Annotated in this window: 54 protein-coding genes (1 of these 54 running past the window's edge); 11 read left to right on the top strand and 43 right to left on the bottom strand. The window is 52.6% G+C overall.

The annotated features are described in order from the left end of the window. The 16 genes from BJJ97_RS13455 to dinG form a co-directional block, all read right to left on the bottom strand. A protein-coding gene (locus BJJ97_RS13455; RefSeq protein ID WP_095994272.1) for a 2Fe-2S iron-sulfur cluster-binding protein crosses the window boundary here: on the bottom strand, window positions 1–242 show its 5' portion. 55 nt of this gene lie to the left of the window's left edge; 242 of the gene's 297 nt are visible here — the first part of the coding sequence; its start codon is at window positions 240–242; its stop codon lies beyond the left edge, outside the window. Between the two features lie 56 nt (window positions 243–298). Further along, window positions 299–823, bottom strand: a complete 525-nt coding sequence (locus BJJ97_RS13450; RefSeq protein WP_039273085.1) for a phage major tail tube protein — start codon at window positions 821–823, stop codon at window positions 299–301. Further along, window positions 823–2250, bottom strand: coding sequence for a phage tail sheath subtilisin-like domain-containing protein (locus BJJ97_RS13445; protein ID WP_095994271.1), 1428 nt, complete (start codon window positions 2248–2250; stop codon window positions 823–825). The genes BJJ97_RS13450 and BJJ97_RS13445 overlap by 1 nt, the downstream gene beginning before the upstream one ends. Beyond that, the gene (locus BJJ97_RS13440) at window positions 2240–2437 is read right to left on the bottom strand and encodes a hypothetical protein (RefSeq protein WP_039273081.1); all 198 of its coding nucleotides are present in this window, start codon (window positions 2435–2437) and stop codon (window positions 2240–2242) included. Before BJJ97_RS13440 ends, BJJ97_RS13445 begins: the two co-directional genes overlap by 11 nt. Further along, window positions 2434–2901, bottom strand: a complete 468-nt coding sequence (locus BJJ97_RS13435; protein WP_095994270.1) for a Gp37 family protein — start codon at window positions 2899–2901, stop codon at window positions 2434–2436. The genes BJJ97_RS13440 and BJJ97_RS13435 overlap by 4 nt, the downstream gene beginning before the upstream one ends. Window positions 2902–3163: 262 nt before the next feature. Continuing rightward, window positions 3164–3475, bottom strand: coding sequence for a hypothetical protein (locus BJJ97_RS13430; protein WP_095994269.1), 312 nt, complete (start codon window positions 3473–3475; stop codon window positions 3164–3166). Beyond that, a complete protein-coding gene (locus BJJ97_RS13425) occupies window positions 3468–3797 on the bottom strand; it encodes a hypothetical protein (RefSeq protein WP_010281034.1) in 330 nt (109 codons plus the stop codon). The genes BJJ97_RS13430 and BJJ97_RS13425 overlap by 8 nt, the downstream gene beginning before the upstream one ends. After that, window positions 3787–4461, bottom strand: a complete 675-nt coding sequence (locus BJJ97_RS13420; protein WP_095994268.1) for a hypothetical protein — start codon at window positions 4459–4461, stop codon at window positions 3787–3789. Before BJJ97_RS13420 ends, BJJ97_RS13425 begins: the two co-directional genes overlap by 11 nt. Further along, complete coding sequence (locus tag BJJ97_RS13415) at window positions 4451–5062, bottom strand: transglycosylase SLT domain-containing protein (protein ID WP_039315950.1); 612 nt, start codon at window positions 5060–5062, stop codon at window positions 4451–4453. The genes BJJ97_RS13420 and BJJ97_RS13415 overlap by 11 nt, the downstream gene beginning before the upstream one ends. Window position 5063: 1 nt before the next feature. After that, complete coding sequence (locus BJJ97_RS13410) at window positions 5064–5393, bottom strand: putative holin (RefSeq protein WP_039273066.1); 330 nt, start codon at window positions 5391–5393, stop codon at window positions 5064–5066. Between the two features lie 239 nt (window positions 5394–5632). After that, a complete protein-coding gene (locus BJJ97_RS13405; protein ID WP_095994267.1) occupies window positions 5633–7000 on the bottom strand; it encodes a TolC family outer membrane protein in 1368 nt (455 codons plus the stop codon). Between the two features lie 2 nt (window positions 7001–7002). Continuing rightward, complete coding sequence (locus tag BJJ97_RS13400) at window positions 7003–8331, bottom strand: HlyD family type I secretion periplasmic adaptor subunit (protein ID WP_095994266.1); 1329 nt, start codon at window positions 8329–8331, stop codon at window positions 7003–7005. A gap of 27 nt (window positions 8332–8358) precedes the next feature. Continuing rightward, window positions 8359–10086: a type I secretion system permease/ATPase gene (locus tag BJJ97_RS13395; protein WP_095994265.1), complete on the bottom strand. Its 1728-nt coding sequence runs from the start codon at window positions 10084–10086 to the stop codon at window positions 8359–8361. 17 nt (window positions 10087–10103) lie between these two features. Then, the gene (locus BJJ97_RS13390; RefSeq protein ID WP_095994264.1) at window positions 10104–10415 is read right to left on the bottom strand and encodes a protease inhibitor Inh/omp19 family protein; all 312 of its coding nucleotides are present in this window, start codon (window positions 10413–10415) and stop codon (window positions 10104–10106) included. A 105-nt stretch (window positions 10416–10520) separates the two neighbouring features. Then, window positions 10521–11951: a serralysin family metalloprotease gene (locus tag BJJ97_RS13385; protein ID WP_095699128.1), complete on the bottom strand. Its 1431-nt coding sequence runs from the start codon at window positions 11949–11951 to the stop codon at window positions 10521–10523. 511 nt (window positions 11952–12462) lie between these two features. Next, window positions 12463–14562: an ATP-dependent DNA helicase DinG gene (gene dinG, locus BJJ97_RS13380; RefSeq protein ID WP_095994263.1), complete on the bottom strand. Its 2100-nt coding sequence runs from the start codon at window positions 14560–14562 to the stop codon at window positions 12463–12465. Window positions 14563–14711: 149 nt separating this feature from the next. Between dinG and BJJ97_RS13375 the strand changes: the two genes are divergently transcribed. From BJJ97_RS13375 to BJJ97_RS22515, 3 genes are all read left to right on the top strand, one after another. Continuing rightward, window positions 14712–15557, top strand: a complete 846-nt coding sequence (locus BJJ97_RS13375) for an AraC family transcriptional regulator (RefSeq protein ID WP_095994262.1) — start codon at window positions 14712–14714, stop codon at window positions 15555–15557. A gap of 52 nt (window positions 15558–15609) precedes the next feature. Continuing rightward, entirely contained in the window at window positions 15610–16257 is a 648-nt protein-coding gene (locus tag BJJ97_RS13370; RefSeq protein WP_095994261.1) for a LysE family translocator, read from the top strand. 121 nt (window positions 16258–16378) lie between these two features. After that, the gene (locus tag BJJ97_RS22515; RefSeq protein WP_095994260.1) at window positions 16379–16486 is read left to right on the top strand and encodes a hypothetical protein; all 108 of its coding nucleotides are present in this window, start codon (window positions 16379–16381) and stop codon (window positions 16484–16486) included. 153 nt (window positions 16487–16639) lie between these two features. Here the strand turns inward: BJJ97_RS22515 and idi are convergent, their stop codons facing one another. The 3 genes from idi to BJJ97_RS13350 form a co-directional block, all read right to left on the bottom strand. Beyond that, a complete protein-coding gene (idi, locus tag BJJ97_RS13360) occupies window positions 16640–17179 on the bottom strand; it encodes an isopentenyl-diphosphate Delta-isomerase (RefSeq protein WP_095994259.1) in 540 nt (179 codons plus the stop codon). Window positions 17180–17279: 100 nt separating this feature from the next. Then, window positions 17280–19586, bottom strand: a complete 2307-nt coding sequence (gene bglX / locus BJJ97_RS13355) for a beta-glucosidase BglX (protein WP_095994258.1) — start codon at window positions 19584–19586, stop codon at window positions 17280–17282. Between the two features lie 346 nt (window positions 19587–19932). Beyond that, window positions 19933–21279 (bottom strand): aspartate aminotransferase family protein, encoded by a 1347-nt coding sequence (locus BJJ97_RS13350; RefSeq protein WP_095994257.1) that lies wholly within the window; start codon window positions 21277–21279, stop codon window positions 19933–19935. A gap of 416 nt (window positions 21280–21695) precedes the next feature. Here BJJ97_RS13350 and BJJ97_RS13345 point away from each other — a divergent pair, with 416 nt between their 5' ends. The 5 genes from BJJ97_RS13345 (at window position 21696) to BJJ97_RS13325 (ending at window position 27094) form a co-directional block, all read left to right on the top strand. After that, entirely contained in the window at window positions 21696–22715 is a 1020-nt protein-coding gene (locus tag BJJ97_RS13345) for an ABC transporter substrate-binding protein (RefSeq protein WP_095994256.1), read from the top strand. A 78-nt stretch (window positions 22716–22793) separates the two neighbouring features. Continuing rightward, window positions 22794–23804 (top strand): ABC transporter ATP-binding protein, encoded by a 1011-nt coding sequence (locus BJJ97_RS13340; RefSeq protein WP_095994255.1) that lies wholly within the window; start codon window positions 22794–22796, stop codon window positions 23802–23804. Next, window positions 23801–25450, top strand: a complete 1650-nt coding sequence (locus BJJ97_RS13335; RefSeq protein WP_095994254.1) for an ABC transporter permease subunit — start codon at window positions 23801–23803, stop codon at window positions 25448–25450. The genes BJJ97_RS13340 and BJJ97_RS13335 overlap by 4 nt, the downstream gene beginning before the upstream one ends. A gap of 34 nt (window positions 25451–25484) precedes the next feature. Then, window positions 25485–26255, top strand: a complete 771-nt coding sequence (locus BJJ97_RS13330; RefSeq protein ID WP_095994253.1) for a DeoR/GlpR family DNA-binding transcription regulator — start codon at window positions 25485–25487, stop codon at window positions 26253–26255. Between the two features lie 152 nt (window positions 26256–26407). Next, the gene (locus tag BJJ97_RS13325) at window positions 26408–27094 is read left to right on the top strand and encodes a glutathione S-transferase family protein (RefSeq protein ID WP_095994252.1); all 687 of its coding nucleotides are present in this window, start codon (window positions 26408–26410) and stop codon (window positions 27092–27094) included. Window positions 27095–27171: 77 nt separating this feature from the next. Here the strand turns inward: BJJ97_RS13325 and pbpG are convergent, their stop codons facing one another. The 8 genes from pbpG to dusC form a co-directional block, all read right to left on the bottom strand. After that, the gene (gene pbpG / locus BJJ97_RS13320) at window positions 27172–28119 is read right to left on the bottom strand and encodes a D-alanyl-D-alanine endopeptidase (protein WP_095994251.1); all 948 of its coding nucleotides are present in this window, start codon (window positions 28117–28119) and stop codon (window positions 27172–27174) included. A 149-nt stretch (window positions 28120–28268) separates the two neighbouring features. Then, complete coding sequence (locus tag BJJ97_RS13315) at window positions 28269–28778, bottom strand: DUF6622 family protein (RefSeq protein WP_095994250.1); 510 nt, start codon at window positions 28776–28778, stop codon at window positions 28269–28271. Window positions 28779–28840: 62 nt separating this feature from the next. Continuing rightward, window positions 28841–29197, bottom strand: a complete 357-nt coding sequence (locus tag BJJ97_RS13310; protein ID WP_039480132.1) for an FMN-binding protein — start codon at window positions 29195–29197, stop codon at window positions 28841–28843. A 60-nt stretch (window positions 29198–29257) separates the two neighbouring features. Continuing rightward, window positions 29258–29800, bottom strand: coding sequence for a class IV adenylate cyclase (gene cyaB / locus BJJ97_RS13305; protein ID WP_095699119.1), 543 nt, complete (start codon window positions 29798–29800; stop codon window positions 29258–29260). A gap of 398 nt (window positions 29801–30198) precedes the next feature. Beyond that, on the bottom strand, window positions 30199–30747 hold the full coding sequence (locus BJJ97_RS13300) for a hypothetical protein (RefSeq protein WP_095994249.1): 549 nt from the start codon (window positions 30745–30747) through the stop codon (window positions 30199–30201). 16 nt (window positions 30748–30763) lie between these two features. After that, window positions 30764–31711, bottom strand: a complete 948-nt coding sequence (mmuM, locus tag BJJ97_RS13295) for a homocysteine S-methyltransferase (protein WP_095994248.1) — start codon at window positions 31709–31711, stop codon at window positions 30764–30766. Then, a complete protein-coding gene (mmuP, locus tag BJJ97_RS13290; RefSeq protein ID WP_095699116.1) occupies window positions 31704–33116 on the bottom strand; it encodes an S-methylmethionine permease in 1413 nt (470 codons plus the stop codon). Before mmuP ends, mmuM begins: the two co-directional genes overlap by 8 nt. A 186-nt stretch (window positions 33117–33302) precedes the next feature. Then, window positions 33303–34235 carry a tRNA dihydrouridine(16) synthase DusC gene (gene dusC / locus BJJ97_RS13285; protein ID WP_095699115.1) on the bottom strand — a complete coding sequence of 311 codons (933 nt, stop codon included), beginning with the start codon at window positions 34233–34235 and terminating at the stop codon, window positions 33303–33305. 227 nt (window positions 34236–34462) lie between these two features. On the opposite strand from dusC, the gene BJJ97_RS13280 reads away from it, so the two are divergent. After that, window positions 34463–35134, top strand: a complete 672-nt coding sequence (locus BJJ97_RS13280) for an epoxyqueuosine reductase QueH (protein WP_095701890.1) — start codon at window positions 34463–34465, stop codon at window positions 35132–35134. A 109-nt stretch (window positions 35135–35243) separates the two neighbouring features. Here BJJ97_RS13280 and BJJ97_RS13275 read toward each other — a convergent pair whose 3' ends face one another. From BJJ97_RS13275 to BJJ97_RS13240, 8 genes are all read right to left on the bottom strand, one after another. Continuing rightward, a complete protein-coding gene (locus BJJ97_RS13275) occupies window positions 35244–35561 on the bottom strand; it encodes a PTS lactose/cellobiose transporter subunit IIA (protein ID WP_095994247.1) in 318 nt (105 codons plus the stop codon). A 51-nt stretch (window positions 35562–35612) separates the two neighbouring features. After that, window positions 35613–35918, bottom strand: a complete 306-nt coding sequence (locus tag BJJ97_RS13270; protein ID WP_095994246.1) for a PTS sugar transporter subunit IIB — start codon at window positions 35916–35918, stop codon at window positions 35613–35615. A gap of 102 nt (window positions 35919–36020) precedes the next feature. Then, the gene (locus BJJ97_RS13265) at window positions 36021–36983 is read right to left on the bottom strand and encodes an alpha/beta hydrolase (protein ID WP_095994245.1); all 963 of its coding nucleotides are present in this window, start codon (window positions 36981–36983) and stop codon (window positions 36021–36023) included. 42 nt (window positions 36984–37025) lie between these two features. Next, complete coding sequence (locus BJJ97_RS13260) at window positions 37026–38198, bottom strand: carbohydrate porin (RefSeq protein WP_226307526.1); 1173 nt, start codon at window positions 38196–38198, stop codon at window positions 37026–37028. A 305-nt stretch (window positions 38199–38503) separates the two neighbouring features. After that, window positions 38504–39448, bottom strand: coding sequence for an AraC family transcriptional regulator (locus BJJ97_RS13255; RefSeq protein ID WP_095994243.1), 945 nt, complete (start codon window positions 39446–39448; stop codon window positions 38504–38506). Window positions 39449–39487: 39 nt separating this feature from the next. After that, entirely contained in the window at window positions 39488–42112 is a 2625-nt protein-coding gene (locus BJJ97_RS13250; RefSeq protein WP_095995374.1) for a family 78 glycoside hydrolase catalytic domain, read from the bottom strand. A 62-nt stretch (window positions 42113–42174) separates the two neighbouring features. Further along, window positions 42175–43416: a PTS sugar transporter subunit IIC gene (locus tag BJJ97_RS13245; RefSeq protein ID WP_167385224.1), complete on the bottom strand. Its 1242-nt coding sequence runs from the start codon at window positions 43414–43416 to the stop codon at window positions 42175–42177. Between the two features lie 471 nt (window positions 43417–43887). Next, complete coding sequence (locus tag BJJ97_RS13240; RefSeq protein ID WP_095994241.1) at window positions 43888–45483, bottom strand: ABC transporter substrate-binding protein; 1596 nt, start codon at window positions 45481–45483, stop codon at window positions 43888–43890. A 194-nt stretch (window positions 45484–45677) separates the two neighbouring features. Here BJJ97_RS13240 and pepT point away from each other — a divergent pair, with 194 nt between their 5' ends. Then, window positions 45678–46907, top strand: coding sequence for a peptidase T (gene pepT, locus BJJ97_RS13235; RefSeq protein ID WP_095994240.1), 1230 nt, complete (start codon window positions 45678–45680; stop codon window positions 46905–46907). 71 nt (window positions 46908–46978) lie between these two features. Here the strand turns inward: pepT and BJJ97_RS13230 are convergent, their stop codons facing one another. Next, entirely contained in the window at window positions 46979–47851 is an 873-nt protein-coding gene (locus BJJ97_RS13230) for a helix-turn-helix domain-containing protein (RefSeq protein ID WP_095994239.1), read from the bottom strand. A 115-nt stretch (window positions 47852–47966) separates the two neighbouring features. Between BJJ97_RS13230 and BJJ97_RS13225 the strand changes: the two genes are divergently transcribed. Further along, on the top strand, window positions 47967–48866 hold the full coding sequence (locus BJJ97_RS13225) for a DMT family transporter (RefSeq protein WP_095994238.1): 900 nt from the start codon (window positions 47967–47969) through the stop codon (window positions 48864–48866). 39 nt (window positions 48867–48905) lie between these two features. Here the strand turns inward: BJJ97_RS13225 and rhlE are convergent, their stop codons facing one another. From rhlE to BJJ97_RS13190, 7 genes are all read right to left on the bottom strand, one after another. Next, on the bottom strand, window positions 48906–50342 hold the full coding sequence (rhlE, locus tag BJJ97_RS13220) for an ATP-dependent RNA helicase RhlE (RefSeq protein WP_095994237.1): 1437 nt from the start codon (window positions 50340–50342) through the stop codon (window positions 48906–48908). Window positions 50343–50628: 286 nt separating this feature from the next. After that, window positions 50629–51438 (bottom strand): IucA/IucC family C-terminal-domain containing protein, encoded by an 810-nt coding sequence (locus BJJ97_RS13215; RefSeq protein WP_095994236.1) that lies wholly within the window; start codon window positions 51436–51438, stop codon window positions 50629–50631. Beyond that, complete coding sequence (locus BJJ97_RS13210) at window positions 51428–52279, bottom strand: ABC transporter ATP-binding protein (RefSeq protein ID WP_095994235.1); 852 nt, start codon at window positions 52277–52279, stop codon at window positions 51428–51430. The genes BJJ97_RS13215 and BJJ97_RS13210 overlap by 11 nt, the downstream gene beginning before the upstream one ends. Before the next feature lie 12 nt (window positions 52280–52291). Beyond that, window positions 52292–53323, bottom strand: a complete 1032-nt coding sequence (locus tag BJJ97_RS13205) for a FecCD family ABC transporter permease (protein ID WP_095994234.1) — start codon at window positions 53321–53323, stop codon at window positions 52292–52294. Continuing rightward, window positions 53316–54305, bottom strand: coding sequence for a FecCD family ABC transporter permease (locus BJJ97_RS13200; protein WP_095994233.1), 990 nt, complete (start codon window positions 54303–54305; stop codon window positions 53316–53318). The genes BJJ97_RS13205 and BJJ97_RS13200 overlap by 8 nt, the downstream gene beginning before the upstream one ends. After that, on the bottom strand, window positions 54302–55321 hold the full coding sequence (locus tag BJJ97_RS13195) for an ABC transporter substrate-binding protein (protein ID WP_095994232.1): 1020 nt from the start codon (window positions 55319–55321) through the stop codon (window positions 54302–54304). Before BJJ97_RS13195 ends, BJJ97_RS13200 begins: the two co-directional genes overlap by 4 nt. Further along, complete coding sequence (locus BJJ97_RS13190) at window positions 55311–57416, bottom strand: TonB-dependent receptor (protein ID WP_095995373.1); 2106 nt, start codon at window positions 57414–57416, stop codon at window positions 55311–55313. The genes BJJ97_RS13195 and BJJ97_RS13190 overlap by 11 nt, the downstream gene beginning before the upstream one ends. Window positions 57417–57671: the final 255 nt, after the last annotated feature.

Raw genomic sequence — 57671 nt, 5'->3', positions numbered from 1 at the left:
AATGGATAAGAGGTATCAGTCAAAAAAAATCCAGCAGCTTTCTGCTTCGCATTCAAAAATGAACCATCACGCTGATCCACCTTACCAGAGAGTAAACGAGCCGCAGATGATGAATCTGCACCAGAACGGCTACTATACGGCAGATTTATACCCGCCTTTTCTCCCGCATCTAAAATGTATTCATCGTCACTGCACGGAAATTGAAACTGCTTTTCAAAATCGATAATAGAATAGATAGCCATAATAACCTCATTGATTGATAGAAACGCCCGCCCCACTGGCGGGCTTGGAAGATAAATTAGCCGCCGATATTGGCGCGGTAGCTGTTCAGTTGATCCACGCCGCCCACCATGAAGATGTTGGACAGGTAGTCCAGCTCCAGCAGGTCTTCACCGTTCATCACCTGCTTGATGTAGGTGCAGCTGAACGCGCTGCTAAAATCCGGGTTTTCATGCTGTTTGAACGTGCCCAGCGGATTCTTTTTGAACATGATGGTCATGTGCGTCACCAGCGGCACTTCTTCGATACGGCCTTGAGAGCCGTAGCGTTCCACGCTGGAGCGACACTGCAACGCCAGCGACTGGTAAGGGTTCGCTGCCGCCAGCATCGCTTCGCGGTAGAAGGAGTTCCACTTGATCTCACCTTCCAGCTTGTCGAAGCCCGCAGGCAGTTCGATCTTGCCGACCATACCCAGCGCTTTGTGCTCCTGCATGATCATGGAGACATCCGGCAGTTTGATTTCCTGCGCACGCCCCAGCAGGTTGGCACCATTGATGTAGATGTTGGCGTTGGTAATACGGTTTACTTCAATTTTCCCGGCCATCAGTTAGTGCCCTCCAGCGTTACCAGGTATTCCGAGGTGATCTCCGTCTCAAAGGTCAGACGCTCAAGCGGCGGCGGCGGAGTAAATTTGTAGTTAAGCAACAGGTGCCCTGCCGCCAGCTCGGTTTGCTCGTTACGCGCGGCATCGAACCAGCATTTGAAGCCCAGCAGCGCGCCATCACCGATCAGCTTGCGACCGTAGGCGTTGACGGATTCCACCAGCGCGTCGATCAGCGCCTGATTGATCGGCATATCGATGTACTGCTGGCTGAAATAGCGGATGGATTCGTTAATCACATCGCCAGTACGACGCACGTTTTCAAAGTTCTTCATGTGCGTCACGGTTGGCCAGGCAGCGGTGCGATTGCCCCACAGGCGCAGGCCGGAGCCGTAGCTGTTGAAAATGGTGCTGATGCCCTGCTCGTTCAGCAGGTTCACTTCGCTCTGCGGATCGTCAATCATCGCGGACAGCTGGCGCTCTACGCCGGTGATCCCTTTGATTTCCTGATTGGATGATGACCACCAGAAACCTTTCTCCAGATCGACTTTGGCACGCAGACCCGCGGCACGCGCCGACAGCGGCTCCAGACGTTCGCTGTTGGTTTCCGCGTCGTACACTTTTACGTGCGGATAGCACAGACGAGCGCGTTCAGAGCTGGTGTTGAAGTTGATCGTGCCTTCTGGGCCACGGCCACTCAGAGCCTGCGCAAAGGTGGTACCGATTGGCGCATCGATATAGGCAATCGCGCCCAGTTTATCGGCCAGCGAGATCAGCTCGGTCGTTACGCTATTTTGCGTACAGAACACCGGCGAAATCAGAATCTTGGCAAAGAAGCCGTACAGGTTGTAGGTATCGTTCAGCAGCTTCATACCGGTGCGTTTGCCCGCGGCGTTGATGCTGCCGATGATGTCGGCGGCAGTCACTTTCGTGACATCGGCAAAGTCGTAAGACGCGCTGACCACAGCAGTAACATCGATGTTTTTACCCAGATTTTTCAATACGCCGGTTTGTGCATCCAGCGTATAGTCCTGACCTTCGACAAACGGCTGACCGCCTTCTGCCGCCGTCAGCACCAGCTTGGCAACCACGCGGTTCGCTAGTTGAGCCGTACTGGTCGCTTTGTCAAAGGTGACTTTTTCTGCGCTCACAGACGATTTGTGTTTCGCCGAATCCAGCACGTTAATGACCAGAACCGTACCTGCACCATGATCGTAAATTGCATCCAACGCCTGCGGGATGGTATAGCCGCCGAACTGGCTACCAAACTGTGCTGCGTCTTTTTCGGACAAGCACAGCGTAATGTCATTTACCGCACCCTGCGGCGCCGTACCAATCAGCCCAATCACCGCCGATTTGACGGTTTTCACCGGACGAGCACCGGTTTCAACTTCAATTGTTTCTACACCATGTAAATAATTAGCGGCCAAGGGTCACCTCCGTTGCGCTATCAGCCAGAATCTGATCCGCGACAGGCAGCAAATAGCCCAGCGCGATCAGCGTTTTTACGTACTCATGATCTGCCGGCAGTTCAGTCACCTGAGCGGGCCAAAGCAGAATTTCCTGACCATCTGCCAGCGTGACGCCGCTGGCGGGGCCGGTGTAGCGGTATTTCATGCGTCTTTCTCCTCATAATTAACCGTGGTAAGCAGCGGACCATCCGTCTGCTCGCGGTCTTCGATAAAAAGGGTTTCTGTGGTGCAATCGATGGCGTAATGCCAGCGTCCTTCGGTGTAACCAACGTAGCGGTCGCGTACTAGCCGAATACCGCGATGACAGTCAGGCAGTCGGTATCCTCCCAGCGCCTGACGGACGATATCGAGCGTGGCCAGCACGCCGTCTTCGCCATCCAGCTCCGGCAGCAGCACGGCAACCATCAGCTGTGGTCGCTGCGTCTGAACCGGAGAATCCGCATCTTCCGGTGCGGAAAATTCGGAACCGCGATACCCCACCAGCACATCGCCAGGTGTCAGGAAATCGGGTCCGAGCAGAATGTTTTCTGGGCAGGACGCAATCTGCCGTGCCGGTAAGTGCTGCTGGAGGCGGGCTATCACCGCATCGATAATTGGTCTGGTATTCATATCCGTTCACCCGCTGTGTTAATGGCGCACTGTTTTGGTGGCACATCGTGTTGATGGCGCTAGTATCCGGATAATGACTGGCTGCGGCTTTTAATCTGTTTTAGAAAAAACAGCGAAGTGATTTATTTGAAGAAACACGGATAACAGACTGAAAAATAAAAATTATTTCGATAAAAAAAACGCCAGCACAATCGTGCTGGCGTAAAGAAATATGACGACACTGATAACGAGTAAAGACAGAAGAGAAACCCATACGATGGGATTACCGATCCCAATATTTTTCTGGCCGGGCGATGCCAACCATACAGTCAACCGCGTATTCCACGACATCCACACCAAGACGGGTAAGATTCGCCCGCCAGACGCCGCCTAGCTCTTTGGTCAATACCGCCATCTTGCGATCGGCCAGATAATCCAGTGCATGACGCAGCTCCGGCTCTGAGGCATCGGCATACAGCCGCTGCATCAGCGCTAGCAGGAACATTTCATTCGCGGTGTAAGGCCGCGTTTTATGTAATGCGATGAGCAAGTGCCAACGCATCGATTCCTGTCGGATACGCTGCGTATCAGCCATGATTGCCTCCCGAATACCGCTGCTGCACTAGCTCCAGCTTGTTATAAAGCGCATCCAGCTTGGCTTCGATTACCGTCTGACCACGGATGTAATCCTCGCGTCGCACGTAGATCAGCGGTAAGTCAGCACGAAACTCCAGAAACTCGCGTTCCAGTCGCGTCCAGCCTTGCTCGCTCTTCTGGCGTGCATTTTCCAGGGCGGCAAAACGCTCGTTCAGCCGCTTTTCAATCTGAGTGAGCAGAATCCGTCCGGCAGCAAACAGGAAACTCATAAACGACAATAGCAGGCCGACCAGCGACCAGAATTCCACTTCAATCTTCACGTGTTACCTCCCCTGCCTGTTGTAGCGCTTCAATGTAATCCAACAGCGCGTTAACCTGCGCACTCAACGCCTGATAGCGCTCTCCGTTGTCGCTGATGTTGGCGAGAATATCGCGCTGGGAGACGCCTGAAGGCTGTAATTCGGCGTCAGCGGTTGCGCCGAGATTGGACGCTGCGCCAGTGCGGCGGGCAGCGGTGGTAATGTCTGAGGCACCATTGGCGGACAGACCGAAAGCGGCGTTGTAGTGCTGCACGAAGCCACGAGTAAACACGCACTGCACAGGCTGAACTTTGCCTTTTTCGTCAATGTATTGCTGAGTAACATGGTCGATTTTCCGTTGCAGAGCGGCGTTATCCGCCGCCAGTTTCTGACGCGCTGCGACATAGCGCTGTTCGAGTTGATTCCCACGCTCTACCTGCTGCTGGTATTGCTCCGCCGCCGCACGGAGTAGCTGGTTCTGGGTTTCGGCCTGCTGCTGCTGTAGCAAGTTGAATGCCGCCTGCTGTTTCGCCAGCGCGGCATCCCCCAGTGCTTGCGCCAATTGATAACCCTGATGACGGCCTGTCAGATAAACCGCAAGTAGCAACACCACGACAAGCAGGACCGCGACCACACGTGGAGAAAGAAAGGATTTCAGGCTATTGAGAAACAGACTATTCCACACAGCTCGCCCTCCCCCAGCTCAAATACCGTGGCGCCAGCTGATGCAAAATGCGGTCGGGATAATGGCGATTTTCACGCCAGTTGGCGGCACTGCGTCCGGCATTGACGGTTTCCACATGACCAAACCAGCGGAGTATGTCCTTCTCGGCGATCTTCGCGCGTTGCTTATCACGCTGTAACCAGCCAAGCCCGCCATTGTAGGACGACAAGGTCATTGCCATACGTTCGCAGTCGTTGCTGGCGCTGATTCGCGTCCACAGCCAGCGATCGTAGCCTGTCAGAGCACGGATAGCCCAGGCAGGATTAAACGGTTGATTAGCGCGAAGTTCAGGAACGATACCGCTAAACCAGTCGGCGGTGGTCGGCATAAACTGCGCCAGCCCCTGTGCACCGACGGGTGAAACGGCCCGAGGATTCCAGCCGCTTTCCTGATGCAACTGCGCCGCAAAGTCAGCAATCGGGGCATTCATGCCCCAATCCAGCCGTGCGCTGCGGATCACATCACTGCGGTACGCCTGCGCGGCACGAGGGATCGTGTCGGCGCAGACCGTCGCGCTAAAAAGCATCGGGCTAACAAGCAGCGTGATGAGAAGGTGTCGCATATCACAACCCCATCGCTACGCCGATGCAAACGGCTGACACAATCAGCGCACGTCGTAACATCGAGGCAGCAAATACGGTGTGGTGGCCGTCCCGAACTGGGAAACGTCCACGCGGTACAGGTTCATCACCTTGTTCGAGGAATAAACCAGGGCGCGCTTTAGGAAACAGCGAGCGATCCAGCCAGTAACCTAATACCGCAGCGAGTGAGATAAGCGAGAGCTTATAGACGGTGACGGGAAGCTGTTGCGGTGAAATCAGCCCGATAACAGCAAAGAGCAAAGCGGATGTCACAATCCAGCCGGTAAGACGCGGTTTTTTGATTTTTTTCACGATAAAGCCTCCTAATAAGAATGGAGGCCATTATGCAAAATGCGGGGATTTTATGATTTTAAAGGAGTTTAAGTATTACTGAGGCGCGATATCACACAAAATCGAACCCTTTCTATTCGTCATGCATTTCTACTTTTCATACTTCACGTTACACGTGCGTAGACTTCCCTGCTGATAAAAATCATAGCCGGTTATCCGTATATGATTTTTATCATCTGTTTTAGTTTTTGATAGCCTTGTTATTGGCGAATGGTCTTGTTGTTGGCTAGTGACGTTGTTACAGGCTGAAACCAGGCCGCCAGTTCCAAAATATCTTTCTCGTTCAGCGTACCCGCGGTATAGCGCAGTAATAGCCATGCCTGAAGCCAGCTGTATTTCGCTTCCGCCAGTTCTCGTCGGGCGTTATACCAATCCTGTTCCGCCAGCAAAATATCCAGATTGATACGTTCTCCGCCTGCAACACTCAGCCGCGTGGCGTTGACCGCTTCTTGCGCCGACGAGGCCGTCATTTGCCAGGCCTTAATTTTCGCCGATCCGTTATTGTACAGGTTGTAGTACTTTTTCAATTCCGCCAGCGTTTTCTTGGTTTGATCGTCCAGCTCCGCCTGACTTTGCTGATATTCCGCCGCCGCCTGCCGCATGGATGCCGAGACGGAACCACCAGCGTAAAGGGGGACATTCAGCTGTAAACCGACGCTCTGCGTGTCGTATTTCTGGTTGTAGTTGTATTCACTTTCCGAACGGCTATTACGGGACGATGCGACCAGCGACAGCGTGGGCAAATGCCCGGCGCGGCTACGTTCGATTTCATAGCGGCTAATCGCCAGCCCTTCGCGCTGCGTCGCCAGTTTGGCATTGTGCTGCACAGCAAGATCGCGCCACTGCGCCAGCGTCTGCTTACCTGATTCCGCAGATGGCAGTTGAGTCAGCATCATGGGATACAGCGTCGTGATATCCAGCGCCGTCCCCGTCATATTTTCCAGATCGGTGATCGCAGCATCCAGATTATCCTGCTGCTCAATGCGCTGCGCCTCGATCAGCGTAAAACGCGCCTCCGTTTCCCGCACATCCGTTAGCGTGCCTTCGCCCGCCAGCAGCAGGCGTTTATTCAGCGCCAGCTGTTCCTGATACGCCCGCTGCTGCGCATCCAGCAACTGCAGCTTTTCCTGCGCCAGCAGCGCGCTGCTCCAGGCTTGATATAACCGCACCATCAAATCCTGACTGCGATCACGAAAACGCTGATCGGCCATCAGCGTGCGGGCAACGCCCTGCTGATAACGCGCCCAGGCTGCATAGTCCAGCAGCGGCTGGCGCAGCGATAGCGTTGACGTGTAGCTGTCGTAATCGCGTTTTAGCGTGTTGCCAGTAAAACTATCCGTTTGGGTGACTTTGGAATGGCTGCGGTTAGCGTTATAGCCATACTGGAGATTGGGAAGCAGATTGGCGCGCCCAATCGTCTCCTCTTCCTGACCTGCCGCATGCTCAAACCCCGCCGCGCGAAACTGGGCGTCGTTACGCAGCGCCAATTCCCAGGCATCAAGCAGCCCTAATGCGTTGGCCCCCGAAGAAAGCAGCCCAAACAACACGATTATCGCGATCCTTTGCATGATTATTCTTCCGTTAATGCCAGATGCAGGCGATCCATTAAAGGCTTAAAGAGATAATTGACGAACGACCGCTCTCCGGTACGAACAAACCCTTGTACTGGCATGCCGGGCTTGACTTCCAGCCCCTCCAGCGCACGTTTCCCAGCCTCATCCACCTGAACGCGCAGGCTGTAATAAGGTGAGCCGTCTCGCTCATCCAGCAGGCGGTCGGCGGACAGCAGCTCGACCGTTCCCGCCACGCGCGGCGTCGTGCTCTGGTTAAACGCAACGAACTGAAGCTCGACGGATAACCCCGGCCACACCTTATCCACCAGCTCAACGGGCAGACGCGCATCCACAAAGAGAGGCTGATCGTCCGGCACAATCTCCAGAAGCGTCTGACCCGGCGCAATCACACCGCCTTCTGTAAACACTTTCAGCCCGACCACCGTGCCGGAAACAGGTGCGCGCATCTGAATATTCGCCAGATTGAAATCGGCTTTTTCCTTCTTACTGCCCACATCGCTCAGCAGCGCCCGCACGTCCGCCAGCTCGCTGTTCACTTCTTTGTCGTATTCCTGCTGGCGCTGGGCGATCAGCAGCGTTTGTTGTTCAATATCACGACGGGTACGGTTGATATCCCCCGCCAGCTGGGCGATATCGCCGTTAAGCTGCGCCAGCAGACGTTCGTTCTCCAGCATTTTGTTGCGCGGGACATAGTTTTCCGCCGCCAGTGAGCGCAGCCCTTGCAGCTGTTGTTCCAGCGTCTCCCGCTGTTTCTGCTTACTGGACATCACCTGACGCTGAGCGCTGAGCGACGCCTCCATCCCCGCGATACTTGAGCGCATTCCTTCCGCTTCAAGTTTGAGCGACTGCTGACGGCTGTGCAGTAAATCACGCTGTAATGCCGTAATCACGCGCATCTCCGGTTTTTCCGCCAGCGGTTGCAGTCGAGGCGTCATCACCATGTCACTCAGGCGCTGCTGCTCGGCAAGCAGCCGACCTTCACGCGCGACCAGCTGTAAATACTGACCATCCAGCCCTTCACTCGCCGAACGCGCATCGACCTCATTCAGCGTTAGCAGAATCTGACCGGCCTCGACCCTGTCGCCGTCTTTCACCTGAATTTTATCGACGATGCCACCCTGATTGTGCTGCACAACCTTGCGATTGCCAGAAATCACGACGCTGCCATTCACCATGACGCCCTTGTCCAGCGGTGCAAACAGTGCCCACAGGAGAAAACCGCCGAACCCGGCGAGCACCAGCAACCACCCCAGACGCACGGCACGTTTTTCATCGCTCCGCGCCGTCTGGTTCATACTCTCTTCGCTTATTTCTGATGCGGACATGTCTTTCCCTGTATTCATCATTCCCTGTTACGGCTGGACAGCGGCGGCAGGTGTCATTTGTGCTTGATTGGCGGCACGACGCGGCTGCAATTCGTTCAGAATGTCGCGCGCTGGCCCAAAGCGCTGTTGCTTACCCTGATTGAGCACCAGAATTTTATGCGCCAGCGTGGTTAAGGCGGGACGATGCGTAATCAGTATCACCGTCGCTCCCCGCTTCTGAAGATGCGAAATCGCCTGCGCCAGCGCCATTTCGCCTTCGTTATCGAGGCTGGAGTTTGGCTCATCGAGTACCAGCAGGCAGGGGTCGCCATACACCGCACGCGCCAGAGCGATACGTTGCCGTTGCCCGCCCGACAGCCCGTTGCCGTCAGCACCAAGCGGCGTGTCATATCCCTGCGGTTGGCTAAGAATCATTTCGTGGACGCCAGCCAGCTTCGCCGCTGCGATAATTTTTTCCGCGTCATGCTCGCCAAAGCGGGAAATATTCTCCGCCAGCGTGCCCTTAAAGAGCTGCACATCCTGTGGCAGATAGCCCATTGCCGGGCCAAACGCCGTTTTATCTACCTGACTGAGATCGGCCCCATCCAGTCGAACCTTGCCACGCGTCGGGGTTTGCGTCGCAACCAGCAGACGTGCCAGCGTCGATTTACCTGAACCCGATGCGCCCAGAATCGCCAACGTTTCGCCTGCCTGAAGCGAGAAATGGATATCCTGCAATCTTGATGCCCCTTGCGGCGTCTGCAATAACACATTCTCGACGCTGAGCTGACCAACCGGCGCAGGCAGCGCCATCGCTTCCGCTTTGGGCGGATAAGCCGTCATGATACGGCTGAGTCGATACCAGGCCTGCCGCGCGCTGCTCAGCGGCTTCCAAATACCGATCAATTGATCGATAGGGCTCAACACGCGCCCGACAAGAATTGATCCCGCAATCATCATCCCCGGTGTGATTTCGCCCTTAATCGCTAGCATGGCCCCCACACCGAGCATCAGCGATTGCAGAAAAATACGCGCATGTTTTGATGCAGCCCCGACAACCGCGGCCCGTTCGCTCGCCAGATTTTGCAGCGTAATAAAACGGTAGTGTTGCCCCAGCCAACGACGGCGCAAATTAGGCAGCATCCCCATCGATTCAATGACTTCGGCATTACGCAGTTGCGTATCCGCAAGATGGGTCGCCTGTAACGCTTCATGGTTTGCCTCTTCCAAAGGCGACGTGGTGAGATACTGATTCAGCCATGCCAGCAGCACCAGCACCACCGTTCCTCCCAGCGCCAACAGGCCGAGAACCGGATGGATCAGGAACAGCACTAATAAAAAGAAGGGAAACCAGGGAATATCGAAGAAGGCAAACAGTGAGTTGCCTGTAATAAACTGCCGCAATAGCGTGAGATCGTTCAGCGCCTGACCCGCTTTGGCCTCTCCCGCTTCCAGATTGCGCTCAAATGCGGCGTTGAAGACCTGCTGATTCAGTTGCAGATCGATACGGGTGCCGAGCCTTACGACCACCAGACTTCGCACCCATTCGAGTGCCGCCATGAATATCCCCAGACCGGCAATCAGCAGAGTAAGCATCAGCAACGTGGTGCCATTCCCCGAAGCCAGTACGCGATCGTAAACCTGAAGCATATAAATCGAAGGCGACAGCATCAGTAGATTAACGATGGCGCTGAAAATCCCAATGCTCCAAAAGCTGCGCCGGAAAGGACGCAGTATACTCAACAACGAACGTTCCTTATTTGCTAGTTGACTCACTGCGTTTGCCTCTCCTGTCAGGGCTGTTTATGCAACGTACGTGCACTGCCATCAGGCAATATCAGCGTATAGCCCTCTTTTTCCTTGCTAAAGAACGCCACGGACTGGCCCTGTTCTTTCGTCAGCGTGATACCGTCCGGCGTCGGCCGCCATCCAGCAGGCACATCCGGCAGCAGCGCTTTTAAGCACGGTGCATCACCCTCAAGACGCCAGGTGTTATCCACTAACGGCGTATTGTGCAGCACGACCTCACACTGCTGTTCCCCGCCACGCAATTGCCATACGCCGCTTAGCTCACTTGCTGAAGGCAACTTCAAACTACTCGCCATACATCCTCCGCTTATTGCACTTAACAGCGCCGCGATGATTAACTTTTTCATAGTGGCCCCAAGTCGATAACAGAAAAGGACGGGGGTTACCCCGTCCTTGCTACATCACACGATAAAATCGGTTGCCGCAGAAGGCTGACCAACAATATGTACAACAAAGTCTGGCGTGGTCTGACCGGCAAAATTCAGCCACAGATCGGTGGTATTGCTATCGGCATTCCAGTTAAGCAATGCTTCATTACCCAGTCCGGTGAATGAATTGACGAACTGCAAATCACCTTTTTGATTCAACGCTGACAGATCGATTTTGTCGATGCCGCGTTGGAAATCAGTGATGGTGTCATAGCCGTTCTTATAGGAAGAATCGCTCGCGCTGGCATAGACAAAAATATCTTTGCCCGCACCGCCCGTCAGCGTATCTGCACCGCCGCCGCCGTAAATGACGTCATCGCCTGCACCACCGTTCAGGATATTATTCGCGTCATTGCCGATAATAATATCATTGCCGGAGCCGCCAATGGCGTTTTCGATCGTGACGCCGTGAGCGATAGAGACGTTACCTTTCAGGCCGCCAACATCAGAGAAACCGCCTTCATTCAGGTTGATACGCTGATCGTTTCTGTAACCAGAGAAATCAAACGTATCGTTACCACCTGCATCCCAAACGGAGAAAATCAGTTTTTGGCTATTGCTGGTGGTGGTATAGAAATCACGGCCGGTATTGGAGTTGAAACCGTATACCGTGTCACCGGTACGCGTGTTCATGTTTGCGCCGTACAGATATTGGATCGCTGTGATGTCATCAATCAGCGGACCCGCAGCATAGTGCCCCTGGAAATCGCCCCCAGTGTTTTGCTCACTCCAGTAGCTCATCAGGCTGAACTGGCGTGTATCTTCCGCGTAGGTTACATCGCGGTAGGTCGGGTTGCCTTCGCCGGCATTGTAAGAACCCGGGTGATTCAGGCCCAGCGCATGGCCGATTTCATGCGTCAGCGTCTGCTTGCCGTATTCCGTCGCCGGATTACGCACCGTGTCGGCGTTGTAGTTAAACCAGGCGCTGCCCGCTGCCGAGTGGTTACCCGGCATATAAGCATAAGCCTGAGTATCGTAGTCCAGTCGGCCACTTGAATCACGGGTGTAGTTACCAAACGTGATGGTGGCTTTTTGAGTAGCGCTAACCTGAGTAAACGTGATATTAGCGACATCTGACCACGATTGTAGAGACAGTTTGGCTTGTTGTTCCTGGGCTGCGCTGAATTTCACAAAGCCCTGATCGCCAGAAGGGATAGACTTCACGTTCTGTAAGAACGAATAGGTCAAATTAGCGGATTTACCGAATACATTCGTGCCATTCCAGGTCAGGCCGTCGCGGACGATTTCCTTGGCTGCCAGATCGCTTGTGAACGAGGGTTTGCCATTAAGCTGTCCATCGCCACGGGAGTGGTAATTATACAAGTCGTACACATCACTATATCCCGTACCCGCTGCATGCAATGCCGATTCAGCGGTATCCTTATCTTCATCTCGTAAAGCCATCTTTTCTTCTCCATAAGTCTGATCGGGATGATCAGAATCCTAAATCCCTTCATGCAATCGAGGTATTGCATGTACCGCACATAGCCGCGGTCTAATCCTTTCCTGGGTAGACAAAGCTCACTAAAAATATTTATATCCAAAAAACGCATATAAATAAAAATTATCTCTATAAGGAAATAATTAAGAAAGAACGCCAATTATTTTCAGATGATAAATAATAAGGTCACGGTGACTAATTTTTATTATTGGTATTGATATGGACAGCAAGAGAAACGGATGCCAAGCGGCATTCATTTTTGAAAAGGAAGGAATTTTTATTCACTGCGTTAATTTTCATCACGGTTCCTGTCCTTGGTTGATAAAACCGCGCTACGTAATGACATACTTTGTCACACGTATTAACGGCATCCTTGCTGTTCCGAGACAAATCTAACAAATAAGAATAAAAAAATATAGCGCTAAATAGGGACTAATTACCCCCTTATTCGGGGGACTGATATAGAGGATTTTGTTATGGCATATCCCGTTGTTCAATCGGGAAGACGGGCAGCGCCGCCAGCAGCTGTGCGCCATAGCCTTTAGTCAACAGGCGACGATCGTAAATGACGATTTCACCAAAGCAGTCATGGCTACGAATAAGGCGTCCAACCTGCTGGATGAGGTTAAACGAGGCGCTAGGCAAACTTTGTACGATAAACGGATGCCGTTTGAGGCTTTTTAACCATTCGCCTTCCGTCAGAATGACCGGGCTGTCGATAGGCGGAAACGCAATTTTATGGATATGCACCTGAGTAAGGAGCTCCCCTTTCAGATCCAACCCTTCCGCAAAGGACTGCAAACCAATCAGCACGCTGGTCTGGCCTTCCTGTACCCGCTGACGATGTAGCTCGACCAGCCTGTAGCGCGGCTTATCTCCTTGAACCAGTAGCATCAGGCGTAAATCGGTCACCTGCGTCAGAAAGAGCTGCATCGCACGCTGGCTGGCAAACAGCATCAGCATCCCTTTATGCTTATCCTGTTTTAGCTCCGCTCGGAAAAATTGCGCCATTTCAGCAATATGCTGCGCTTCAGATTCCATCAGCGGTTCATAACGCATTTTGGGAATCACCAGACGCCCCTGCTCGCGGTGGTTGAACGGCGAATCCAGCGCGATGAAAGTGTCCCCTTCCTGCTCGCTCAGGCCAGAAAGCTCCTGTATACGAGAAAAACTGTTCAGCGAGCGCAGCGTTGCCGAGGTCATCACAACGTGCGATACCTTCCCCCACAGCAGCCTTTCAAGCTGATCGCAGACGCGAATGCCCGCACAGTGCAGGTGAAGATGCGGCTGGTTATCGCGCATTTCCCGCGTTATCCATTTGGAGACCGGTGCGTTCGATGATTTCTCCATCGCCGCCAATCGCCACAGTTTACTCATAGACTCAAGGTAGCCCTGTTGGCGACTCATTTTCAGTAATGCCTGATAGACGCGCACCACGTCATGCTTGCCGGTTTTCTCGCTGAGATCGTTAAGCATATACTCCGCCAGCGCCCGCAGCGTGTCCGTCAGTTTGAACAACCGCACGCAGAGTTCACGCATTTCATCCGGCATTTTGCCCATCGCAAAACGGTATTCGGTTTCCTGCCCGTCATGCGGAAGAAACAGCCCGCACATTTGCGAGAAAGACAGCACGCACTCGCGGATCTCCTCACAGTGGCTGGTTAACCGCTCGCTGTTAGCGAGTCGCGGCGGTGATTTAGGCGCAAATTGCGCCATGCACTGGCCGATAAGCTGTACCAGCTGTTCCAGTTGCGCCATCATATAAGCCGGATGAATATCACCAGACATCTCCAGCGTATCGCGGGCAACGTCGGGGATATGGTGGCCTTCGTCGAGCACCAACAGGAGATTCTTAGGAGGAGGAAGTACCGATTCGCTTTCCATCGCCGCCATCACCAGCGCATGGTTGGTGACGACAACATCGGCCTGCTCGATCTCACGCCGGGCGATAAAGAACGGGCACTCGCGGTAATAATGACAGTTGTGCGCAAGGCAGTTCGCTTTGTCTGTACACAATTTCTGCCACAGGCTATCGTCAATTGAATCCTGATAATGATCGCGCAGCCCATCCCAGGCATGACCTTGCAGCGCTTTTTCAAGCCGCACACAGGTCCGTTTTTCCTCCTTGCTGGCGGACATCAGTTCATCATCCAGAAAGAGCGGTAAATCCCCCTGCGCATCGGGATCGGTTGCCAACATCGCCAAATTACGTGGGCAAATATAACGACGGCGGCCAAATGCAGCGGTGAATTTCAGTTCGGGAATAAACTTCTGCAACAGCGGCAAATCTTTGCTGTAAATCTGATCCTGCAACGCCACATTCGCGGTGCTGACCACCAGCGTTTTGTCCTCCGCACGCCCTACCGCAATACCCGGAATCAGGTAAGAAAGCGTTTTCCCGACGCCGGTTGGCGCTTCAATAGCCAAATGGCGCGGGTAATCACCCGCTAGCGTTTTCGCCACTTCGGCAATCATCTGTCGCTGGGGAACGCGGGAAATAAAATCCGGGATTTGCTCTTGCAGGGCCTTATACCATTGACCAATCTGCAATTTTATTGCGGGGGACAGCGTCATGCATACTCTGTATCTGGGTAATCTGGCCGCCATTGTCCCACAGACGCCCGGCGACGTCAGCCGATATCACGTTCGTGACCATTCCGACCTCGACAATCGTCTGCCCAGCGATTAGGGTTAAGCCCCCTATTTGTCACGAGCGGTAAGTTATGTCTTCAGTCCACGCCATTAACCAATCGTACTGGTTTTCGCCACGACTACCGCATGTTGAAAGCCGCAGCACGCGCAACAGCAGCCACGCCTATAAAACACACAGCCATGCGCAGTTCTCGATTGGCGCGATAGAACACGGCGAAACGCTTTGCCATTACCGCAACGAAACCCATCACTTACAGGTTGGCGATCTGATCTTCATCGATCCTCAACAGCCGCACAGCTGTAACCCGCTGCCCGGAAAAACACGCAGTTATCACATGCTTTATCTGGATACCGAATGGTGTCTCGATCAGATCGCGGCTCACTGTGGTTATCGGGCGGAGACCTTGCATTGCAACCGCGTTGTTCTGCGCGATCCCGCCCTGTTTATACGTTATCAGCACGTGGTTGCTCTACTGTATCGGGGAGACATAACATCGGCAGATAACCAGCTCAAAGCGATGCTGGAGCCCATTTGGCGACAATATTGCCAACCTGCGCCATCCTGCTTACCCGCCTTACCCCATCATGCTTCGCAAACCACGACGCGACACGTACGCGAACGTCTGCTGAATAATTTACAAGAGTCGCCCTCGCTGGAAACGCTGGCAGAGGAGCTGAACCTGCGGCGTGAAACCATCGTGCGGCAGTTTCGTCACGATACCGGCATTACACCGATGGCCTTCCTGAATAATGCCCGCATTGAGTATGCCAAATCGCTGCTGAAACAGGGCACACCGCTGGTTGATGCCAGCTATCAAAGCGGCTTCTGCGATCAAAGCCATTTCCACAAAACGTTTGTACAATACACCGCCGCAACGCCGGGTCAGTACGCGCGATCAATATTTGACAATAAATAGCCGAACACCTTGTCTAGACTGGCCTCGATTACTTATTGAGGTCAGAAATATCATGTTTATCAGTACGCTTTTTTCCGCCGATTCGCTCTTTCCCACCCATTTTCCTGCTCTGGCGCTGGCGCATTTTGTGGCGCTTCTAAGTCCTGGCCCAGACTTCTTTCTGCTGACAGCCTACGCCATTCGCTACCGACTGCGCGGCAGTGCGGGAATTTGTCTGGGCATCGCGCTAGGCAACGGCATTTACATTCTGCTGGCGGCGATCGGCTGGGCAGGCATTCAACATTCACCCACGCTGTTTACCCTCATCGAGTTAGGCGGTGCCGCTTATCTGCTCTGGATTGGTTATCAGCTAGTGAAAAGTCTCTCTGTGCTGTCGCTACAGGCGGATCAGCAGTCCGACAGTTGCCCGACGCTGCGTAAACAAATCCTGCTGGGGCTCGGCTCGGCGCTGTTGAATCCCAAGAACATGCTGTTCTACATCAGTCTGATGACCAGCATTCTTGGGCAACATGTGACACCTACGCAGCAAGTCGTCAGCGGTAGCTGGATGTTTTCTGTCGTTCTGGTGTGGGATCTGTTGATCGCCGCGCTGATCGCTCGCCCGCTGATTCAGCAGCGTTTAACCCGCTGGCTTAACCCGATTGAGCGCGGAGCCGGTGTCATTCTGATGTTTTTCGGTCTACTGCTGTTATTTCGATAATTGTCGTTTTACTAATTGTTATTTCGGTAATGAAGGGCAGTTAAAAAGCGCGGAGCGTTTTGGCCTTGTTTCATGGGCGGAAGGCTTTATAATTCGGGGCAATTAACAAAAGGATAACCTGATGACTCTTAAAAAAATCGGTATTATCGGTCTCTTTTCCCTGCTTGCCTTAGGTGGCATCTCCGGCATGATGCTGGTGGGTTACATTATTATCGTGCACTCGGGCTGAGGCTTTCGGCCCGCCGCGTTCACTCTATTCTTACGGCACCAATACACTAACGCACGAACGGTGCCACACGGAAACACGGCAATTAACGCGGTTATTTAGTCTAACGTGGTTGTTCGAGCTAACGTGATTTTTTAACTAATGCGACTGTTTTAACTAATGTGATTGCTCTGACTGAAACGTCTGCCAGTACTCAGGAATACGTGCGAAGGTCAGTTGGAACCAGGCTGTAAACTGTTCGGGCGTCGTCGCCATCTGCTGGGCAATCTCGTCTATCGACTGGTATACATAGTTCGACACTTCATCGGGATTTATCTGCGGCACATCGTCCGTCACGCCAAAATACACATGCCCCAGTTCATGCTCAATCAGCCCGTTATCCAGCGGCAAACGATAGGTCAGCGTAAACATCGGCGTCAGCGCACAGCGTAAACCCATTTCCTCATACAAGCGGCGATGTGCTGCCTGCAACGTCTCTTCACCGGGCGCAGGGTGACTACAGCAGGTGTTACTCCATAAACCGCCGCTGTGATATTTCTCCTCTGCGCGCTGCTGCAATAACAACTGCTGGCGAGAGTTGAAAACATAGACGGTAATCGCACGATGTAATGCTCCTTTTACATGCGCTTCCTGCTTTTCCATTACGCCCGTTGGCCTGTCATTTTCATCAACCAGCACCACTTCAGTCAACGGCATACCTTTCTCCTGCAATCCCTGATTCTCCGACGATTACACTGTATTACGGTCATCACAATCCATCTCGCCGCCAGTATTCCCGGCGGCGAGACAAACATCATTATAGCAGGGTGAAGCTATCGCTCTTCACTCGCTGTGAATCCAGACCAATCATCACGTCGAACTTACCGGGTTCCACCACCTGCTGCATGCGGGCATTGTAGAACTTCAGCGCGTCCTGATCGAGCGTGAAGGTGACCGTGCGGGATTCTCCCGGATGTAGCATCACTTTCTCAAAACCACGCAGCTCTTTCAGCGGACGGCTGATGGAAGCCACCACATCATGGAGATACAACTGGACTACCGTTTCCCCTGCGCGGCTGCCGGTGTTTTTCACCGTTACGCTGGCGTTGATCGTGCCGTTACGCTTCATTGTCTGGCTGGACAAACGCACGTCTGACACGCTGAACGTGGTGTAGCTCAAGCCGTAACCGAACGGATAGAGCGGCCCGTTGGCCTCATCGTAGTAGTGAGAGGTGTATTTGCCTGGATTTTCCGGCGTGTAAGGACGGCCGGACGGCAGGTGATTGTAATAAATCGGGATCTGGCCGACAGAACGCGGGAACGACATCGGCAGCTTGCCAGACGGGTTATAGTCACCAAACAGCACATCGGCGATCGCATTGCCACCTTCCGTACCGCTGAACCAGGTTTCCAGTAACGCATCAGCTTGCTGATCTTCACGCACCAGCGCCAGAGGGCGTCCGTTCATCAGTACCAGAACCAGCGGTTTACCCGTGGCTTTCAGCGCGGCAATCAGGTCACGCTGGCCTTGCGGCAGGTCGATGTTCGAACGGCTGGACGCTTCATGCGCCATCCCGGCCGCTTCGCCAACAACCGCGACGACGACATCCGCCTTCTTCGCTGCGGCTACCGCTTCATCGATCATGACCTGCGGCGGACGTTTATCCACCTGAACAGCATCTTCATACTGATTCAGGAAATCGATAATACCCTTGTGATTACTGACGTTGGCACCTTTAGCATAAAGAATGGTGGCTTTATCGCCGACGGCATTCTTCAGGCCCTGATAAACGGTAATCGTCTGTTTCGTGACGCCCGCAGCAGACCAGCTTCCCATCGTATCGCGCTGGCTGTCAGCCAATGGCCCCACAACGGCAATCGTGCCTTCTTTCTTCAACGGCAGCGTTTGCAGGCGGTTTTTCAACAGCACCAGACTCTTACGCGCCACGTCACGCGCATCCAGACGGTGTAAGCGACTTTCCGCGTTAGTATCTACCGGATCGGAACCGACTGGCCCCAAATGACGATACGGATCTTCAAACAGCCCCATATCATATTTCACGTTCAGCACCTGACGGCTGGCATCGTCGATCTCCTGCACGCTCACCGCTCCGCTTTTCACCAGCTCAGGCAGATAGCGCACGAAATACTCGTCGCTCATGCTCATGCCGATACCGGATTTAATCGCCAGACGCGATGCATCACGCGGATCGCTTGCCACGCCGTGCTTAATCAGTTCTTTAATCGCGCCGTGATCGGTAATGGTAATGCCTTTGAAATTCCACTGATCGCGCAGAACGTCTTTCAGCAACCAACTGTTGGAAGTAGCTGGCGTACCGTTGATTGAGTTCAGCGCGACCATCACGCCGCTGCTGCCCGCGTCAATCGCCGCTTTGTAAGGCGGCATATAGTCCTGGAACATGCGCTGAGGGCTCATGTCCACGGTGTTATAGTCGCGTCCGCCTTCCACCGCACCGTAGAGCGCGTAGTGTTTTACGCTGGTCATCAGCGAGTGGCGTCCGGTTACGTCATCGCCCTGAAAGGATTTGACTACCACACCGGCAATTTTGCTGGTCAGCCAGGTATCTTCACCGAAGCCTTCTGACACACGGCCCCAGCGCGGATCGCGGGTGATATCCACCATCGGCGCCCAGGTCATGTTCAGACCGTCTTCCGTCGCTTCATACGCCGCTACGCGCGCACTTTTCGCAATCGCGTCCATATCCCAGCTAGAAGCTAGGCCCAGCGCGATAGGGAAAATCGTGCGCTGGCCATGCACCACATCGTAGGCGAAAAACAGCGGGATCTTCAGGCGGCTGAGCTGCATCACCTGATCTTGCATCTCACGGATATCTGGACGGGTCACTGTATTAAAAATCGCGCCAACCTGGCCGTTTCTGATCATTTCCCGAATGGCTTCTTTCGGGTTATCCGTCCCGACGCTGATTAATCGGAGCTGGCCGATTTTCTCTTCCAACGTCATTTTCTTCAGCAGATCCGTGACAAACGCATCACGTTGCTGATGTGAAGGCGATATTGAGGCCGGCGCAGACGTCAGCTCCTGCGCAAACGCCGGATTACAGGCAAGTCCAATTGCTATAGTCAGTGAAGTAAGCCATTTCATTCGTTATAAAGACCCAGTCAATCCAGGCGTCAGAGTCAGAACAGCGCGCTGAAGCACAAGACAGGTTGAAGATTCCGACGGTCACATCCCTTCTCTGACAAGGCAAAAAACACCTTCTCCTGCCTTAAGCGAATAAGGCTTCCCGATAGTGGTTGCCGCACCGACGCACTCAAATGCACAGCGCGTAATATAGTGCATTTGTTGAGGTTTCATTTAATAAAAACTGCAAGAATAATGCTAAACGATACGCAAAACTCACATTCAGCGAGGGCAGCGACGGGGAAAACGCATGGCATAGAGCTGCATGCGGCGGACGGCGACCGACGCATGCGTATCTGAAGGGAAATTAACGCCGATGTGACTGCAAGCTTAACGCGCGATCGAGTGCCCCAACCAGCCAATCAATGTCATGCTCCTGAAAGGCTAACGGCGGGCGTAACTTCAGCACATTGCCATAGGGGCCCGCAACTGACGTGAGAACTCGCTCAGCTCGAAGTTGCTCGACCACATCCAGCGCCAGCGCTTTATCCGCCGCTTTTGTTTCGCGATCGCTGACCAGTTCAAAGCCGATAAACAGCCCTGCTCCGCGCACATCGCCGATACACGCATGGCGATCGGCAAGCAGCATCAGTTCCCGCTTCAATTTTTCCCCGACAATGCGGCTATGTTCCTGTAAACCTTCCTCATGAATAACGTTGAATACCGCCTGTGCGGCCGCCATCGATACCGGATTTCCACCAAAGGTATTGAAGTAGGGAATTTCATCGCTGAATGCCGCCAGCACATCGGCTTTTGCCAATAATGCCGACACCGGTATACCGTTGCCCATAGGTTTGCCCAGCGTCACGACATCAGGCACGATCCCATGCCGACCGAATCCCCAAAAATGCTCACCCGTGCGGGCAAAACCGGGCTGGACCTCATCGGCGATGAAAATCCCGCCATTGGCATGAACCACATCGATCGCCGGTTTCAGGTAGCCAGCCGGTCCCGGTAATACGCCATCCGAAGAAAAAATGGAATCAGCCAGAAAACCGGCAAATTTGATGCCGTTCGCTGCCATGTCATCAATTTGCAATTGAATTTGCTGCGCGAACCAAGCACCCAGGTCTGGCGCATTTACCCGATAGCGATCGGGAGCAGGCACAAGGCGCGTTGTTGCCGCCAAAGCCTGACCGCTTCCGAGCGCAGGCGACGCGCCAGACGTTAACTCACTGGTCCCATGGTAGGCTTCTCGGCTCACAATAATGCCCGTTCCGCCACTATAGGCACGCGCCACACGAATCGCCAGATCGTTAGCCTCCGACCCGGTACACATATACATCGCCTTATTGATGGCGGCTGGCACAGTGCTCAGAATATCCGCAGAGTAATCCAGGATACGTTCGTGCAAATAACGGGTATGGGTATTGAGCAGACGCATTTGCTCGTGAACCGCATTGATGACCGCAGGATGACAGTGCCCGATACTGGCAACATTGTTGTAGACATCCAGATACTTATGTCCGGCAGCATCCCACAGATATTGCCCCTCACCGCGAACCAGATGGACCGGATTACGGTAGAACAAACGGTAGGAATCCCCTAACACCTGAGTCCGCCTATTCGTCAGTCTGCGGGTATCCTCATCCAGCGCATCCGCATGCTCAGCGCGAAAGCTGTTGGTATCCATGATAGTTGAGCGTGTCGCCATAATAATTCCTGTTTCAAAGGTTGTGGCCCGACTGCGTATCACAGGGATAAAACGCATCGCGCATGTTCAGATAACACTCACCCTACACCAAAAGCAATAAAATACACAAATACAAAAAAATGCACTTTTTTGATGCACAAAAATGCCAAAAAAGTGCAATAAACTCGTCATAAAAAGTAATGCATTGTTCAACGCATCCGTTTACCTATTCGTTCACATGGATACGGATACCAACAATTCATTAATAAATATATATATTTTTACATAACCCCTCACCAAATTAGAAAATGGCACGATTAGTGCTAAAACTTCAGACCACTCGCGATAAACACAAAAATACACAGAACGAGCAATACGCCGTTCGAGACGAGGGGAACACCGATGCCAATATTTTCCACAACCGTAGGGGAACATTTATGAACCGATTTTCATTTCGCCGCGCCAGTCTGATCGCTGCGCTCACCTGTACCACACTGGTTAACGCTGCGGCACACGCAGGCACCATCACGGTCTATACCTCTCTGGAAGAAGATGAGATCAAGGATTACGTCGCGCAGGCCAAGAAGGATTTGCCCGACCTGACAATTAACGTATTGCGCTTGTCCACTGGCGACCTTGGCCCACGGATTCTGGCTGAATCCAAAAATCCACAACATGACGTCATTTGGGGCTGGGCCGTTACCAGCGTGATGGATCCGCGTTTATCTGCCTTATTGGAACCCTACGAGGCCAAAGGCAGTGATAACCTCGCGGCTACCTACCGCGCTCCCGATCACAAATGGTTTGCTGCAACGGGCTATATGGCAGCCTTTTGCGTCAACACCGAAGCGCTAAAGGCCAAGAAACTTCCCGTTCCCGCGTCCTGGCAGGATCTGACTAACCCGATCTATAAAGGTGAGGTCGTGATGCCAAACCCCGTTTCCTCCGGCACAGGCTACCTGCAAATCGCCGCACTGCTGCAATCGAAGGGGGAACAAAACGGCTGGGCCTTTCTGAAATCGCTGGATGGCAATATTGCCCAATACACCAAGTCAGGATCGCGCCCGTGTAAAGCAGCACGTACAGGGGAATACGCTATTGGTGTATCACTGGCTTTCGCCGCGATGCAGTCAATTGAAGAAGGCTACCCGGTCAAAATGGTGATCCCAAACGATGGCGCAGGCTATGAGTTGGAGGCCTCCGCTCTGATGAGCGCCGCCAAGAACAAACCGGATGCCAAACGCTTCCTCGACTGGACACTTTCCAGTCATGCCGCCGCGCTGTACACCAAATATAAAGAGATCGTGACAATCCCTGGCGTTGAACAGTCCAAAGCCGCGCAAATGGCAGGTCTGCCAGCCGATCTCACACACGTACTCTACCCTGTGGACTTCACCAAAAGCGCCAACGAACGCGACGCCACACTGGCAACTTGGCAAAAATCCATCGGCCGATAATGGTCTGTATTCGCAGTAAAGACTGCCGCGCAGCGTACTTTATCCCTTCGCGGCAGCCGTAATTAAGAGGTCGCATTCATGGCTCTGGTTATTCAAAATCTTTATAAAAGCTTTGAGGGCTATGTCGCTCTCGACCGTATCAATTTGTCGATCGACAATGCCGAATTTGTCTGCCTGCTTGGCCCCAGCGGCTGTGGCAAAACGACATTGCTGCGCATCATTGCCGGGTTGCTAAGCTGCGATGGAGGGAAAATCACGTTAGACGATCGCGATCTGGTCAACGTGCCTGCGCGAGAAAGGGGCTTTGGCATCGTCTTTCAGTCCTACTCACTCTTTCCCCACATGACGATTGCACAAAATATTGGCTATGGGCTGAAAATCCGCCAGACCCCAGCAGAGGAAATGACCGCACGCGTTAATGACCTGCTGGATACCGTACGCCTGAGCGGATTCGGCGATCGTTACCCTAATCAGCTTTCGGGAGGACAACAACAGCGCGTCGCTATTGCACGTGCACTGGCGGTCAACCCTTCTCTGCTATTACTGGATGAGCCCCTTTCGGCACTGGATGCGCGCGTACGTGCCGGACTACGTCAGGAGTTACGTGACGTGCAACAGCGACTCGGCATTCCAACCCTGATGGTCACACACGATCAGGAAGAAGCGATGAGCATGGCGGATAAAATCATTTGTATGCACGGCGGACGTATTGTGCAGGAAGGGACACCACACGAACTCTATACCAGCCCACGCACACGTTTCGTTGCCGAATTCATGGGACACAGTAATTTACTGTCGCGCAATGTCGTCAGCACCTGCATGCCTGAACTGATCCCCTCGGCACAGGAACCTGCGCCGCCGGAAGACGCTGAACTGTTTATTCGCCCTGAACGGATTGCCCTGCATAAAGCTGAAAGCGCGGAAGGGAAGGTCATCAGCACCAGCTTCCTCGGCAGCATCCAACGCGTGCAGGTGATGTGGAAATCACAGCCGCTCTTGGTCGAGACCAGCAGCGCCGTCAACTGGTCCCCTGGTGAATTTGTTCATCTTTCGATTCGCGCAGAAGACTGCGCCTGGGTGCAAGCATGAATCAATCACGTCTCCCTCCGCAAACCGTTAGCGATCGCTGGCTATCCCGTCTGTGCCTGTGGCTCCCGCTACTGGCGTTACTCATGTTTTTCGGCATACCCATGCTGAGCATCGTTTGGCACAGCCTGCTGGACGATCAAAGCGGCACCGTGGGGCTATCAAACTATTTGGCACTGACGGACTCGCCCGGCATCTGGCGGGCAACAGCAAACAGTCTATTACTCGGCGTCGTTACCACGTTGGTCACCCTCTTGCTGGGATTTATTGTCGCCTATGGGCTGGAATGTACTGCCATGCCCGCCAAACGTTTTATCGCCTTTTCAACCGCGCTTCCTATACTAGCCCCTTCGCTGGTGTTGGGATTAGGACTGATTTTTCTGTTGGGGAGAAACGGTATCATCGGTAATCTTCTTGGCGTGCGATTGGATATTTATGGCTTTTGGGGGCTATTGATTGCCAACGTCCTGTACGCGCTGCCGCAGGCGATTCTGATCATTCGTACCACGCTGCGCCATAGCGATACCCGTCAGTATGAAGCGGCTAACGTTCTGGGCGCGTCCGACTGGCGACAATTTTTGGATATCACCCTTCCCGGCCTGCGATATGGCCTGCTGAGTGCGGCCTTTGTCATCTTTACCATTACGATCACGGATTTCGGCAACGCCATTGTCATCGGCGGTAACTTCTCGGTGCTGGCAACCGAAATCTACAGCCAGGTCAGCGGCCAGATGAAATTCGGCATGGGAGCCGTCGTCGGGATCCTACTCCTGCTGCCTGCTGCCGCATCGATCTGGATAGAACGCGCAACGGCCAGACGGCAAAAAGCCATCGGAACACAGGCGGCTATCCCACACGTTCCGCAGCCATTACGCACACGCGATATGTCGTTCTATCTGGCAACCATGGCTATCGCACTCACGATTGTCGCCGTGATTGGCACCGTCATTATCGCCAGCATGATACGCCTATGGCCGTACCGTCTGGACCTGACCCTAAAACATTACGATATCGATCTCGCAGGCGGCTATACGCCACTGTGGACGTCAGTCTGGATTTCCGCACTGGCGGCGGTGGTCGGCACCGCGCTGCTATTCCTGCTCACATTCGGTATTCACCGTCAACCGGGCAAAGTCGCCAATGCCGCCGTGCTGCTTAGCGCACTGCCTGTTGCCGTTCCCGGTTTGGTATTGGGGCTATCTTATGTGTTCACATTCAATACCGCCGATCTTCCCTGGGGTATGCTGTATGGATCGGCACTGCTGGTGGCATTATGCAATTATTATCACTACCACACGCAGGGCTACACCACGATGATGATGGGGATACGTAACGTGCCGCATGCGATGGAAGATGCCACAACGGTTTTAGGTGGTGGCGTGGTGCGCATTCTGCGCGATGTCTACCTGCCAGCGATGCGTGTCACGCTGATTTCGGTCGCCATGTTTTTATTCATGCGCTCAATGGTTACACTATCGGCCGTGATTTTTTTGGTCACGCCATCGCTGCCTTTAGGTGCCGTCACCGTTATGCGACTGGATGAAGCAGGCTTTACGTCACAGGCTGCCGCCTTTTCGACCTGTATTATGGGGATTGTTGCCATGACGGCACTACTTCTGCATCTTGTAACAGAGAAGCGGAAATCATAGTAACTGGTTTCAGAACATCAACGAATGGACAGCTATGTTAGAAGAAACGCGGTTACATCGCATACAGGCCTTGCTCTCAACGTTAAACCGAGTGAGCACGGAGAAAATTATTCAACATCTCGGCGTTTCGCGTGAAACAGTACGACGCGATATTCTGAAGCTGGAAGCGGCAGGTGCCCTGCGCCGTGTCCATGGCGGGATCGTGGCAACAACACAGGAACCGGAACCGCCGTTGTCCATTCGCAACACCGTGCGTGAAAAAGAAAAGCAGGCCATTGCCCGTGCAGCGGTACAGCAGTTAAAGGCCGGGCAAACCCTGTTTATCGATGCTGGCAGTACAACGTCTCTGCTAGCCGACGAACTGCTCTCCATGCCGGGGATGACCGTCATCACCAATAGCCTAACCGTCGCGCAGAAACTCACCGCAACGGAATCTGTCGCACAGCATAGCGTGATACTACTCGGTGGATACATGGGAGCCTCAGCACAGGCAACCAGCGGTGATGTGACCCTTAATGAGCTGCAACGCTACCGTGCCGACGTGGCGCTTCTCTCTCCGGTCGGGATAGATGCCGCCTCCGGCGCCACCAGTTTTGCTCACCACGAGGCGGCCATTGCCCGATCCATGGTGCAATATGCCAGAACGCGCATTATCCTCGCGGATCGCAGCAAGATTGGCGTCACCAGTCGGGTTGTCTATGCCACCATGCCGGAAATCGATATGGTCGTGACGGATGCCTCCAGTGCGGATAAACCCGAACTGTCATTACTACAGATGCATTGCCAACAGATTATTTTGGCCTGATAAACCACGATGAATCACCTCTCCGTGATTCATCGCCTCGATTTTCTCTCACCGCGGATTCTCATACACACGCGTGGGCGACTCGATGCAAGATGATTTCTCCTACCTTTCGTGCTAATGCTAAGGCTTCGTTAACACAAGGAGCATCAGACATGTATCAGCTGTATATCGCCAATAAAAACTATTCCTCTTGGTCACTGCGTCCGTGGGTGCTGTTGAAAGCGCTGTCGATTCCTTTCGAAGAGAAACTGGTTGCCTTTGCGCCGGGCATGTCACAGCCGGCCTTTAAGGCCTTTTCGCCGACGGCAAAAGTTCCCTGCCTGATCGATGGCGAGACCACCGTCTGGGATTCGTTGGCGATTACCGAGTATCTGGCTGAACAACATCCCGGCGTCTGGCCTGCTGATACCAAAACCCGCGCCTGGGCACGCTGTGCCGCTGCCGAAATGCATTCTGGCTTTACCGAGCTGCGTAACATCTGCTCCATGAGCTGCGGCGTGCGCGTTAAAATGAATGAGATATCGCCTGCCCTCAGTAACGATATTAACCGCATCTGCGAACTGTGGCAGGAAGGACTGACGCGCTTTGGCGGACCGTTTCTGGCAGGAAAACAGTTTTCAGCCGTGGACGCCTTCTTTGCGCCGGTTGTCTTCCGTATCAAAACCTACCAGCTTCCCGTTTCGCCGGAAGCCACTGCCTATTGTGAGCATCTGTTAGCACAGCCTGCCATGCAGCGTTGGCTACAGGATGCATTAGCGGAAACCTGGCGTGAAGTGGCGCATGATGACGAAGTGAAAAAAGCGGGTGAAGTGGTAGAAGATTTTCGCGCTCGAGCGTGACAGCCCGTCGCAAGCGGTGGCTTGCTCAGCCACCGTTAAGACATCCCCTTCCACACCATCAGGAAGGGGAGTTCTGATTATTCAGTTTCGATACTCGCCATGCTCTGCGGTTGGCGGGAAGCCAGTGATTTTTGTTTCTTATAGCTCAACGCGGCGGCAGGCACCTCGCTGACCTTACCGGTTTCAATCCACTTACGCAGGCGGTTAGCATCCGCAAAGTGCGTGTATTTACCGAAAGCATCCAACACCACCAGCGCAACAGGCCGCTGATTAATGACCGTACGCATCACCAGACAGTGCCCTGCCTGATTCGTGAAGCCCGTTTTAGTAAGCTGAATGCTCCAGTCCTCTTTATAGACCAGATGGTTCGTGTTTCTGAACGGCTGGCTGTACGCCGGGTGGGAGAACGTCGCCGTTTTCTCCTGAGTGGTACTAAGCTGACCCAGCAGCGGATATTGCTTGCTGGCAATCAGGAGTTTGGTGAGATCGCGGGCAGTCGAGACATTATTGATGGACAACCCGGTCGGCTCCACATAGCGCGTGTGGGCCATCCCCAACGCACGGGCTTTGGCATTCATCGCGCGGATAAACGCCTGATAGCCGCCCGGATAGTGGTGCGCCAGACTGGCCGCCGCGCGGTTTTCTGATGACATCAGCGCCAGTAGCAGCATGTCACGGCGGCTGATCTCACTGTTCAGACGAACGCGTGAGTAGACCCCTTTCATTTCTTTCGTCTGGCTGATATCGACAGAGATAATTTCATCCAACGGTTGATTGGCATCCAGCACCACCAGCGCCGTCATCAGTTTCGTCACCGAAGCAATCGGCACCACCACATCAGGATTGCTGGAATAAAGGATGTGGTTATCACGCAGATCCACGACCATGGCGCTACCGGAAGCAATTTCCTGATGCGCAGTGCCAGCGGAGTACGTCGGCGCTTTCGCCATAGCCTGAGGCAACATCACAGCATGGGTTGACAGCACTAACAGGCCAAAAAGAGAAAGCTTAAAATTTTTAGTCATTCTTCAATAACTTAAACAGTATTCTGTTAAATGAAAGGGATGGGCATCGGCATTATAATTTACCGCCCTTCCCTGCGCACTCATACAGCAGAAAAGCTTTGTGACAAATGTTGACAGACGGTTTGAGCAACCTACTGTTTTTTATCCTGTTACGTCAGAGACGGTCTTATTTTGCGCATGTGGTTGAGCAAACGCAGGCTGACGCCGCTGAATATCCCTGCGGTAATCCCACTTGCCGCGCCGGACAGCAGGCAGAATACAGGGTCATGCGCCAACGCGGGAAACAGAGCCAACTGGACGGAAAAGTAGAAATGAGAACAAAACGTCAGCAGCATCAAGACCAGCGACCACCACGAACCGGTGCGTTGAAAATGGCGCGATTCCGGCAAGTAGGTTCCTGACGTTTTCCCCCACGCCCATCCGATGCCCAGCCCGATGATCAACGCCAGCAGAAATCCGCCCGCCGCCGCAAGCGGGAGCCGCAGCGTATGAAAAATCGCACTGATGCCCCACACCATGAAAATCATCGGCACAACCAACATCCGCACCAACGATTGCTGCCGTGGCTGGCTGGCTTTTACGCCGGCATAAATCAGGTAACCCAAAACGATCCACACCCAGTAAGGCGTGTGACGCAGAATCATCAGCAGGTTTTCCACGGCAGTGCGACTCCTTAATCACTCAGGCCTTCATTAACGGTGATAGCCAAAAATCGGTGCGACTACGGTGTGACTTTGGCCTGTTCCAGCGCCTGTTTCACTGCGTTAATCACGCCCTGACTCGATAACGTTGCCCCCGTTACCGCATCCACCTTGTTAATGTCCTGCTTCTCAATAAGTTCCGGCACAATCTGATCCGTCGCGCTCAGCATCATCGCTTCCGTATCGCCATGCTTCAACACTTCAGCATTGGCGATCTTCCCGTCTTTAATGCTGACCGTGACCTCAACTTCTGCCGCCTTCCCCTGCGCTTTACCGATGTAGGCACCGTCTTTATAGTGCACCCCATCGCTGCCATGAACGGACAGAGAAAACGCCATCACTAACGTGGCCAGCGCCGCCGAAATAGATTTTTTCATCATTTCCCCGTGTGCAAATAGAACAATAAAAACAACAATTCAATAACCAGAAAAGAACAATTAATTAAAGCCTAATAATTGATAATAAGATTTCGTTTCAATATTATCCAATGGCAATTGAAGCCGTAGCGCACACTCTATACACCGTTCTCTGAGTGCTTTCAACTGGGTTTCATCATCGGTCATCACTGATATTTCGACGAAATAACCCAGTGATTCAATATAATCGAGCGTAATATGGAAGGCGTTTAAAAAGTAGATGCTGCGGATTTTATGAATTTCAAAAAGAGGTTGATACCCCAACGTCTGTAACATGCTGTCGGTTTTTTCAAAGCCTTCAACGTTAACCGCTTCACAGCGATCGACGCCTGGCCCTTTCACAATCCAGAGCTTAATGCCCGATGGCTCCATACGACGCACCAGCATTTTGATATTTTGCTGTCGCAGACTATTCTCTGCATCATCGTAATAAACATCATGTTCTTTATTTTCAAAGACGAAAGCCTCGGGATGAAGGCTAAAAAGCGTATTCCTAAAAACGGCTATATCGTCGATGCGAAATTTAAGTTCAACTTCATATTTCCCTGTGAAATGTTCAACCATGTTCTTTCCCCTCACTGGATTCCCTGAAATAAAATTGACTCTCCGCCATATCGATCAGCGCTTTATTACGCTGACATACGGAAATTCAAGATAATAATGATTCGGTCATCCGTAAAATAGATCATACAGGTAACATAATATGGCCCAATGGCCGTCCTCTCATCCTCCTTGATTAACACCCTACATCCTGTCGCATCCTGACAACGCGATGGCATGACCTTGGTAATCATGCTGTGTTATTACCTTACAACGTCAGATATCCCGAGTGCAATTTCCTGGCAATGAATATCTGTAGATGAATGCTATCGGCGATTTCCCAGCAAAAAAATGCGGTCAGAATCCTTGCTGGACGCTGACCGCCGTTAATAGTAGCTGAGAAGAGGAAAACCGCTAGTTCTTCACGCAGCAACTGCTGGTAATAGCAAAATCAGTGCAGAATCGAAGCCGTGATGGTGCATAAACTCACGAAAAATCAGCAATCGGGCGGAGAAAGCGTTCTCTAGCGGAATCCCCTCCCAGGTCGCCGGACTCCCCTGCATGACGCGTTCCAGACGTTTAAATGTCCGTTCCATGTCATCTTGCGGTAAACGCCAGCCTGCTTCCTCTTCTTCTGCTCCCGAAATCTGTGCGAGGGCCACCAATGCGGGGTCGAAAGAAAACAGAACGGAATCCGCAGGAATGTCGTGGCGAATACGCGTCACTTCATCCTCTACCGCCATGATCGCCCGCTCCATTTCGTCTGGCGTGGGGGGAAGGTGCTTGAAAAACACCGACGCCGTTTTGTCAAAACCGATGGTCAATTGCAGGGTTGCCGACGGTTGTGACGCCGTTCCGCAGACAACCGTCGTCTGCTGTTCGCCAATGTACAGCACCGTTACCGGCACACCCGGCGCGACACGCTGTCTGGCAAGCGAATACGCCTGTTGCAGGTTCACATCATTTTCCATCACAGCATCCCCTTATTTAGTGCTGACCCTCATGCTGGCAGCAGCGTGCAATACCGGCGATATCAGCGGGCGTGGTTCGGCAACAGCCACCAATCAGACGTGCACCTGCTGCCTGCCACTCGGGCAAATAGGCTGTCAGCGAGCAGGCGTCATCGTGGGCGTTGCTCCAGGTTTTCGTTACCGCATCATACTGCTCGCCGGAATTGGGATAAACCACCAACGGCAAATCCGTCAGCGAGGACAGGTGCGTCAGCGCTGGCGTCACGTTTTCCAGCGCGATGCAGTTGATACCCACAGCGACCACCTGTGAACAGGCATTGACCCGCGCCAGCACTGTGCGCAATGGTGTGCCGTCGCTGAGGTGTTCGCTGTCACGCAATGTGAAGGAGAACCAGGCCTGCGCCTGAGGGAACTCGGCCAGTAACGCAATCAGCGCCTCTATTTCGGCAAAAGACGGCAGCGTCTCGCAGGCCAGCAGATCGGCACCCGCTTCATGCAGCGCCGCGATACGCGGCCGATGAAACGCCATCATCTCGGCCTGCGGCAGCTGGTAATCGCCGCGATACTCCGAACCATCCGCCAGATAGGCACCGTACGGCCCCACCGACCCCGCCACCAGCAGCGTCCCAGCTTGCGGATTATCGCGACGGTAATCATCCCGCGCCTGCGCCGCCAGCTGTACGCTCTTGGCAATCAGCGCCAGTGACTCCGCTTCGCTATACCCGCGCGCCTCAAATCCTTGCGGCGTCGCCTGATAACTGGCGGTAATCGCACACTGTGCCCCAGCTTTGAAATAATCGAGATGCACCTGATAAATCAGCGCCGGATTTTCAACCAGCACTTTCGCCGACCACAGCGGATCGGTTAAATCACAGCCGCGCGCTTCCAGTTCGGTCGCCAACGCACCGTCCAGCACAATCGTTGATGCCGTCGCCAGCATTTCGGTAACCGTATTTTTACGCAATGTCTTCCACTCCCGTTAATCTACGTTTCTTCATTGACTGCGTGAAATAATAAGCACCATAGCACAGTGCGACAAACGGAATTCCACACCACAGCGCAATCCGCTGGCTTGGGTCAAACGCCAGCCCGACGCAGGCCAGCAGACACAGCAGGAAACCAAGAATCGGCGTGATGGGGAACCAAGGGGCGCGATATTGCAGGTCGGAAAGCGGTTTTCCCGAGCGGACATGGTGACGGCGGAACATATAGTGCGAGGCGCAGATGCTTAACCACACCGCCACCACGGCAAAACCAGAAATCGCGGACAGTGCCACGTAGACGGTATCTGGCGCGACCACGCTGGAAAACAGCGCCAACAGCCCGCCCAGCATACTGATGGAGATCGCAAAAAGCGGAATGCCACGGCGCGTCAGACGAGAAAAACGGCGCGGCAACGTGCCTTCGTTGGACAGCGACCACAGCATACGCCCCGAGGCATACAGCCCCGAGTTAGCGGCGGACAGGATCGCCGTCAAAATCACGAAATTAAAAATATCGGCGGCGTAAGGAATACCAATCTTTTCAAACACCAGCACAAACGGGCTTTTAGCGATACCGGCCTCTTCCATCGGAATGAGTGCCGCCAGCACCAGCACCGTGCCCAGAAAGAAGATCACCAGTCGCGCAACGGTAGTACGAATCGCCATCGGCACGACCTTCTGCGGATTCTCGGTTTCTCCAGCCGCGATGCCGATCAGCTCCGTACCGGAGAAGGCGAAGTTCACCGCCACCATCGTCATCAATATTGGCAGGCCACCGTATGGGAGCCAGCCAGACGCGGTAATGTTCTGGAAGAACGGCGCAGGTGAACCGTCCTGCATCGGAATAAAGCCAAACATCGCGCCAGCACCGAGCACGATAAAAGCGAGAATCGTGACGACTTTAACGATAGAGAACCAGAATTCGCCTTCGGCAAAGAAGCGGGACGACACGATATTCAGCAGATAGATCAGCACACAAAACAGCAGACACCAGGTCCAGACTGGCACCTGTGGGAACCAATACTGCATGCAAAAACCGGCAGCAGTCAGGCTGGAACCTAGCGCAACCGTCCACGTCAGCCAATACAGCCACGCCACGGTATAACCGGTAGCCGGGCTGAGATAGCGGGAAGCATACACATGGAACGCTCCGGTTTCCGGCATGGCGACGGACAGCTCACCCAGACTCAGCATCACCAGATACACCACCAGCGCGCCGATCAGATACGCCAATAGCGTCCCGGCCGCACCCGTCGTGGAAATAATGTAGCCCGTATTGAAAAACAGGCCAGTGCCGATGACGCCGCCGAGCGAAAGCATCACCAAATGGCGAGCCTTCATGGTGCGCTTAAACTGCCCTTCCGTGCCTGATGCATGTTGTTCCATGATGACCTTTCTTTATAGACGTCTAAACTTCCAGATAGATGAAGTGTTATACCGTCAACCGATTCGTAAAGTAAAGTACAGGCCAGCGCGAGAGTGATGGGTGCGTTAAATCTGAACAGCGTGATGAGAACACGAAGCGTAGGAAGGCAGATGTAGGAAGGTAGAAAATGAGGAAACGGTGAGCGCCTATGGCTCACCAATCACACGGGCGATATCCGCCGAGGTCTTTAACGTGCGGATCTCGCTGAATAAGTCGGTGGCGTCGTCGTACTCTTTACGCAAATAGCCGAGCCACTGTTTGATGCGCGCGACGTGATACAGTCCCGTGTCGCCCTGCTTTTCCAACTGCACATACTTTTGTAGCAGCAGCATGACCTCCGGCCACGGCATGCGCGGTTCGTTATACTTAATCACGCGGCTCAGGTTCGGCACATTCAGCGCGCCCCGCCCGATCATCACCGCGTCGCAGCCCGTTGTCGCCATACAGTCCTGCGCGCTTTGCCAGTCCCAGATTTCGCCGTTGGCGATCACCGGAATTTGCAGGCGCTGGCGGATTTCCCCTATTGCCTGCCAGTTAATGCATTCGGCTTTATACCCGTCTTCTTTCGTACGGCCATGCACGGCCAGTTCGCTTGCGCCCGCCTGCTGTACCGCGTCGGCAATCTCAAACTGGCGAGCACCAGAATCCCAACCCAGACGGATTTTCACCGTAACCGGCAAGTGTGCGGGCACCGCCTCACGCATCGCTTTTGCGCCCTGATAAATCAGCTCGGGATCTTTCAGCAACGTCGCCCCGCCCCCGCTGCCGTTCACCAGCTTCGACGGGCAGCCGCAGTTAAGATCGACGCCATACGAACCCAGTTCGACAGCACGTGCCGCATTTTCCGCCAGCCACTGTGGATATTGTCCCAGTAGCTGAACACGTACCAGCGTACCTGACGGCGTGCGGCTGGCATGGTGTAATTCCGGGCAAAGGCGATAAAAGGATTTAACCGGCAGACACTGATCCACCACGCGTAAAAATTCGGTGATGCACAGGTCATAATCATTTACTTCAGTCAGCAGTTCTCGCACCAATGAGTCGAGAACCCCTTCCATCGGGGCAAGCAGAACACGCATAACGCTACTCGGTAACCATTCGATCGTTAACCACAGCCATTCAGGCCAAAAAAAGCAGGCAATCTTAGGGGGTATTGTACGGGGAACGCAACGGGAAAGATAACGCTAGGTAGGCCATGAGGTTGCCTCTTGTGAGCATATCATCAATAATTCGTGACGAACTTGTGCCGACACCGTCCTTGCGGACCACAACGAAGTGACCATTTCTTATGTCGAATGTCAAAACTATGCAGAACGTCAAAACCGCTGCACTGCAACGTCCACAGCTTTCTCTGCCGAATAATGCCGACAAGCTGTTGCTGCACTCCTGCTGCGCGCCCTGCTCTGGTGAAGTCATGGAAGCCATCACCGCTTCTGGCATCGATTACACCATTTTCTTTTATAACCCCAATATCCACCCGCAGCGCGAATACCTGATCCGCAAAGAAGAAAATATCCGTTTCGCCGAACAGCATAACGTGCCTTTCATCGATGCAGATTATGACTCGGATAACTGGTTTGAACGCGCTAAAGGCATGGAGTGGGAACCGGAACGCGGAATTCGCTGCACCATGTGTTTTGATATGCGCTTCGAACGCACGGCGCTGTACGCCGCAGAAAACGGCTTTAGCGTCATTTCCAGTTCGCTGGGAATTTCACGCTGGAAAAATATGCAGCAGATTACCGAGTGTGGGCATAACGCCGCGCAGAAGTATCCCGGCGTGACCTATTGGGATTACAACTGGCGCAAAGGCGGCGGCTCGTCGCGCATGATTGAAATCAGCAAACGCGAACGTTTCTATCAACAGGAGTATTGCGGCTGCATTTATTCTCTGCGTGATTCCAATAAGCATCGCAAATCACAGGGACGCGATATTATCCGCATCGGTAAGCTGTATTACGGTGATGAAACCGAGTAACCGTGTCTCGATAATCACGGTGATTCATGGGTCACTGTGATTAGACGATCGCTTTGGCGATCGCCGTTAATCGGATGGCAATCACGCTGAATGCGTGACAGAGCAGGTCTTATGCCTGCTTTTTCTGGAGCTGGCGATGAACATCAATGAGTTCTTCAATCAACTCACGCGCCAGCATGGCATTCATAATGTGATCCTGTGCATGCACCAGAATGAGGTTAACCGGCACTTTGCCGCATCCTTCATCCATGCCAATCAGCATAGTCTGCACGTCATGAGCACGCTTTGACGCCTCGAAAGACGCCTTCATTTGCAAATCCGTCTCCACCCAGTTTCCCTGCTTAGCGGCACGAAGCGCCTGCATGGCACAGCTTCGGGATTCCCCCGCATTAATAATAAGCTCCATGACGGTTGATTCCATGTCCATACTTAACCCCACGTTTATAAATTTAAAAAACTGTCAGAATAATGCGAGCGTTTAATCAAGCATTGCCAGGGCATCACTAAGGATTTTATCGCCCCGCATCATGCCGTAATCCATGCTGTCGATAACGGCAATTTTCTTTCCTGCCGCGGCCGCTTTTTTCTGAAATTCATCAAACTTATATTTAATCTGTGGCCCTAAAAGACAGCAGTCGTACTGGGGTAACATGCTGTCAAAATCATCCATTGATACCGCAACGATCTGCACCTCAATATTTTTTTCTGCTGCGGCCTGCTTCATTTTATTCATGACCATACTGGTCGACATACCTGCTGCACAACAAAGGAAAATCTTTTTCATAATGAAATCGCCATAATAATTTAAGAGACAAAGTATTTCTTTCTGAGATAAATAAAATCCCCATAAAAACCAGCGCTAAATAAAGCGCGGTTTTTATTCATCCTATCGGGTAGATTTCAAATTGCGGTCCAGGAATGCAATAATGGTTTTCATGATTTCAGGTTGATACCACAATAGCCCGGCATGATCGGCGCCCTGAACAACATAACGCGTTGAATTAATGCCATGAGCAACAAGCGCTTCATGCAGAATGCGCGTCTGACTCGGTGACACAACATTATCGGCATCGCCATGCATTAATAAGAATGGCGGCGTTTTCTTTGATATATAGGTAATGGGGTTGGCTTTTTTGGCTTTATCCAGATCGTTCAAAATCGACCCGCCGCCGTGCCACGGAATCCCATTGACCAGCATCGCTTCTGGGATAGCTGGCGATTTATGTGCCTCTTTCCTCTCATCCGAGAAGTCTGCGCCGACGGACGTTAGATCGGATAATCCATACAAATCAATGGCAGCCTGAACATCGCTGCGCTGATTCAGATAATCACCTTTATCAAACTCGCTCACACCGTTCGTCGTCGCCACCATCGCGGCTAAATATCCACCGGCAGATTCCCCCATGACGGCAATCTTATTCGGGTCAATACCAAATTTATCCGCATTGGCACGTAAAAATCTGACCGCGGTTTTTGCATCTTCAACGATGCCAGGGAATGTCACCGTTGGCACGACACGATAATTAATGCTGGCGACGACATAACCCGCTCTCGCGATATCAACACGTTGCCCGATGTATTTGGATTTGGGCGCATCAATAAAACCCCCGCCGGTAATAAAGACTACCGCAGGCAACGGCTTATCTGAGTAAGGCTTAACCAAATCCATGGATAATTGCAGCGGTCGCCCCATGATATTTTTGGTCAATGAATAAGCAATGTCGGCTTCCATTTCGACGGGAAGCGCCGTAGGCTTGATGTTAATAATGTTACTGCCTGCCGTATCCGCTTGCGCAAATACAGAGGGTGCCGTTAATACCATCAATAAGAGCGTTATTTTTTTCAGCATATCGATACATCCTGTCATTTCAAATAAGAGATAAATAATGTGTTAAAACCAGACTTCCAGACGGTAGCCCAGACGCCATTCAGAATCGGTAGGTAACAGGGTAACGGCACGATCGCCGCCCGCGTAGGTGAGCGTCAGGCTGGCGATTGGCGCAGCATAGGGCATAACATCAAGCTGAATCGCCGGCCCCATCGCAATCTTATATGCGGTGCCGTCTGCGCCTATCACGCCATTTTTATTGGTCGTATTATTGATAACCGCTTCATACAGCATCGACAGGTTCTGATGGTGGAGGTTTTGTTTAACGCTGACGCCAGCGAAAATTCCAGTCTCATTTCCCGATCCATAAATTGTGTTGCCGCCCGCATAGCTGGTATCCGGGATTAGCGTGGTTCTTTCCGCAGATTTGTCGCGCTTGGTATATTCGTAAATAAAGGCGGGAGTAACGGCAAAATCGTCAAACATATTGAGGCTACCATCAAGCGTAAGCCGCAGCGCTGAATCCCCTTCCTCACTCAGCACGCTGATCCGGCTGGTATTCAGGTACTGAGCAATAATGCCTTTACCGTATTGGAATTTTAGCGATGAACGCCCTTCTGCTATTCCCATAAACGACGATAAATTGTATTTCCCAGAGAAACTCATGGCTCGCTGAACGCCGGTATTTAACGGGTTATCCAGCTCCTTCACATAGGTGGCACCCCATTCCGTTGGACCCACTCGGTATGCGATATCAAAAATACGTCGCGACCCTTCAATTGCCTGTGGCGCGCTGGCACTCGACCAGTCTATTTGTGCTGTGCCTATCGTCACATCAAGATCTTTGCCGCTGTAACCCACACCGGAGTCAACATGAATCTCTTTTGTGTTATAGGCAAAGATGCTGAGGCGCTCATCCAGGTAGCGACGGCCCGCCCAGATATTGGCGTCTTCGGGCAGAAAAGATAACCCGCCAAATCGACCAAAATTCTGCGCCGTTTCAATGCTCTTATCACCATAGCCAACCATTTGATAAGTATAATCAGCCCACTGTTCAGGGGCACCCACCCCCTGCCATTTTTTCGTGATGGCCAGCGAGGTAAAATAGTCATGCCAAAAGCTGTTCCCAAGATCGCCCATTTTCCCCCGGGGATCCTGATTTGGCCCCGTGGGATCGGCATGCAATGACATATTTTTAGGACGATTGAATTCGCTCTGGAAATCCCCGGCGACCATGCCATAGCCATTTAATTGGAAAGACCCATCGTCAGAAAGATTGGCGGCATGAACAGAGGATATTGAAATAAAGCATGATGTTAAATATATCGCTATTTTATTATGGTGCATTAATTCGACTCCATCAGAGTATAATAGGCAGAAGATAAATGGATATTTTGTTGTTATGAATTATCATCATTATATTTACAATAATGCAGTGAGTTATATCCTGACTTGCCTTTCTCTATGTCGATTTTTGCAGGGTATATACGAAAAAAAACCGCAGTAATCTCTCCTGCGGTTTCTAATAGAAAACATGAGCTCTACATATTTCTATCTCTGTATTCCTTTATGCTCATACTGTGCTTCTCTTTAAATATTTTATAGCAGTGCGAGGCATTCTCATAACCCGTCATATTGATAATATCAATGATTGAGTGGTTAGTATGTTTGAGGAGATGGATGAGCACGTCTATTCGTTTCTCGATGAGGAGCTCACTGAAATTTTTACCCGTAAATGCTTTTAGCAATTTACTGACTTTATAATTAGGCTGTTTTAGCCTGTCAGAAATTTCTTTCAGGCTGGCCGTACTGTAGTTTTCATCAATATACTTAAGTACCGACATGGACAGTGATTCGTTGTAGCTGCCATTGACATGATAGTCACTCGACTCCACATTCGAGATCAGTTCAGTGATGAGTAAACCAACCAGGAAATTGACACGCACTTCTTTCAGGTTATTTTTACTGTATATTTCACTAATAATAACGTGCATTATCGTTTGTATTGACTCAATATCACCCACTTTAAAATGGATATGCTCACCATATCGCATTTTTCCGTTAATTGATGAAAGAATGAAATCGGATATGATGTTCTCTTCATCAAATAATGACATTAATTTTCCAAAAAATTCAATTTTTATAATGAAATTGATAATGATGTCATCATGGCCTGCTGCGTCAATTTCATGCTTGGCAAACTGATTGAGCAGCAGGAGTTCGCCCTTCTTCAACGTTAAAGGTAACTCGTTTACATTTTGCTTCATCTCACCCTGATAGATGTAAATAAGCTCAATGAACCCATGAGAATGTAACGGTATTTTTGCGAACCGCGTTTGCTTTTCGATATAGATGTAGTTGTCTTTAAAAAACTTTCGCTCCATGTGATTTTTAAATTTATGGTTAAATTTATAATTGGCTTGTAATATTTCAAGCTCTCTGTCTGTATACGCCAGCAGATCGTCATGGATTGTAGAGTTCAACATAAAACCACCTACATGGAGCAGGGTTGTTACGCCAATACTTTAATGTAACGACCTCGTCAGCAGGATTTTTATCTCGCCCACATTCGTTATGTCAAAATATTGATTAAAACTATCACACTTCATCGAAGCGGGTAATTCATCAAGGACAGTATACGCCTTGGCGATCGTCAGAGTGCATTTTTTTAGGTTATATGGAATCTTGATCACTAATTCAATTCCATTTCCATCACGACGCCAGTTGCAATTAATACGGCCTCGTATCGTTTGGTGCCAGCAATCGACAAACTCAATGGAATCGATAAAACAGGGATTGATTGAAATAACATCAGAGCCTACCGCATCATCCGTAACAGATATTCCCCCCAATCCCTGATACATCCAGCTTGAATAGGAACTGAACATAGCGTGATTACAAGAGCCATTTTTGTTGTCGCCGAAAAACTCCTTTAAGGTCATGGACTCACCGTTGAGCATTCCCTTGAAACCCTCATCAGCGCTGAGCCATTTAACAATCACATCATTCTGGTCATATTGACGACAAATTTCATAAAGAAAACTTTGCCCAAAGATACCACATTTAATGTTGTCATTATCAGCGGCAATCAGGTTAAGTAGTGACGTTAGCGCGGCTTGTATATCGTCTGCAAGCGCAAAGTATATGGCAAATACATAGCTTGTCTGGCTTTTATCCGCAAAACTACCATCTTCATTTTTATATCTTGTCAGAATTTCATTTCTTACTTCATTTGCTTTATTTGAATAAAAATCCGCTTTTTCTTTCAGATTTATTGCTCTACAGAATTTCACCAACAAAATGATGTGATAGTAATAAAAACAGGTAGCCGTAAAATGCAGAGCAGGTGACCCTGACTTGTAATTTGCCGTATTCACATCGCGACTTCCCCAGTCCCCCAGGCAGCACGCGCTCAGTTCATCAAGATTTAACCGCGCCAAATGCTCAAGCTGGCGTTCAAGGAACGGGAGCATTTCATAGACCAATTTCACATTGCCATAGTGCTGGTAATGGATGTGAATCAGATAAGGGAGTACCAGTTGCCAGCCCAATGGCCCGGCATCCCCTCCCGTTCCATTGGTTTTTATCCCCATAAACGGAGCTGTTTCGGGAACGCCCCCATTCGGGCGGATGTCATTAATAAAGTCTACAAGGGTTTTCTCATAAATGGTTGCAGAATCAAATTGATAGACTTGTGACTTAGCCAGCGCAACGATATCTCCGCCATAGGCAAATCGCTCGCGAGCACAGTCACTCAGTACGGAGTGGACATTGTTTAACTTCGTCTCCCGGGCAATATCCACTAACTGATTCAGGTAAGGATCGGAACAACGGAATCCGCCACATTCAGCCAGATCGGTATGAACAGAAACGGCACAAATATGATTCAACTGGTCGAGGTTAATGCCGCTGATTCTGACATAACGAAAGGAGTGATAAGTGAATTGATTAACAAAATGATTGACCCCACTGCGGCAAGTCAGCGTGTCCTGCTGTTCCGCACGGTGAGGCGCTTCCGGTCCACCATTAATGATGACGCCGGGCGCAACCTCTTTGCCAACAAACCCCGCCAGCGTGGAATCGGAGTTCAGCGTATAGTTTTCGTACACCTCTTCACTGTAAGTCAGCAGAACTTGTTGGTTCTCAGAGGCAGTCATCGTTAGGTTGATAAATCCGGCGATAATTTTGCCAAAATCAATAATCAACTCATTTTCATCGACAACGTAGATATGCGAGGAACCCACCGTCGCGGCTTGTTTGATCTTTGGAATAAAGCTGGATACGAATTCGCCTTTTGGCCCATGACTAATCAATACCTTTTTCCATACCGGATTGATAATATCGCTTGTGTTGCTTCCCCTGAAGAGTCTGAAATCCACCCTTTCACCCAGATAGATATTATTAAAAACATATGCCCCTTCGCAGAATTCCCACGATTCATCGGTGGAAATGGTGAACTCTCCCGTGGTTCCCTTAATCACCAAATCAGCGATGACTTGCGGATCGCCAACGGACAACACATCTCTTAAATTGTACTTTCCAAATAATTTAAGCGGCGCAGGGTTAAACCATCCATTTCCCAATTCGATAGTGACGTTATTCGTTCCTTTTCTTAAAAAGGAACTCACGTCATACGTATCGTAATAAACGGTTTTATTATAGTTCGTCCAGTCGGTATTGAGCTCATTTCCCGTTATTTCATTCCCGTTAATATAGAGTTTATAGAAACCCAACCCGACAATACTCATGCAGGCCATCGCGATATCATCAACGACATCAAACGTCTTTCTTATAACGGTATTTCTATTCTCCAGATAATAACCATCATCACTATTTTTTTTATCACCTGAAATCCAGCACCCTTTAAATTGACCGAAATTACTGGTACTGAACATTTTTTTCATTGAGGTACGATTATCGCCCTCACCATAAACGAAAATTTCAATGGCATACTGTGTATTGCAGGCTAACGCGAATGAGTCAAGGTGTAACGTCGTATCATTACCTGCTCTGCTGGTGGTGTAGATAACGGTTTCATCCTTTAAAACAGACAGAGTGAATGACGTCTGCCGATAATCTACCGACCAGCTTAAAAATAAAGGACATCTATCAACGACAATATTTTCTTCTTGATAATTAATTTTTAACATGCTGCTCATCATGGCTCACTTTTAATGTCTGCTTTATTACGCAAACCCCATAGATTCGTGTATTAACTGTTATTCACGCGTTCTGCGTTTTCTTCCTTGCAGGCTATTGCGTCAGCAATTTTGAAGAAGAAATACCAACCTGCGAAACGAATAAAAAGCCCGACAAACTGAAACGCCGCAATTTTCCAGCTCCCCTGCATAAATCCAGAGACAATAACCGGAATCCCTGCTGGCGTACTGACACCCGCAACGCGCGGCAAAATACCGATGACAGTGAGGTAGTATGCGAGACCAAGCATGAGCCCATTGATGAAAATATAGGGAATGGCGAGAGCGAAATTCATGACCAGCGGTACACCATAAGCCATCGGTTCGCCGATGGTGAACACAGCGGGAGGCAAGGCAATTTTCCCTAGCGTCTGATAACGATTACTTTTGGCCAGAAATGCCAGCATAAAGGCAAGCGGCAATAAATCCCCGGCAACCCCATAGGTCATGAAAAAGGCAAAACCCGTGATATTCGGCGGTGTGATTCCTGCGGCATAGGCGGCCAACTGTTGCGCATCCATAGCGAACCAGATAGGCGCAACGATACCCAGCGTAATCGCGTGCCCGTGCAGCCCAAAAAACCAGAGCAGTTGAGCAAGAATAGCGACAAAAATAAGCGACCCGATACCCGACCCGAGTGACGTCAACGGTGCCTGAATGAGTTTATAAATAATCTCATGAATGCTGCCTAGGCCATTGATCGTGATAGCGGCAGAAACCACGGTGAAAAACGTGAGGATCACAATGCCCGGCACCAATGACGAGAATGATTTCGAAATAAACTCCGGCACCGTGTCAGGCATTTTTATAATCAGCCCTTTTCTGGTTATCGCTACGAATATCCGTGTTGCCGTGATGGCAACCAGAATCCCCGTAAATAACCCCATCGCACCAAGCCAGTGGCTCGGAATAGCAAATGACTGCCCCAAAGGCCCGACATCGCCTAATTGATAAGGTGTCAGAATGAAAAACGATATCATCGAAAGCAGGCCGCTCATGAAACTATCAGCGTTAAGGTTTTTAGCTAATGTATAAGCAACAGAGAACGCGACGATGACGGCCAGGAAATTATTGGTAAAATTAATCGGTATATCAAAAAACCGAACAAGATCGTGTTTGACCAGAAATGCCTGATAAGGCGCAAACGGAAATACTTTCAGCAAGGTCGCCAGTGAACTCATTATGGTGGCAGGCAACACCAGCATCATTCCGCTCATTACTGATTTCAGATAAATATTTTGGCCAATGCTCTGCATTAATTGCAGCATTTTTTCTTGTACTAGCGTTGAGTTAAATGACATACATGGATTCCATGATATTGTTGATTTCTACACGTCGCGTTTTCTCAATTGATGAGTTCTGGTTCGATCTTGTGTCGGCAGTGCTTTGTATCTGATAGTAGTATCATTAATGCTCTGACTTCATAACCTGAGTTGTCATTCCCATTGACGAATATTGCAAGACGCCACCCGCTTGCAGGCAAACGTGTCGATTAATGGAGAAGAAACTCCGCGTATTGCGGAAAGTGGCGTGTATTACGGAAAGTGGCATTGGCGGCGAGTGGCGTACAGCAATGCTCGGCGCAATACCGATAAGGCTAGCCACAGAGGTGCGGTATTATCCGCATGGGAAACTGTCGACACGACGAAATCGAGCAATCGCGTTCCGCCGAAGTCAGGCACGCCGTGCGGCGTGCCGTTTTCACTGCATCTTATTTCTTCACGATCTTATTTCTTCACGTCTACCTGATAGAAAATATGCTTACCGAACGGGTCGACCTCATATCCGGTCACTTCCTTACGTACGGGTTCAAAGATGGTGGAATGCGCAATCATGACGGCCGGTGCCTGATCGTGCATCATCTGCTGCGCCTGCTTGTACAGGGCAATACGCTGCTCATGATCCTGTGAAGCGCGCGCTTCGATAATGAGTTTATCAAACGGCGCATAACACCATTTTGCCGAGTTGGAACCACCGTTGGCCGCCGTACAGGTAAAGAGCGGCCCGAAGAAGTTATCAGGATCGCCCGTTGCCGTTGTCCAGCCCATCAGTGCCGCCTGATGCTCACCGCCTTTCACCCTTTTCAGGTATTCGCCCCACTCGAAGGTGACAATTTTGGCCTGCACACCGACTTTCGCCCAGTCCGCCTGAATCATCTCCGACATGCGGCGAGCGTTCGGGTTATACGGGCGCTGTACCGGCATCGCCCACAGTTCGATAGCGGTGCCCTCCGCCAAACCGGCTTCTTTCAGTAACGCCTTCGCCTTCTCAGGATCGTAGTCATAGTCTTTCAGGTCGCTATCGGCACTCCAGACGCCCGGCGGCAGCAGGTTTTTCGCCGCCGTTCCGGTTCCCTGGAAAACAGCTTCGATAATCGCCGGCTTGTTAATCGCCATCGTTAACGCCTGCCGCACCTTCACATTATCCGTCGGTGCTTTCTGGGTATTGAACGACAGGAAGCCGGTGTTCAGTCCGGCCTTTTGCATCAGCACGATGTCCTTGTTTTCTTTCATGCGCGGCAGGTCGGCGGGATTAGGGAACGGCATCACCTGACACTCATTCTTCTCCAGCTTGGCGTACCGCACGGAGGCATCCGGCGTGATGGTGAAAATCAGCCGATCCAGCTTGGCCTTGCCTTCCCAATAGTCGGGGAACGCTTTAAACAGGATGCGAGAATCCTTCTGATATTGCGCTAATTCAAACGGTCCGGTGCCAATCGGATCCATGTCCACACGCTCCGGCGTCCCGGCTTTGAGCATCGCATCGGCATATTCCGCAGAGAGAATAGACGCGAAGTACCAGGCTAAATCGGCCAGAAATGGGGCTTCCGCATGGGAGAGCGTAAAGCGCACCGTGTGGTCATCCACTTTCTCGATGCTCTGAATCAACGAGCCAAAGGACAAGCTCTCAAAATTGGCATAGGTCCCTTTCGAGACGCTGTGGTAAGGGTGCTGCGGATCTTTTTGCCGCATGAAGGAGAAAATAACGTCGTCGGCGGTAAAATCACGCGAAGGTTTGAAGTATTTATTGCTCTGGAATTTCACGCCTTTACGCAAATGGAAGGTATAGACACGCCCATCAGCACTGACGTCCCAACTCTCCGCCAGACTCGGCACCAGCTCCGTGGTGCCCACTTTGAAATCTACCAGACGGTTATAAATCGGCACAGCGCTGGCATCCACGCTGGTGCCGGAGGTGTAAAGCTGCGGGTTAAAGTTTTCCGGCGATCCTTCCGAGCAGTACACCAGCGTATTCGCTGAGGCCGCTGAAGCGACCGCCAGCGTCAACGCTGCCAGAGTCAATCGTATTCCTGCTTTTTTCATTCCAGTCCTCGCTTGTAGTGTTATTCATGTCCCATTTAGTGTTATTCGTGTCCCATTTAGTGCGTTTGCTTTCTGACTATCTCTGTCTGAAATATAAAAACCATGACGATAAAATGACAAATAAAACCACCGAATGAAATAATTTCTACGTTAGGATAACTGTCATAGCTATTACTGAATAAAAAGGATTCGTTATGACAGACCGTTTAGCTCATCAGCTCAGCACGCGTTTTTACCGTTACCTCGCCGTCACCAGCCAAAGCGATGCCCGTTCGACAACGTTGCCTAGCACACCGGAACAGCATGAAATGGCGCGATTGCTGGCGGACGAACTCCGCGTGCTGGGCCTACAGGATGTGGTGATTGATGAGCACGCCACCGTGACGGCCGTGAAGCCGGGCAACTGTCCGTCCGCACCGCGCATCGGTTTTATTACTCATATCGATACGGTTGACGTCGGCCTGTCGCCGAATATTCACCCGCAAACGCTGCGTTTTACCGGTGAAGACCTGTGCCTGAATGCCGAACAGGACATCTGGCTGCGCACGGCGGAACACCCAGAAATTCTGCCGTATGTTGGGCAGGACATTATTTTTAGCAACGGCACCAGCGTACTCGGCGCGGACAACAAGGCCGCCGTTACCGTGGTCATGACGCTCATGGAGAACCTGAGTGACGCGACGCTGCACGGCGATATCGTGGTCGCCTTCGTACCAGATGAAGAGATTGGGCTGCGTGGAGCGAAAGCGCTCGATCTCAAACGCTTCGATGTTGATTTTGCCTACACCATCGACTGCTGCGAGCTGGGTGAAGTGGTGTATGAGAACTTCAATGCGGCTTCCGCGGAAATTCGCTTTACCGGTGTGCCAGCGCACCCGATGTCGGCGAAAGGCGTGCTGGTTAACCCGCTGCTCATGGCACATGACTTTATCAGCCAGTTCGATCGCCAGCAGACGCCGGAGCACACGGAAGGACGCGAGGGTTATGTCTGGTTTAACGACCTGACGGCGAATGCCAATGAAGCGAAGCTCAAGGCGTCTATCCGCGACTTTGATTTAGCCACGTTTGAACAGCGTAAGCAGCAGATCGCCGCAATCGCAGAGAAGATTGCCGCGCAGTACCCGACTGGCAGCGTGACCTATGCCCTCACCGATATCTACAGCAATATCAGCAACGCCATCACCGACGATCGCCGCGCTATCGACCTGCTGTTTGCCGCACTCGACACGCTAGGCATTGAACCCAAAGTGACACCAATGCGCGGCGGCACGGACGGCGCTGCGCTGTCTGCCAAAGGGTTGCTCACGCCGAACTTCTTCACTGGCGCACACAATTTCCACTCGCGCTTTGAGTTTCTTCCTGTGCCGTCGTTTGTGAAATCGTATGAAGTGGCATTGAATTTATGCCTGCTGGCGGCGAAATAATCGCGTCCAGAAAAGCGTGAGGCGGACACTCGTCCGCCTCACTGACTGTTTGCCCGTCTACTTTCTCCGGTCTACTTCTGCGCCAGCCGCAGCGCCGACGGCGTCAGGCCGTATTCCTTTTTGAATTGGTGGCTCAGGTGGCTGGCGGAGCTGAACCCGCAGGCCAACGCGATGTCCGTGATCGACTGCGTACCTTGACGCACGAGTGCTTCCGCGCGGGCTAGCCGCTGTTTCAGAACATACTGATGCGGTGCCATTCCCACACTCTGGCGAAACATGCGTGCAAAGTGAAACTCGCTAAGCCCCGCTTCCGCCGCCAGCGTCTGTAGCGTCAGTGGCTGATCGAGATGTGCTTCAATTTGCATCTTGCTGCGCCGCAGTACAACAGGTGCCAGCCCGCCGCGCACCGTAGGCAGTTCCCACTGCAATTGGGTGTAACTACGCAGCACCTGAATCATCAACAGCGTCGCGGCGCTACTCAGCACAAGCTGATTCGCCGAGTCGTCCCAGCGATTGCTGAGCAGAAATTGTCGATACAGCGAGGTAATCAGCGGATCGCTACCAAATACCCGCTCTTCCGTGCAGATCGACGCCGGGCTACGATCCCAGGTTTGCTCGGCCAACTGCCGCAGGTGCGCATCATCAAAATACAGATGCACAAACTCGAGGTCGCCACGAAGATCCCAAGTAGAGGCGCTTTGTTTCGGCATCAGGCAGAAACGATCCGGCCCGCCGCCGTTATGCCAGCCGTCCGCCGTTTTATGATAGCTCTCATAACCACCAGCGGTATAAAGGCTGAGCGTATGGTGTTCAGTGTTTTCCATCGTGACGCGATCGTGGCGGTTAAACCATGAAGCCAGCCGCACGCAGGAGGTCAGCTCGACGGTGTCGCGCAGCTCGGTTTTATGATGCAGCATGGTATCGAACGCTTTATAACGATGCATTGCTGCCTCCGTTTTTCACTTAACCGCAAGATTCTGTTATTTACCGCAAGGTGCTGAAAGCCCGCGACAAACGCACGCGCCATACTGTCGCCATGCACTCATACGGAATCACCCAATGAATACCTTACTCTATTTTTCTGTCGTCCTGATTTGGGGCACGACCTGGATCGCGATTAGCCTGCAACACGGCAAGGTCGCGGCCGAAGTCTCCGTGTTCTGGCGCTTTGCGCTGGCATCGGCCATCTTGCTGACAATTCTGGCCCTGACGCGTCGCCTGCGTCCGCTTTCATCACGCGCTCACCTGCTGTGTATGGTACAAGGGCTATGCGTGTTCGGCGTCAACTTTCTCTGTTTTTATCACGCCATCGCCTGGATTTCGAGCGGATTGGAATCCATCATTTTTTCGATGGCGGTACTGTTTAACGCCTTTAACAGCCGTATTTTCTTCGGCCAGCCGTTAACACGTAACGTGGCGATCGCCACACCGCTCGGGCTGATCGGCATCGTCGCGCTGTTCTGGCATGACCTGATGCAAATCGACGCACAGCCCCATTTGCTGTGGGGCGTGGGATTAAGCATTCTGGGCACCTACTGCTTCTCGCTCGGCAATATGATTAGCGCCCAGCACCAGCGACAGGGCCGCGACATACTGACGACCAACGGCTGGGGCATGGGATATGGTGCGCTATGGATGGGGTTGTTCAGCCTGATTCAGGGATATAGCTTCGCACCGGAGTACAGCGCCAGCTATCTGGGTTCACTGTTCTATCTGGCTATCTTTGGTTCAGTCATCGGCTTCGGTGCCTACTTCAGCCTGATCGGTCGCATCGGTGCCAGTCAGGCCGCGTATACCACGCTGCTCTTTCCGCTGGTGGCACTGTCGATTTCGACACTATTTGAAGACTACCAGTGGCGGCCCAACGCGCTTATCGGCCTGCTGCTGATTCTGGCGGGCAACGCAGCGATGTTCTATCGTCCACGTCGTCTGACCGCACAGCCTGCCACGGCGAAATAACGCGATAAAAAAAGGGAGCCGCTGGGCTCCCTATCGATTTTACTTGTCCGCTGGCTTACTGCGATTTTGCGGACGCGGTGCGCGGCGTTGGCCTTCGCCACTACCTTTCCCGCTATTACCTTTATTACCACCCCACGGGCTATCGCTATTACCGCCCGCTTTACGCGGCTGGCGATTGCCATCGGCCGGACGGCGTTCGCCTTGACCCTGGCTGCGCTCGGACTGACCGCGTGGCGCGCCAGACTGTGCGCGAGGAGATGCGTTACGCGCACCGCCGCCGCCACCACGGTTGCCCTGACGGCCATTCACAATCGGTTCTGCCTTGATGGACGGATCCGGCTCGTAGCCTTCGATAGCGATACGTGGGATCTCACGCTTCAACAGACGCTCGATGTCGCGCAGCAGTTTGTGTTCATCCACACAGACCAGCGACAGCGCTTCGCCCGTTGCTTCCGCACGACCGGTACGGCCGATACGGTGAACGTAATCTTCCGGCACGTTTGGCAGCTCATAGTTCACCACGTGCGGCAGTTGGTCGATATCCAGACCACGCGCGGCGATATCTGTCGCAACCAGCACGCGAATGCTGCCGTCTTTGAAGTTCGCCAGTGCACGAGTACGCGCTCCCTGACTTTTATTACCGTGGATAGCCGCAGCGGTAATACCGTCTTTTTCCAGCAGCTCAGCCAAGTGGTTAGCACCGTGCTTGGTGCGGGTAAATACCAGCACCTGCTGCCAGTTATTTTCACCAATCAGCTGCGACAACAGTTCACGCTTGCGGCGCTTATCAACAAAATGCACGTGCTGCGTAACCAGTTCAGACGGCGTATTACGACGCACGACTTCAACCGAGGCGGGATTAGTCAGCAGCTTGTTCGCCAGCGCTTTGATCTCATCAGAGAAGGTCGCGGAGAACAGCAGGTTTTGACGCTTAGCGGGCAGCTTCGCCAGTACACGGCGAATGTCGTGAATGAAGCCCATATCCAGCATACGGTCTGCTTCATCCAGCACCAGAATTTCAATCTGTGACAGATCAACAGCGCGCTGATGCTCCAGATCGAGCAGGCGTCCCGGTGTCGCCACCAGAATATCTACGCCGCCGCGCAGTTTCATCATCTGTGGGTTAATGCTCACACCACCGAATACGACCAGTGAACGCAGGCTCAGATACTTGCTATACGACTTCACATTTTCATCAATCTGCGCAGCCAACTCACGGGTTGGCGTCAGGATCAGCGCACGTACCGGACGGCGACCTTTTCCTTTGTGCTGCGCTTCACGGCTGGTCAGCAATTGCAATAACGGCAGCGTAAAGCCCGCTGTTTTGCCCGTACCGGTTTGCGCGCTGGCCATTAAATCGCGCCCTTCCAGCACGACAGGAATCGCCTGACGCTGAACAGGAGTAGGATCGCGATAACCCTGCTCGTCAATCGCGCGCAGAATATCGGCACTCAGGCCGAGAGAATCAAATGACATAAAGAGAACAACTCCAGATCCGCTCTGACCGGACAGTAGCCGGTGTAGTTTTCAGAGGGTCAGTAAGACGGGTTTGCTGAGCCGCTATATACGTAACAACTCACGTAACAATCTACGTAAACAACGACATACGCAACAACCACGGTGAACGAGCACAACTACGGTGCATGACTGCCGACGATTGTAGCAGAGATTCTATCCCCGTCATACTTCAAGCTACATGTGCGTTGGCTTCTCTTAAATACTCGGCCTACGGGCCGTCGCAAGCGACGTTGAAAAACGTTCCCTACGTTTTTTTAGCGGGGCGCAGTAATGGGCAGTTTTGGCAGTATTCCTGCGGCTGTGACGCCTTGTAATAAAAACAGCAGGTGCGGCGAAAGCGCACGTCACGAAAGCTCACCGAGCGCCCCGCGACGGGAACCCGCGTTTTCGCACGAAAGAACGGTTTCAGCGGATTATCATCACAGCCAAAACGTTCGCCGGGCGCCGCCAGCAAGGCGTCAAAGTCCTGCTGCACCTGCTGTGCCAGCGTCATTCCCGGTGAGCACACCGCCGCCGGATCGTTCCACTCAATGCGCTGTTCGTATAACGAAAACACCCGCACCGCAACGTTTTCCCAAAGGATGCGCAGCGGCGCGCCCGACACCGCCGACAACGTATGCAGGATCGGCGACAGGTGTTGAGCAAACAGCGTGTCGAATAGACTATCGCGCCATGCGTCTCGTTGCTCCAGCTCCGGCAGGGACACGGTGAGATCGTAAAGCGGCATGGTCGATGTCCACAGGCGAGCGTGTCCAAATTCCAGCACGCTGTTATCCAGCGTCATGTTCAGCCCTTTGTTATACACCGACATGGCGTACAGGCTGGCAGCCGTGGTTAAGAAGCCAATGCGCTTCGCCAGCAGCGAGGCGGTAATCTTGATCGACGGCGACAGCAGCGGTGGCGTCAGCGTTTCCAGCAGCCAGCAGCAATAGTCTGGATCCAACACCCTACGGCTCGGGCAACTCTCCTGCCCTGCCCGCTGTGAAGCATCCGTTAATTGCAGCGTGCCGGAGAGCATCGCCCACTGCGGTGCGGTCAGGCGGTTAGCCGACATCGGACGCGGTCTCCGCCGCTTCACGTCCAAACGGAATACACAGCGGCGTGCCGAAGAACGGATCGTCAATGATGCGACAGTTCAGGTTAAACACCGTCTTTACCGTGGCTTCCGTGAGAATGTCGCGCGGGTTGCCCTGCGCAAATACCGTCCGGTTATGTACGGCCACCATGTGATGCGCGTAGCGACACGCCAGATTCAAATCATGCAACACCATAACGATGGTTTTGTGCTGCTGCGCGTTCAGTTCCCGCAACAAATCCAGCACTTCCATCTGATGCGCCAGATCGAGATAGGTCGTCGGTTCATCCAGCAGGACGATGTCGGTATCCTGCGCCAGCGTCATCGCGATCCAGACGCGCTGGCGCTGCCCACCGGACAGCGAATCTACCGCGCGATCCTTTAATGCCAGCACGCCGGTACTGCGCAGCGCCTGAAGCACTTTTTCTTCATCCGTTTCCGACCACTGTTTCAACCACGACTGATGCGGGTAGCGCCCCATCTTCACCAGTTGATAGACCGTCAGGCCTTCCGGCGCGGTCGGCGTTTGCGGAAGAATCGCCAGCGACTTTGCCACCTCAACGGTAGATTGCCGATGAATATCCGCCCCATTGACGATAATCGTCCCGCTCGTGGGTTTCAGCAGGCGGGCAAACGACTTCAATAACGTGCTCTTACCGCAGCCGTTACTGCCCACCAGCACCGAAATTTTCTGAGCGGGCAGCGTGATATCCAGCGCATCAATCACGACCTGCTTTTCGTAACTCAGCGTCAGCGACTGGCTGGCAATCGCCTCGCGGTCAGTGTGGGGGACGCGTGTTGGCTGCACATTCTCTGGCATAATCTTGCGATCTCAATAACGTTGCCGAAGCAATAAATAGATAAAGAAAGGCGTCCCGAGCACGGAGATAAAAATGCCGGCAGGCAGATCCAGCGGTAAGAACGCCGTGCGGCCAATCAAATCGGCCACCATCACCAGTAAACCGCCCGTCAGCGCCGACACCAGCGCCAGTCCGGGGAATGAGCGGCTCGCCAGCTTTTTCGCAATATGCGGGGCCAGCAGGCCGACAAAGGCCATCGCGCCTGCATAGGCAATCGCCGCTCCAGCCAGCGCGACGCTCAGCGTCAGCAGTGCGAGCCGGATGCGCCCGACAGATTGCCCGACACCGCAGGCCAGCGCGTCATCCAGCTCATGCACGTTAACGTGCCGCGCCAGCCCCACCAGAAACGGCGCGCCAAGCAGCAACCAGCCTGCCAGCGCCGACACATGCTGCCACTGTGCGCCATAAATACTGCCCGTCAGCCACACATACGCCGTCAGCGTGGTGCCTATCGGGCTAAACACCAGCATCATGGTCACCGCCGCGCCCATAATGGCGGACAGCCCAACGCCAACCAGCACCAGCCGCAACGGCGATGCACCCTGCTTCCAGGCCAGCAGATAAATCGCGACCGCCGTCACCCATGCCCCACCCATTGCCGCCAGCGGCAGCCAACGCTGGCTTATCGCCGTCGCCAGAAACGAGAGGAAGAACACTGCCGCCGCCGATGCGCCACTGGTAATCCCCAGAATATCCGGCGAGGCCAGCGGATTACGCACAATGCTTTGCAGAATCAAACCCGATATCGCCAGCGCGCCGCCAACCAACAGCGCTAGCAGCGCACGCGGCAAACGCAGGTCGTTGACGATAAAGTCCACGCCGCTGTCTGCTTTTCCCAGTAGCGCTGACATCACCTGCGCGGGAGACAACACCACCTGTCCTAGTGACAGCGACAGGAACACGACGGCGAACAACACCAGCAGGAGCGACAATGCCACCGCAGACGTGCGGCGATCAATCTGACGCGACATCCTTCCCACACGTACGGTATACACCTTAGCCATGCCGCATTCCCCTTCTCGCCAGATAAATGAAGAAGGGCGCGCCCAGCAGCGCGGTCATTGCCCCAACCGGCACTTCCTGCGGCACGATCAGCAGACGCGAAGCAACATCAGCCAGCAGCAGCAGCGTGGCACCGAAAATAGCGCAGCCGGGCAACAGCCAACGGTGATCGGCAGACAGCACGCGACGCACAATATGCGGCACAATCAACCCGACAAAGCCGATATTTCCGGCTATCGCCACCGCGCCACCCGCCAGCCCGATCACACACAGCCCGGATAGCGCACGCACCAACGCGGTTCGCTGCCCCAGACCTTTGGCGATCTCATCGCCCGCCACCAGAATATTCAGGTGACGCGCCAGCAGCAGCGCAAGGAATAGCGCGATAGCAAAGTACGGCAGGAGCGGTAACAGCATCGACAGGCTGCGGCCAGACACCGACCCGGCCAGCCAGAACAGCATGCTGTCCAGCCCGTCCTGATTGATCACCAGCAACGCCTGCGTAAACGAAATAAACAGCGCGCTAATAGCGGCACCGGCCAGCACAATGCGTAAGTGGCTGGAACGGGCGTTGCCCAGCGTTCCCAGCACATACACCATGACGCCAGCCACAGCGGCACCCAGATAGGCCGTCCACGCCAGCGCGATCTGTGAGGAAAAGGTAAACAGGGAAGACAGCAGGACGATGGCAAACATGGCACCGGCGTTAATGCCGAATATCCCCGGCGACGCCAGCGGGTTACGCGTCAACGCCTGCATTAACGCCCCGGCAACCGCAAGGCTGGCACCGACAACGATGGCAATCACCGTCCGCGACAGGCGGGTCGTTAGCACCAGTATGTGATCGATCTGCTGCGGATCGTAATGGAACAGTGAATTGAACACGGCCCCCAACGAAATGGTGGTTTGCCCCAGCATCAGGCTGGCGACGACACTCAGCAGCAGCAATACGACACCCGCTGCCGTCACGATGCTCTGTCTCATCGTGTAGAAATCTCCTCTGCGGCATCGCGCTTTTTACCGGCAGATTCGGCCTTGCCAGCAAACTGCCGTTCGATATCGTCCAGCATATTATTCGCCCCCAAGATACCGCCAGACAGACTCCAGGCCACGTTGTCCACCGGATAAACCTGTTGCTGCTGGGGCGCATGCAGCCGTTGCCAGAGCGGATGCGCCTGCCAATCGCGATAGTTCTGCGCCACCGCAGGCTTGTCTGAACGCAGCAAAACAAAGAACAGATCGGCATCCACCACCGGAATGCTCTCTTTGCTGGTGAGCTTTTGCATCACGCCTGACGTATAGCTTTCCGGCCGCGACCAGACAAAACCGATTTCCGACAGCACCGATCCGGCAAAGCTGGCAGGCAGATAGCTGCGCATATGATCTTCACGGAATTCGAGAATAGACACGCTGAGCGGCCAGCGTTCACCGAACCGCGCTTTCAATCGGTCACGCAGCGCATCCACGCGCCGATCCCAGTGGGCTAAAATCTCGTTCGCTTTCTCTTCCCTGTTCAGCGCCACACCCATCATCTGTATCGTTTCTTTAAATTCCGACACCCTGTCTAGCGCAATCGTCGGCGCAATCTGCGACAGCAGACCGTAGATTTTCTCATGCCGAAACGTAGACGCCACGATGAGGTCAGGCTTGAGTAGCGCGATAGTTTCCAGACTGGGCTGCGTTTCCAGCCCGACCAGCATTACGCCCTGCAAAGCGGGACGCAAGTAGCGATAAATCGGCTTCTCCGTCCACGATTCCACCACGCCAATCGGTTGGATTCCCAGCGCCACGGCGGAATCCGTCGCCCCCTGAAACAGTGTCACGATACGCAGCGGCGTCCCCGTCACCGCAGTTACGCCCAGCGCATGCCGAATCTGACGCGGCGATTCTGCCGCCTGCACTAACGTCACCAGCAGAAAAGACAACAACACGGCCAGCGTAAAACGCTGCCGTGTTGCTGAACTGAGGACAGAATTAAATCGGTTACGCTTAGAAATCAACCGAATAACCCAGCGTTACCGTGCGGCCGCGCCCAGAGAAATAGCGCGTATCGTTAACAAGCCCCGCCTGCGAATAGTAAGTGATGTACTGTTTATCCAGCAGGTTAGCCACCGCCACGTTGAGGCGACCATATGGCAACTTGTAACCCACCGCCGCATCCATCAACAGGTAACCGTCAAACGCCATACCCGCATCGTCAAAACTGCGGCCAAAGGCATAATTCGCCTGCACGAATGAGCTCCATTTATCGTTCCAATTCGCCGACCAACTGGTGATCAGACGATCCGGTGCAATATTCAGGCCGTTGAATTTTGTATCCACTTTGCCATCTTTATTGTCGTCATATTTTCCTTCGCTATGCGCATAAGAGGCATTTACTTTATGCTGCTCGTTGATCTGATAGCCCGCAGTCACTTCAACACCGCGAATCTGAGTGCGCTGGCGTTCGGACAAAAATACGCCACCGCTCTCCGTCACGTTTTCGCCCAGTTTCGATTTGGACTCATAATAACTGGCTTCAAAATCAAACTTATCCCGCTTAAAACGGAACCCCGTCTCTACGTTATCTGTCACAACCGGCTTAAAGCCGTCAAAGTTTTTCAGACTAACACCTGAACGCCTGATGGAACGCAGCGCACGCCCCACATCCGGCATACCAAACCCTTCCGAGTAGTTGGCAAACAAACTCAGCGAGTCCGTCGCCGCATAGACGATACCGGCGTTATACAGCGTTTCATTAAATTTAGGGCTACCGCCTTCTACCGAATGACCACCATAAAATGCCAGCGTTTGGTAACCACCGACGCGCAGCTTGGCGATTTCGTGGCGTACACCCGCATGCAATGTGACGTTATCCAGCAGTTGATATTCACCCTGAATAAACGGTGAATAGTTGGTGTATTCCATCTCCGGCACATAGGTACGCTTGGTCAGGTAAAGATCCTGCTTCCCTTTATCGTACAGCGTATCGAATCCGACGGTGACTTTAAGCGTATCATCCAGCAAGTCGTCTTTAGTCAACGCCAATTTAGTGCCATATTTATTAGCAACGGATCGAGATTGCTCATACAGCATCCCGCTGGGCGCTATCGCAGGGTCTTGAAACGTATTCGAGTTCGTTGCGCCAAATAGCGCCTCATAGCGCTGATTAAATACCAGCGCGGACAGTTTCATTCCTGCAAGATCATGATTTTCGTAAGTAAAGCCGGTCGTCCATATGCTGTTATGTGGCGCTTCACCCGGCGGTGTGCCGCGCACTGACGTCGTCGGGATACCCTGAGCACGAATACCGGGGACACTCAGGTAACTATTTTCACCTTTGATGTTATAGCGGTTTACACTCAGTTGAATGCGCTGATAGTCATCCAGCCAGTAGCCGACTTTCGCTAACAGGTCGTAAGAACGGGAGTCCATGGTATCGCCCTGCGTGTTATCCACGCCGACGGGACGATTGTTACCGTCCAGATACAGTCCCTGATTCTCATAACCAATCGCGAATAGGTAGTCGAGATAGTCTTCACGCCCATCGAGCCGATAGGTGGTTTTATAGCTGGCGGTTTCACCGCGAATCTTTTCCGTCGGAATCGTGGTCTGTACGTTGACGTGCTGGTTAAATGAGCCGTTTTCCGGTCGGCGGGTAATAATATTAATCACGCCCCCCGTTGCGCCCATGCCGTTGGTGGCATTCGCGCCATGGATCACTTCGATACGCTCGACCATCGAGTAATCTATGGTGTGCATCTCACGCCCGGTCGGACGTAACGGGTTGGACTGGGGAATGCCGTCGATCATCACCAGAGCGGCACGGCCGCGGAAGGTTTCACCGCTGCCGCTCATTTTCTGACGGCTGGGAGAGAACGAAGGCAGCAGATTGCTGAGAATTTGTGACGAGTCGGAGGTGACCTGCATCTGCTGCTCGATTTGCTCTTTGGTAATCACCGTGACCACCTGCGGCGCTTTCTGCTGCTGGATATTCGAGCGTGAGGCGGTAATCACCATCTCATCGCCACTCGCCTCACCCTTTTTGGTCGTGTCATCCTGTGCATACGCCGGAGCAATCAGCACGCATGGCATCAATGCGAGTAAAGTGCGCATCTGGTTCACTGTCCTTCCCCTTTGGTTATGTATCCAACCGTCAATAAAAGTCACCGCCTGTGACGAGGTGCTTATCTGGGAACAGGCACGTCGTGGCAGGCAAAAAAATGCCAAAATGCTTCGTCTCACGCGAAACATCTTGGCGGGTGATGATCCGTTCAGGCATTGAACACAGGTTTTTTCACTCTCTACGCCGCGTCAGTGCTGTCAGATCACTATGTCAGTACCAATACATATGTAATTGCTAATAACAAT

Origin of the sequence: Pectobacterium polaris (assembly GCF_002307355.1) — a bacterium.
GTDB lineage: Bacteria > Pseudomonadota > Gammaproteobacteria > Enterobacterales > Enterobacteriaceae > Pectobacterium > Pectobacterium polare.
This window is presented reverse-complemented; position numbering and strand designations above follow the sequence as displayed.

Bases quoted from the DNA above. Each gene is read 5' to 3' on its own strand.
- BJJ97_RS13450 (WP_039273085.1), bottom strand. From the start codon at position 823: ATGGCCGGGAAAATTGAAGTAAACCGTATTACCAACGCCAACATCTAC.
- BJJ97_RS13440 (WP_039273081.1), bottom strand. From the start codon at position 2,437: ATGAAATACCGCTACACCGGCCCCGCCAGCGGCGTCACGCTGGCAGAT.
- BJJ97_RS13435 (WP_095994270.1), bottom strand. From the start codon at position 2,901: ATGAATACCAGACCAATTATCGATGCGGTGATAGCCCGCCTCCAGCAG.
- BJJ97_RS13430 (WP_095994269.1), bottom strand. From the start codon at position 3,475: ATGGCTGATACGCAGCGTATCCGACAGGAATCGATGCGTTGGCACTTG.
- BJJ97_RS13415 (WP_039315950.1), bottom strand. From the start codon at position 5,062: ATGCGACACCTTCTCATCACGCTGCTTGTTAGCCCGATGCTTTTTAGC.
- BJJ97_RS13405 (WP_095994267.1), bottom strand. From the start codon at position 7,000: ATGCAAAGGATCGCGATAATCGTGTTGTTTGGGCTGCTTTCTTCGGGG.
- BJJ97_RS13400 (WP_095994266.1), bottom strand. From the start codon at position 8,331: ATGTCCGCATCAGAAATAAGCGAAGAGAGTATGAACCAGACGGCGCGG.
- BJJ97_RS13390 (WP_095994264.1), bottom strand. From the start codon at position 10,415: ATGGCGAGTAGTTTGAAGTTGCCTTCAGCAAGTGAGCTAAGCGGCGTA.
- BJJ97_RS13385 (WP_095699128.1), bottom strand. From the start codon at position 11,951: ATGGCTTTACGAGATGAAGATAAGGATACCGCTGAATCGGCATTGCAT.
- dinG (WP_095994263.1), bottom strand. From the start codon at position 14,562: ATGACGCTGTCCCCCGCAATAAAATTGCAGATTGGTCAATGGTATAAG.
- BJJ97_RS13375 (WP_095994262.1), top strand. From the start codon at position 14,712: ATGTCTTCAGTCCACGCCATTAACCAATCGTACTGGTTTTCGCCACGA.
- BJJ97_RS13370 (WP_095994261.1), top strand. From the start codon at position 15,610: ATGTTTATCAGTACGCTTTTTTCCGCCGATTCGCTCTTTCCCACCCAT.
- BJJ97_RS22515 (WP_095994260.1), top strand. From the start codon at position 16,379: ATGACTCTTAAAAAAATCGGTATTATCGGTCTCTTTTCCCTGCTTGCC.
- idi (WP_095994259.1), bottom strand. From the start codon at position 17,179: ATGCCGTTGACTGAAGTGGTGCTGGTTGATGAAAATGACAGGCCAACG.
- bglX (WP_095994258.1), bottom strand. From the start codon at position 19,586: ATGAAATGGCTTACTTCACTGACTATAGCAATTGGACTTGCCTGTAAT.
- BJJ97_RS13350 (WP_095994257.1), bottom strand. From the start codon at position 21,279: ATGGCGACACGCTCAACTATCATGGATACCAACAGCTTTCGCGCTGAG.
- BJJ97_RS13345 (WP_095994256.1), top strand. From the start codon at position 21,696: ATGAACCGATTTTCATTTCGCCGCGCCAGTCTGATCGCTGCGCTCACC.
- BJJ97_RS13340 (WP_095994255.1), top strand. From the start codon at position 22,794: ATGGCTCTGGTTATTCAAAATCTTTATAAAAGCTTTGAGGGCTATGTC.
- BJJ97_RS13335 (WP_095994254.1), top strand. From the start codon at position 23,801: ATGAATCAATCACGTCTCCCTCCGCAAACCGTTAGCGATCGCTGGCTA.
- BJJ97_RS13330 (WP_095994253.1), top strand. From the start codon at position 25,485: ATGTTAGAAGAAACGCGGTTACATCGCATACAGGCCTTGCTCTCAACG.
- BJJ97_RS13325 (WP_095994252.1), top strand. From the start codon at position 26,408: ATGTATCAGCTGTATATCGCCAATAAAAACTATTCCTCTTGGTCACTG.
- pbpG (WP_095994251.1), bottom strand. From the start codon at position 28,119: ATGACTAAAAATTTTAAGCTTTCTCTTTTTGGCCTGTTAGTGCTGTCA.
- BJJ97_RS13310 (WP_039480132.1), bottom strand. From the start codon at position 29,197: ATGAAAAAATCTATTTCGGCGGCGCTGGCCACGTTAGTGATGGCGTTT.
- cyaB (WP_095699119.1), bottom strand. From the start codon at position 29,800: ATGGTTGAACATTTCACAGGGAAATATGAAGTTGAACTTAAATTTCGC.
- BJJ97_RS13300 (WP_095994249.1), bottom strand. From the start codon at position 30,747: ATGGAAAATGATGTGAACCTGCAACAGGCGTATTCGCTTGCCAGACAG.
- mmuP (WP_095699116.1), bottom strand. From the start codon at position 33,116: ATGGAACAACATGCATCAGGCACGGAAGGGCAGTTTAAGCGCACCATG.
- dusC (WP_095699115.1), bottom strand. From the start codon at position 34,235: ATGCGTGTTCTGCTTGCCCCGATGGAAGGGGTTCTCGACTCATTGGTG.
- BJJ97_RS13280 (WP_095701890.1), top strand. From the start codon at position 34,463: ATGCAGAACGTCAAAACCGCTGCACTGCAACGTCCACAGCTTTCTCTG.
- BJJ97_RS13275 (WP_095994247.1), bottom strand. From the start codon at position 35,561: ATGGACATGGAATCAACCGTCATGGAGCTTATTATTAATGCGGGGGAA.
- BJJ97_RS13270 (WP_095994246.1), bottom strand. From the start codon at position 35,918: ATGAAAAAGATTTTCCTTTGTTGTGCAGCAGGTATGTCGACCAGTATG.
- BJJ97_RS13265 (WP_095994245.1), bottom strand. From the start codon at position 36,983: ATGCTGAAAAAAATAACGCTCTTATTGATGGTATTAACGGCACCCTCT.
- BJJ97_RS13260 (WP_226307526.1), bottom strand. From the start codon at position 38,198: ATGGTCGCCGGGGATTTCCAGAGCGAATTCAATCGTCCTAAAAATATG.
- BJJ97_RS13255 (WP_095994243.1), bottom strand. From the start codon at position 39,448: ATGTTGAACTCTACAATCCATGACGATCTGCTGGCGTATACAGACAGA.
- BJJ97_RS13250 (WP_095995374.1), bottom strand. From the start codon at position 42,112: ATGTTAAAAATTAATTATCAAGAAGAAAATATTGTCGTTGATAGATGT.
- BJJ97_RS13245 (WP_167385224.1), bottom strand. From the start codon at position 43,416: ATGCAGAGCATTGGCCAAAATATTTATCTGAAATCAGTAATGAGCGGA.
- BJJ97_RS13240 (WP_095994241.1), bottom strand. From the start codon at position 45,483: ATGAAAAAAGCAGGAATACGATTGACTCTGGCAGCGTTGACGCTGGCG.
- pepT (WP_095994240.1), top strand. From the start codon at position 45,678: ATGACAGACCGTTTAGCTCATCAGCTCAGCACGCGTTTTTACCGTTAC.
- BJJ97_RS13230 (WP_095994239.1), bottom strand. From the start codon at position 47,851: ATGCATCGTTATAAAGCGTTCGATACCATGCTGCATCATAAAACCGAG.
- BJJ97_RS13225 (WP_095994238.1), top strand. From the start codon at position 47,967: ATGAATACCTTACTCTATTTTTCTGTCGTCCTGATTTGGGGCACGACC.
- rhlE (WP_095994237.1), bottom strand. From the start codon at position 50,342: ATGTCATTTGATTCTCTCGGCCTGAGTGCCGATATTCTGCGCGCGATT.
- BJJ97_RS13215 (WP_095994236.1), bottom strand. From the start codon at position 51,438: ATGTCGGCTAACCGCCTGACCGCACCGCAGTGGGCGATGCTCTCCGGC.
- BJJ97_RS13210 (WP_095994235.1), bottom strand. From the start codon at position 52,279: ATGCCAGAGAATGTGCAGCCAACACGCGTCCCCCACACTGACCGCGAG.
- BJJ97_RS13205 (WP_095994234.1), bottom strand. From the start codon at position 53,323: ATGGCTAAGGTGTATACCGTACGTGTGGGAAGGATGTCGCGTCAGATT.
- BJJ97_RS13200 (WP_095994233.1), bottom strand. From the start codon at position 54,305: ATGAGACAGAGCATCGTGACGGCAGCGGGTGTCGTATTGCTGCTGCTG.
- BJJ97_RS13190 (WP_095995373.1), bottom strand. From the start codon at position 57,416: ATGCGCACTTTACTCGCATTGATGCCATGCGTGCTGATTGCTCCGGCG.